The 57,671-nt window shown below is 38.8% G+C and carries 51 protein-coding genes and 1 riboswitch (1 of these 52 running past the window's edge); of the genes, 35 read left to right on the top strand and 16 right to left on the bottom strand.

The annotated features are described in order from the left end of the window. A protein-coding gene (locus QCD85_RS21055) for an esterase/lipase family protein (RefSeq protein ID WP_301263799.1) crosses the window boundary here: on the bottom strand, nt 1–384 show its beginning. 1,263 nt of this gene lie to the left of the window's left edge; only the first 384 of its 1,647 coding nucleotides appear in the window; it begins with the start codon at nt 382–384; its stop codon lies beyond the left edge, outside the window. 445 nt (nt 385–829) lie between these two features. Between QCD85_RS21055 and QCD85_RS21050 the strand changes: the two genes are divergently transcribed. Beyond that, complete coding sequence (locus QCD85_RS21050) at nt 830–2,044, top strand: MFS transporter (protein WP_301263798.1); 1,215 nt, start codon at nt 830–832, stop codon at nt 2,042–2,044. Between the two features lie 18 nt (nt 2,045–2,062). Next, a complete protein-coding gene (locus QCD85_RS21045) occupies nt 2,063–2,509 on the top strand; it encodes a nuclear transport factor 2 family protein (RefSeq protein WP_301263797.1) in 447 nt (148 codons plus the stop codon). A 237-nt stretch (nt 2,510–2,746) separates the two neighbouring features. On the opposite strand, the gene QCD85_RS21040 is transcribed toward QCD85_RS21045, so the two are convergent. Beyond that, nucleotides 2,747–3,484 carry an AAA family ATPase gene (locus tag QCD85_RS21040; protein WP_301263796.1) on the bottom strand — a complete coding sequence of 246 codons (738 nt, stop codon included), beginning with the start codon at nt 3,482–3,484 and terminating at the stop codon, nt 2,747–2,749. A 773-nt stretch (nt 3,485–4,257) separates the two neighbouring features. On the opposite strand from QCD85_RS21040, the gene QCD85_RS21035 reads away from it, so the two are divergent. The 4 genes from QCD85_RS21035 to QCD85_RS21020 all read left to right on the top strand — a co-directional run bounded on the left by QCD85_RS21035 (nt 4,258) and on the right by QCD85_RS21020 (nt 10,458). After that, complete coding sequence (locus QCD85_RS21035) at nt 4,258–5,856, top strand: catalase (RefSeq protein ID WP_301263795.1); 1,599 nt, start codon at nt 4,258–4,260, stop codon at nt 5,854–5,856. A gap of 224 nt (nt 5,857–6,080) precedes the next feature. Further along, nucleotides 6,081–6,236 (top strand): hypothetical protein, encoded by a 156-nt coding sequence (locus QCD85_RS21030; protein WP_273615907.1) that lies wholly within the window; start codon nt 6,081–6,083, stop codon nt 6,234–6,236. 254 nt (nt 6,237–6,490) lie between these two features. Then, complete coding sequence (locus tag QCD85_RS21025; RefSeq protein WP_301263794.1) at nt 6,491–7,540, top strand: pectinesterase family protein; 1,050 nt, start codon at nt 6,491–6,493, stop codon at nt 7,538–7,540. 254 nt (nt 7,541–7,794) lie between these two features. Next, a complete protein-coding gene (locus QCD85_RS21020; protein WP_301263793.1) occupies nt 7,795–10,458 on the top strand; it encodes a cation-translocating P-type ATPase in 2,664 nt (887 codons plus the stop codon). Nucleotides 10,459–10,651: 193 nt separating this feature from the next. On the opposite strand, the gene QCD85_RS21015 is transcribed toward QCD85_RS21020, so the two are convergent. Then, nucleotides 10,652–10,813: a hypothetical protein gene (locus tag QCD85_RS21015; protein ID WP_301263792.1), complete on the bottom strand. Its 162-nt coding sequence runs from the start codon at nt 10,811–10,813 to the stop codon at nt 10,652–10,654. Nucleotides 10,814–10,995: 182 nt separating this feature from the next. On the opposite strand from QCD85_RS21015, the gene QCD85_RS21010 reads away from it, so the two are divergent. From QCD85_RS21010 to QCD85_RS20960, 11 genes are all read left to right on the top strand, one after another. Further along, nucleotides 10,996–12,156, top strand: a complete 1,161-nt coding sequence (locus tag QCD85_RS21010; protein WP_301263791.1) for a Gfo/Idh/MocA family protein — start codon at nt 10,996–10,998, stop codon at nt 12,154–12,156. Between the two features lie 51 nt (nt 12,157–12,207). Then, a complete protein-coding gene (locus tag QCD85_RS21005; protein ID WP_301263790.1) occupies nt 12,208–13,152 on the top strand; it encodes an oxidoreductase in 945 nt (314 codons plus the stop codon). Nucleotides 13,153–13,191: 39 nt separating this feature from the next. Next, nucleotides 13,192–13,914 carry a ThuA domain-containing protein gene (locus QCD85_RS21000; protein ID WP_301263789.1) on the top strand — a complete coding sequence of 241 codons (723 nt, stop codon included), beginning with the start codon at nt 13,192–13,194 and terminating at the stop codon, nt 13,912–13,914. 359 nt (nt 13,915–14,273) lie between these two features. Beyond that, a complete protein-coding gene (locus tag QCD85_RS20995; protein WP_273615913.1) occupies nt 14,274–16,343 on the top strand; it encodes a bifunctional aldolase/short-chain dehydrogenase in 2,070 nt (689 codons plus the stop codon). 566 nt (nt 16,344–16,909) lie between these two features. Beyond that, nucleotides 16,910–18,124, top strand: a complete 1,215-nt coding sequence (gene rhaI / locus QCD85_RS20990; RefSeq protein WP_441005638.1) for an L-rhamnose isomerase — start codon at nt 16,910–16,912, stop codon at nt 18,122–18,124. Then, nucleotides 18,121–19,596 (top strand): rhamnulokinase, encoded by a 1,476-nt coding sequence (rhaB, locus tag QCD85_RS20985; RefSeq protein ID WP_301263787.1) that lies wholly within the window; start codon nt 18,121–18,123, stop codon nt 19,594–19,596. The genes rhaI and rhaB overlap by 4 nt, the downstream gene beginning before the upstream one ends. Before the next feature lie 20 nt (nt 19,597–19,616). Further along, nucleotides 19,617–20,375: a DeoR/GlpR family DNA-binding transcription regulator gene (locus QCD85_RS20980; protein ID WP_273615916.1), complete on the top strand. Its 759-nt coding sequence runs from the start codon at nt 19,617–19,619 to the stop codon at nt 20,373–20,375. Nucleotides 20,376–20,614: 239 nt separating this feature from the next. Then, nucleotides 20,615–21,343, top strand: a complete 729-nt coding sequence (locus QCD85_RS20975; RefSeq protein WP_301263786.1) for a (Fe-S)-binding protein — start codon at nt 20,615–20,617, stop codon at nt 21,341–21,343. Further along, nucleotides 21,340–22,878: a LutB/LldF family L-lactate oxidation iron-sulfur protein gene (locus QCD85_RS20970; RefSeq protein ID WP_301263785.1), complete on the top strand. Its 1,539-nt coding sequence runs from the start codon at nt 21,340–21,342 to the stop codon at nt 22,876–22,878. The genes QCD85_RS20975 and QCD85_RS20970 overlap by 4 nt, the downstream gene beginning before the upstream one ends. Then, nucleotides 22,868–23,698 carry a LutC/YkgG family protein gene (locus QCD85_RS20965; protein WP_301263784.1) on the top strand — a complete coding sequence of 277 codons (831 nt, stop codon included), beginning with the start codon at nt 22,868–22,870 and terminating at the stop codon, nt 23,696–23,698. Before QCD85_RS20970 ends, QCD85_RS20965 begins: the two co-directional genes overlap by 11 nt. 391 nt (nt 23,699–24,089) lie before the next feature. After that, nucleotides 24,090–24,848, top strand: a complete 759-nt coding sequence (locus QCD85_RS20960; RefSeq protein ID WP_301263783.1) for an SDR family oxidoreductase — start codon at nt 24,090–24,092, stop codon at nt 24,846–24,848. A gap of 81 nt (nt 24,849–24,929) precedes the next feature. On the opposite strand, the gene QCD85_RS20955 is transcribed toward QCD85_RS20960, so the two are convergent. After that, entirely contained in the window at nt 24,930–26,132 is a 1,203-nt protein-coding gene (locus QCD85_RS20955; protein WP_301263782.1) for an MFS transporter, read from the bottom strand. A gap of 182 nt (nt 26,133–26,314) precedes the next feature. Here QCD85_RS20955 and QCD85_RS20950 point away from each other — a divergent pair, with 182 nt between their 5' ends. After that, nucleotides 26,315–26,899, top strand: a complete 585-nt coding sequence (locus tag QCD85_RS20950) for a TetR/AcrR family transcriptional regulator (RefSeq protein ID WP_301263781.1) — start codon at nt 26,315–26,317, stop codon at nt 26,897–26,899. 139 nt (nt 26,900–27,038) lie between these two features. Here the strand turns inward: QCD85_RS20950 and QCD85_RS20945 are convergent, their stop codons facing one another. From QCD85_RS20945 to nikA, 6 genes are all read right to left on the bottom strand, one after another. After that, nucleotides 27,039–28,004: an LCP family protein gene (locus tag QCD85_RS20945; RefSeq protein ID WP_301263780.1), complete on the bottom strand. Its 966-nt coding sequence runs from the start codon at nt 28,002–28,004 to the stop codon at nt 27,039–27,041. A gap of 358 nt (nt 28,005–28,362) precedes the next feature. Beyond that, a complete protein-coding gene (locus QCD85_RS20940; protein ID WP_301263779.1) occupies nt 28,363–29,151 on the bottom strand; it encodes an ABC transporter ATP-binding protein in 789 nt (262 codons plus the stop codon). Beyond that, nucleotides 29,151–29,954 (bottom strand): ABC transporter ATP-binding protein, encoded by an 804-nt coding sequence (locus QCD85_RS20935; RefSeq protein WP_301263778.1) that lies wholly within the window; start codon nt 29,952–29,954, stop codon nt 29,151–29,153. The genes QCD85_RS20940 and QCD85_RS20935 overlap by 1 nt, the downstream gene beginning before the upstream one ends. Nucleotides 29,955–29,957: 3 nt before the next feature. Beyond that, nucleotides 29,958–30,812: a nickel transporter permease gene (gene nikC, locus QCD85_RS20930; RefSeq protein WP_301263777.1), complete on the bottom strand. Its 855-nt coding sequence runs from the start codon at nt 30,810–30,812 to the stop codon at nt 29,958–29,960. Continuing rightward, nucleotides 30,809–31,759: a nickel ABC transporter permease gene (nikB, locus tag QCD85_RS20925; protein WP_301263776.1), complete on the bottom strand. Its 951-nt coding sequence runs from the start codon at nt 31,757–31,759 to the stop codon at nt 30,809–30,811. The genes nikC and nikB overlap by 4 nt, the downstream gene beginning before the upstream one ends. 2 nt (nt 31,760–31,761) lie before the next feature. Further along, nucleotides 31,762–33,297 carry a nickel ABC transporter substrate-binding protein gene (gene nikA / locus QCD85_RS20920; protein ID WP_301263775.1) on the bottom strand — a complete coding sequence of 512 codons (1,536 nt, stop codon included), beginning with the start codon at nt 33,295–33,297 and terminating at the stop codon, nt 31,762–31,764. 279 nt (nt 33,298–33,576) lie between these two features. Between nikA and QCD85_RS20915 the strand changes: the two genes are divergently transcribed. Both QCD85_RS20915 and rpsN read left to right on the top strand, forming a co-directional pair. Then, nucleotides 33,577–34,782 (top strand): GTP-binding protein, encoded by a 1,206-nt coding sequence (locus tag QCD85_RS20915; RefSeq protein ID WP_441005639.1) that lies wholly within the window; start codon nt 33,577–33,579, stop codon nt 34,780–34,782. A 174-nt stretch (nt 34,783–34,956) separates the two neighbouring features. After that, nucleotides 34,957–35,226: a 30S ribosomal protein S14 gene (gene rpsN, locus QCD85_RS20910; protein WP_273615930.1), complete on the top strand. Its 270-nt coding sequence runs from the start codon at nt 34,957–34,959 to the stop codon at nt 35,224–35,226. A gap of 368 nt (nt 35,227–35,594) precedes the next feature. Here rpsN and QCD85_RS20905 read toward each other — a convergent pair whose 3' ends face one another. After that, the gene (locus QCD85_RS20905; protein ID WP_301263773.1) at nt 35,595–36,773 is read right to left on the bottom strand and encodes a copper amine oxidase N-terminal domain-containing protein; all 1,179 of its coding nucleotides are present in this window, start codon (nt 36,771–36,773) and stop codon (nt 35,595–35,597) included. 245 nt (nt 36,774–37,018) lie between these two features. Here QCD85_RS20905 and QCD85_RS20900 point away from each other — a divergent pair, with 245 nt between their 5' ends. After that, on the top strand, nt 37,019–37,684 hold the full coding sequence (locus tag QCD85_RS20900) for a hypothetical protein (protein ID WP_301263772.1): 666 nt from the start codon (nt 37,019–37,021) through the stop codon (nt 37,682–37,684). A gap of 161 nt (nt 37,685–37,845) precedes the next feature. Here the strand turns inward: QCD85_RS20900 and QCD85_RS20895 are convergent, their stop codons facing one another. After that, complete coding sequence (locus QCD85_RS20895) at nt 37,846–39,021, bottom strand: copper amine oxidase N-terminal domain-containing protein (protein WP_301263771.1); 1,176 nt, start codon at nt 39,019–39,021, stop codon at nt 37,846–37,848. Nucleotides 39,022–39,700: 679 nt separating this feature from the next. Between QCD85_RS20895 and QCD85_RS20890 the strand changes: the two genes are divergently transcribed. Genes QCD85_RS20890 through QCD85_RS20875 form a run of 4 tightly spaced genes read left to right on the top strand, consistent with a single transcriptional unit; the run spans nt 39,701 to nt 41,242 of the window. After that, nucleotides 39,701–39,928, top strand: coding sequence for a hypothetical protein (locus QCD85_RS20890; protein WP_273615932.1), 228 nt, complete (start codon nt 39,701–39,703; stop codon nt 39,926–39,928). 47 nt (nt 39,929–39,975) lie between these two features. Next, on the top strand, nt 39,976–40,290 hold the full coding sequence (locus tag QCD85_RS20885) for a hypothetical protein (protein ID WP_301263770.1): 315 nt from the start codon (nt 39,976–39,978) through the stop codon (nt 40,288–40,290). 54 nt (nt 40,291–40,344) lie between these two features. Then, on the top strand, nt 40,345–40,842 hold the full coding sequence (locus tag QCD85_RS20880) for a HEAT repeat domain-containing protein (RefSeq protein WP_301263769.1): 498 nt from the start codon (nt 40,345–40,347) through the stop codon (nt 40,840–40,842). 58 nt (nt 40,843–40,900) lie between these two features. Next, complete coding sequence (locus QCD85_RS20875; RefSeq protein WP_301263768.1) at nt 40,901–41,242, top strand: Imm41 family immunity protein; 342 nt, start codon at nt 40,901–40,903, stop codon at nt 41,240–41,242. 41 nt (nt 41,243–41,283) lie between these two features. Here the strand turns inward: QCD85_RS20875 and QCD85_RS20870 are convergent, their stop codons facing one another. Further along, nucleotides 41,284–41,889 (bottom strand): hypothetical protein, encoded by a 606-nt coding sequence (locus QCD85_RS20870; RefSeq protein WP_301263767.1) that lies wholly within the window; start codon nt 41,887–41,889, stop codon nt 41,284–41,286. Between the two features lie 32 nt (nt 41,890–41,921). After that, the gene (locus QCD85_RS20865) at nt 41,922–42,281 is read right to left on the bottom strand and encodes a hypothetical protein (RefSeq protein ID WP_301263766.1); all 360 of its coding nucleotides are present in this window, start codon (nt 42,279–42,281) and stop codon (nt 41,922–41,924) included. 182 nt (nt 42,282–42,463) lie between these two features. Here QCD85_RS20865 and QCD85_RS20860 point away from each other — a divergent pair, with 182 nt between their 5' ends. The 5 genes from QCD85_RS20860 to QCD85_RS20840 all read left to right on the top strand — a co-directional run bounded on the left by QCD85_RS20860 (nt 42,464) and on the right by QCD85_RS20840 (nt 46,558). Further along, nucleotides 42,464–43,225, top strand: coding sequence for a methyltransferase domain-containing protein (locus QCD85_RS20860; RefSeq protein ID WP_301263765.1), 762 nt, complete (start codon nt 42,464–42,466; stop codon nt 43,223–43,225). 236 nt (nt 43,226–43,461) lie between these two features. Next, entirely contained in the window at nt 43,462–43,806 is a 345-nt protein-coding gene (locus QCD85_RS20855) for a hypothetical protein (RefSeq protein ID WP_301263764.1), read from the top strand. A 203-nt stretch (nt 43,807–44,009) separates the two neighbouring features. Continuing rightward, nucleotides 44,010–44,873 (top strand): CHAD domain-containing protein, encoded by an 864-nt coding sequence (locus tag QCD85_RS20850; RefSeq protein WP_301263763.1) that lies wholly within the window; start codon nt 44,010–44,012, stop codon nt 44,871–44,873. A 165-nt stretch (nt 44,874–45,038) separates the two neighbouring features. Continuing rightward, the gene (locus QCD85_RS20845; protein WP_273615940.1) at nt 45,039–45,890 is read left to right on the top strand and encodes a PPK2 family polyphosphate kinase; all 852 of its coding nucleotides are present in this window, start codon (nt 45,039–45,041) and stop codon (nt 45,888–45,890) included. A gap of 188 nt (nt 45,891–46,078) precedes the next feature. Beyond that, complete coding sequence (locus tag QCD85_RS20840; RefSeq protein ID WP_301263762.1) at nt 46,079–46,558, top strand: NUDIX domain-containing protein; 480 nt, start codon at nt 46,079–46,081, stop codon at nt 46,556–46,558. A gap of 152 nt (nt 46,559–46,710) precedes the next feature. Here the strand turns inward: QCD85_RS20840 and QCD85_RS20835 are convergent, their stop codons facing one another. Next, on the bottom strand, nt 46,711–48,204 hold the full coding sequence (locus tag QCD85_RS20835) for a glycoside hydrolase family 30 protein (RefSeq protein WP_301263761.1): 1,494 nt from the start codon (nt 48,202–48,204) through the stop codon (nt 46,711–46,713). A gap of 317 nt (nt 48,205–48,521) precedes the next feature. Continuing rightward, nucleotides 48,522–48,863 carry a hypothetical protein gene (locus QCD85_RS20830; RefSeq protein WP_204824395.1) on the bottom strand — a complete coding sequence of 114 codons (342 nt, stop codon included), beginning with the start codon at nt 48,861–48,863 and terminating at the stop codon, nt 48,522–48,524. 326 nt (nt 48,864–49,189) lie between these two features. On the opposite strand from QCD85_RS20830, the gene QCD85_RS20825 reads away from it, so the two are divergent. From QCD85_RS20825 to QCD85_RS20805, 5 genes are all read left to right on the top strand, one after another. Continuing rightward, a complete protein-coding gene (locus QCD85_RS20825) occupies nt 49,190–49,546 on the top strand; it encodes a hypothetical protein (protein ID WP_273615942.1) in 357 nt (118 codons plus the stop codon). Nucleotides 49,547–49,646: 100 nt separating this feature from the next. After that, nucleotides 49,647–50,261: an MSMEG_1061 family FMN-dependent PPOX-type flavoprotein gene (locus QCD85_RS20820; RefSeq protein ID WP_301263760.1), complete on the top strand. Its 615-nt coding sequence runs from the start codon at nt 49,647–49,649 to the stop codon at nt 50,259–50,261. A 399-nt stretch (nt 50,262–50,660) separates the two neighbouring features. Further along, nucleotides 50,661–51,872 carry an S-layer homology domain-containing protein gene (locus QCD85_RS20815; protein ID WP_301263759.1) on the top strand — a complete coding sequence of 404 codons (1,212 nt, stop codon included), beginning with the start codon at nt 50,661–50,663 and terminating at the stop codon, nt 51,870–51,872. Nucleotides 51,873–51,887: 15 nt separating this feature from the next. Next, a complete protein-coding gene (locus tag QCD85_RS20810; protein WP_301263758.1) occupies nt 51,888–55,391 on the top strand; it encodes a DUF5704 domain-containing protein in 3,504 nt (1,167 codons plus the stop codon). Between the two features lie 357 nt (nt 55,392–55,748). Next, nucleotides 55,749–55,848: riboswitch (purine riboswitch) on the top strand. Nucleotides 55,849–55,911: 63 nt separating this feature from the next. Next, nucleotides 55,912–57,375, top strand: coding sequence for an NAD(P)/FAD-dependent oxidoreductase (locus QCD85_RS20805; protein ID WP_274170188.1), 1,464 nt, complete (start codon nt 55,912–55,914; stop codon nt 57,373–57,375). Nucleotides 57,376–57,671 lie beyond the last annotated feature (296 nt).

The following is a 57,671-nucleotide window of genomic DNA, read 5'->3' as shown; positions in this document are numbered from 1 at the left end:
AGCCACGATAACTAATTTTTTGCCAAAATATTTGCTGATTTCTTGAATTTTGGTCGCAAGTAATTCTCCGTCTTTCCACATGTCTTCCGGTGTGCCTGTAATATCATACATATTGATAAAAGCAGTCTCATATCCATTTTTGTATGCGTACTCATACATATCATTATCTTCATACCAGACATTCGCTTTACTGGTCAGACCATGTACAAATAAAATAGCAGGTTTGTTGGGAGAAACATTGGCAGGAGTCTGTCCTGTTGCCCATGCACCCGGCGAAGGTGCTACTACAGGATTAATGGGAGCCATCCATGCTTGTTGTGGTAAAGCAGTTAATCCAAGAATCATTGTAAAAGATACCCCTAAAAGCGTGCGCTTGATGTTCATTATATTCCTCCTGTAATGTGGTCTGGATAATAAGTATTATCCTCAGGAAGATTTTAATTTTGAAATATTAGAAGCGATACTTATTTATGTATAAAATGGTTTTACAAATCTAGTCTTTTTATTGGAAAATTAATACATAATCGATCATCTGATTATACAGATATGCTTACTATTAATAAAAATTTAAAATTTTTATAGCTGAAATGAAAAGATGAGAGGTATATTTTTAGAAATCTGGTTATAATAGAATTCGTGAACATGCCATATTCACTTTGGACGATAGCAAAGAGGTCATCTGTTGTTAGCGATCTCTACTATAACAGTACTATTAGCAATAGAACTGTTGCTATACACGTCCATATCGTTCATTTTCGATGAGCGGATATTGAGTTTGGCAAAGTATGTAACAAAAAGTACAAGCGCAGAGAAAGAAGGGGCAAAGTGCATGAATAAGTTAGAAATGTTGCAAAATCCAAAGCAACGTAAGTTGCTGGTTAGTGCTGGATTTAGCTGGATGTTTGATGCGATGGAAGTGGGAATGATCTCATTTATCGCAGCAGCACTTGCAAAAGATTGGAATCTTGCACCACAACAAATTGGTTATCTAACCAGTATCAACTCGGTGGGGATGGCAGTAGGTGCGGCAACTGCTGGATATCTAGCAGATCGTTATGGACGTAAATCGATTTTGCTATGGACACTACTCATATTCTCTATTGCTAGTGGGTTGTCTGCATTAGCAACAGGATTTGGAATGTTGTTAGTGTTGCGGTTTATCGCAGGTTTTGGTCTGGGTGGGGAACTTCCTGTTGCTTCTACACTGGTCTCTGAATCCGTATCGGTACAAGATCGCGGACGTGCAGTTGTATTACTGGAAAGTTTCTGGGCATTCGGTTGGATTATTTCAGCGGTTGTTGCGTATTTTGTTATTGCTCAATATGGATGGCAATGGGGCTTCATTATAGGAGCTGTTCCTGCGCTGTATGCATTATATTTACGCCGGGCCATCGAAGATTCGCCGAAGTTTGTGAAAAATGGAGCAGGCAGACGTGCTTCGTTTATGAAAGGATTAGCAGATATTTGGAGCAGTGAACATCGCCGTACAACGATTATGGCGTGGATATTATGGTTCACTGTTGTGTTTTCTTATTATGGAATGTTCTTATGGTTACCTTCTGTGATGGGATTGAAAGGTTTTACTTTGATCAAAAGTTTTGAGTATGTGTTAATTATGACGTTGGCGCAGTTGCCAGGTTACTTTACGGCTGCTTATTTTATTGAGAAATTCGGTCGTAAATTTGTATTGATCGTATATCTTGTTTTGACAGCGGTTAGCGCAATTTGGTTTGGATTTGCTACGACGACAGCATCGCTATTAATGGCAGGAATTTGTTTGTCCTTCTTTAATCTAGGAGCATGGGGCGGATTATATGCGTATACTCCTGAATTATATCCAACCAAAGTACGCTCAACAGGTGTAGGTATGGCGGCGGCATTTGGACGTATAGGTGGAGTTATTGCTCCATTTCTTGTAGGGATGCTGGTAGGTAAAGGGGTAGCGATTAGTACGATTTTCACTATCTTTTTCGTTACGATTCTTATCGGAGTAGCCGCAGTTGCTTTTCTAGGGAAAGAGACTAAGGGGTTAGAACTGGACTGATAAAGTGGAGGCCAAGCCATGAAATATTCATTTATGACTGATATCGAAGTGTTACTCGCTTATGAAGGTATTCGTACAACCAAATCCCGGTACTGTCGTCTTATTGATATGAAGCAGTGGGATGAATTAGGCAGTGTATTTGCTCCTAATGCAGTAGCTGATTTCAGCACAGAAGGTAATCCGATTCCTTTGTTAGAGGGAAGGGATATCATTGTAAAAGTATTCAAAGACCTCGTTCATCCTGCGGAAACGGTACATCAGGTACATAGTGCCGAAATTGAATTGATTTCTGCAACCGAAGCAAAAGTGATCTCGCCGATGGAGGATTATGTTACTTTTCCAGAAGGAAGTGAACATCTATCATTTCACGGGTATGGTTATTACTATGAGACGTTTGTAGCGATAGATGGTCAATGGTATATTCAACATACACGATTAGAACGGTTGAAATTTGATGTGATCTAGTGCTGAATAAGCAAGCTCACCATAATGGTATTGCTCTTATCATCACGAAAATAAAAAAGCCTTTATAGTGGAATTGTAGCTATAAAGGCTTTTTGGTTTGCAGTTTTTACGAAATAAGTAGTTGATCTGATGGGAGTAAGCTGACTATTTGCATAAATCATTGCTAATATATTCGCTAGATAGGATATTGTCGTTTGCATTCTATAAAATAAGCTACCAATAACTATAATTCTAATTCTAGTCGTTATCGTTAAACAGCTCATCCAGAATTCTTTTTGGATTTTCCAGAAATCGTCTGGTGATCTGGTAATGATCGGTATCCTGATAGTCTATCGGTTGTAAACGATCTTGATCAAAGCTAATAATCTCAGCATTAGGGTAGCCGAGTAAGATTGGGGAGTGGGTAGCGATAATGAACTGCGATCGTGGCGAAAGGTCTTTGATGATCCGCATTAAAGAGAGTTGTCTTGCAGGAGATAGAGCGGCTTCGGGCTCATCTAGCAGGTATATCGATTGTTCACGTGATTTGGTGAACTTTTGCGTAAATAATGATAAAAACGATTCTCCATGAGATTGATGATGAAGTGACTTGCCACCGTAATTGTTATATCCAGTTGGACATATTTTCTCTGTTTCATCAATATGATTAGCAAAGTTATAAAAAGATTCTGCACGCATAAAAAAACCATTTGTTAATTTGGGAAGCCATGACAGACGTAAATAGTCACCCAAAGCAGACTGAGATTGATCGACTTCATAACTGTTATTACGCGAACCACTTGCTGTATGAAATCCACATTGATAAGCAATTCCTTCTAACAATGTCGATTTACCCGATCCATTTTCACCAACAAAGAATGTAACTGGATGTTCCAGATCAAGCTGATCCATATGCCGAATAAAAGGAAGCGAAAATGGATAGCTATCGAAATTTTCAATTTTGTCTTTCAATAACGTAATTTTTCGAAGAGACATGATAAAGAACTCCTTTTTGAGATATCTATCTTTGTAATACCTACGAATCGTTGACATAAATAAAAGTGCAGCATCCAATGAGCATCTATAAGCCATCATCAGGTACTACACTTCTAAGACGTACAAAGAGTTATGTTTGAAACAAAAAATAGCGATCTGATATAGCCATTATTACAAAAAATCGGCTAAAATCTGATCTTGATCTAGTGGAGACAATGGGGTTTCCTGTTGCTGAGTATGTATAATTACTTTTAATTCACGCTGTAAATAAATCGAAAATTGATCCATAGATCAGGCTCATTCCTTAAACGCTTAATACGATAAGCGCTAACTGTTCTTATTCAAAAATAATATTTGCAAAATCATATTACTTTACAACATAAAAAAAACAACATAAAAAAATCAGGAAACAGGTGTCCCTAATAAAACATCCATTTGCGAAAGTAGAAGGAAGGGGCACCATAGCCTGATTGTTTCTATTATAAGGAAGTCCAAAATGAAAAGCAAACGTTACCAACTTCATCATATCTTCATTCACATTTCAGACATAAATTTAAAAATAGTACACTATTTGTACAAAAAATGTTTTATAATGTGCTCAGGCAGGTAAAAAAAGGTAATACTTTTATTCTCTTTATTCATGATTGTACGTTGTATTGATGTACATTCTATTGAAGGAGATTAGAGTAGAAGCAATTGTACAATTTGCACCTGTGTATTATTGTTCATTTGGAATACAGCAAGTTCATACTTTCTCGAAAGGCGGACTATCCATGGCAGACGATAATCAGAAGCACCCGCAAGCAAGTGAACACGATGAAGAATTGACGTTAACGAATCGTCAGGGACATCCGGTCACTGACAATCAGAATGTAAGAACAGTAGGTAATCGAGGTCCGATTACTCTGGAGAATTACAACTTTTTAGAAAAAATCTCTCACTTTGATCGGGAGCGTATTCCAGAGCGTGTCGTGCATGCTCGTGGTGCTGGAGCACACGGTGTGTTCGAAGCATATGGAACGGCTGGCGATGAGCCTATTTCCAAGTATACACGTGCTAAGCTTTTTCAAGAAAAAGGAAAGCAAACGCCTGTTTTTGTACGTTTTTCTACAGTTGTGCATGGTAATCATTCACCGGAAACTTTACGTGATCCGCGTGGATTTGCGACTAAATTCTATACCGAAGATGGGAACTGGGATTTGGTTGGTAACAACTTAAAAATATTTTTTATTCGTGATCCTTTGAAATTCCCTGATATGGTTCATGCATTTAAGCCTGATCCAATCACAAATGTGCAAGATATGGAACGCTTTTTCGATTTTCTGGCAAATAGTCCGGAGTCTACACATATGGCAACATTTCTCTTTTCACCATGGGGAATTCCTGCCAACTACCGGCAAATGCAAGGTTCCGGTGTGAATACGTATAAATGGGTAAACAAAGACGGAGAAGCAGTGTTGATTAAGTATCACTGGGAACCGTTGGAGCAGGGTATTCAGAATTTGAAGCAAGAACAAGCGAATCAAGTGCAAGGGTTAGACTTTAATCATGCAACCGTTGATCTGTATGATGCGATTGATCGTGGCGAATATCCAGAGTGGGAATTATGTGTACAGATTATGAGTGATGATTATCATCCTGAATTGGATTTTGATCCATTGGATCCGACCAAATTATGGCCGGAAGATCAATTCCCATTCCTTCCAGTAGGTAAAATGACGCTCAACCGCAATCCAGTAGACTACTTTACAGAAGTAGAACAAGTGGCTTTCGGTACAGGTGTACTGGTTGATGGATTGGACTTCTCGGATGATAAGTTGTTGCAAGGTCGCACATTCTCTTATTCAGATACTCAGCGTCATCGGGTAGGAGCGAACTATCAACAATTGCCAATTAATGCGCCGAAGTCTAATGTAGCCACTAACCAATCAGGTGGACAAATGCGTTATGCACCGGATGCGGCACCGAAGCAGAATCCGCATGTCAATTATGAGCCTTCTTCTCTAGGGGGTCTTAAAGAATCTCCCAAAGCAGGTGCTGATCATGAACCGCATTATTATGATGTGAATCTAATGCGTCAGAAGCTAGATCGTCCTAACGATTTTGCACAAGCGGGTCAGACTTATCGTGACTTTGAAGATTGGGAACGCGATGAATTAGTAGCAAATATCGCCGCTAATCTGTTTGAATGCTCTGATGTGATTAGTGATAAATTTATCGCTAATTTACAACAAGCAGACACAGAGTATGCACAACGTGTAACAGATGAATTAGCTAAACTCAAAGCTGATCCTTCTAAAAAACCAAGACATCGTGCTCATAAAGCCGTTAATTTAGCAGAAGAAAAAGGGAATGACGCGAAGCCGTATTAATACGGTCGTCATTACTGACTTTGCTCTGTAATTAAATGATTAATACAAAGTTTTATAGAAGCTCTCTACCGTATTCGCTGATCAGAGCGATGCGATAGAGAGTTTTATTTTGCCATAAATAGAGCCTGATAGATGCACAGATTGTCAGCTAATCGTTTAGTCTATGATGAAAACGGTTTAATGATAAGAAAGACGATATACATATAGCAAAGGCGGAGAAAACAATGAAAATTATTATTACACGTGAAGAAGCAGTCCAAAAAGGAATCTGGGACAAAGTAATGCAGATGTTTGGAGTCGATCAAGATGATGATACGTATGCAAATGAACAGTTTATTTTGACCGAAGAACAGGCAAAAGAATTGCAATTGATCGCATAAGTACGAATATCATCATCGTAAATACAGGACAAAGTGAAGCACTATACCAATAAACATTTCAACACAAAGATCACTCTTTTGATTAAGAGTGGTCTTTTTTATTGGGTAGTATCTCTGTATGTTTATATTTCCAAAATAGGATACAAAAGGTAATATAAACCCGTACCAATAATATTTAAAAATATATTCATTTTAATGATTTATGTAAGCGTTATCTTTTTCTGGGGAAATTATTTCATACAAGGAGTGATTGGATGAAAACATGGACAGTGCTAGGAACAACAGCGATTGTTACTGCGTTATCTTTATCTATGGTAGGAACTACTTCTGCGGATACAAATCATATTTCTTCTGCACCTGCTAATTCTCTCACATCATCAAGTGCTACTGAATTGGCTACAGCTACAGCGTCTATACCGTCAGGCGCAATAGTGGTCGATCTGAAAGGCTCAGGTCAATACAAAAGTGTACAAGCAGCAATCAATTCGATTCCAGCTAACAATACTCAACAGAAAATCATTTATATCAAAAATGGAACGTATACAGAGAAATTAACAATCACTCAGCCCCATATTACATTACAAGGTGAAAGTGCAACAGGCACGATACTTAGCTACAATGCAACCAATGCTAGTAGTGGAAGTACAACGAATAGCGCAAGTACGACTGTCAAAGGCGATTATTTTCAAGCCAAAACGATTACGTTCCGCAACAATGCAGTTATGAATGCAGGGCAAGCTGTAGCTTTCTACAATAATGCAGATAAAGCGATCTATACCGATGTACGCTTTCTAGGGTATCAAGATACTTTATATACACCAGGTACAGGCAGACAGTATTTCAAAAATTGTTATATTGAAGGAACCGTTGATTTTATTTTCGGATCAGCGACAGCTGTGTTTGATCAATGTCAGATTCATAGTCTGGGCGCAGGTTATATAACCGCTGCTTCTACAGGAGCAGACACGAAATATGGCTATGTATTTCTAAATAGCCGTCTGACCAGTAGTGGAACCGCTAATCAATCGGTGTATCTGGGTAGACCATGGCGTCCTTATTCAGCAGTGACGTATATCAATACAGATATGGGAGCACATATTCAACCTACAGGCTGGGATAACTGGCGTGATCCAGCGAATGAGGCGACTGCTCGTTATTATGAATATGCAAGCAAAGGTGCAGGAGCCAACAACAATGCACGCGTGAAATGGGCAAAATTTTTAAACGATGATCAAGCCAAAGTCATTACTATTCAAAGTGTACTTGCTGGAAATGACCAGTGGAATCCTACACAAGCGAATTAATACATCATTTTGCTTATATTCTCAATATACTTTTATATACACATCATTATTGAAAAAGCAGATCTTCCTTTTGTCATCGGCAGAAGCGGTAGATGTGCTTTTTTGATCTGTCACTAAAACGTCATATGAAATACAGGTAATCCGTAGCACTTTTTGGGTAAAAAAAGTACATAAAACCGTTGTTATACGTTATTAAAACATCTACATATCAACATTGGCATAACAAAGATACTACAATGAATAGGAGTGGTGGAATGGAATATTATCGTCAAGAAGCCGATCAAGTGCTACAGGATGTCGATAGTTCTACGCAAGGGTTATCCGGGCAAGAGGCTGACAAGCGTATAGAAGCAGAAGGATATAATGAACTAAAAGGTAAAAAGAAAACACCAACATGGAAATTATTTTTAGAAAATTTTAAAGATCCGATGGTTATCGTATTATTAGTTGCTGTTACTGTACAACTGGTATTAGGGCAGTGGGTAGAATCGATTATTATTTTCTTTGTGTTAATACTGAACGCTATTATCAGTGTCGTACAGACGCGCAAAGCAGAAAGTTCTATAGATGCACTGAGGCAAATGTCTGCGCCTGAAGCCAAAGTGATTCGAGATGGTAAAAAGCAAAGTATAGCAGCCAGAGAATTAGTTCGTGGAGATATTGTGTTACTGGAAGCTGGAGATTATGTACCGGCAGATGGACGATTATTAGAATCAGGCAGTCTCAAAGTCGATGAAGGCATGCTAACCGGAGAATCAGAAGCTGTAGACAAACATATTGATGTGATCGGTGCCGATGCACCTATTGGTGATCGCCGTAATATGGTTTTTAGCGGTTCACTTGTCGTCTATGGACGAGGTACAGTAGTGATTACAGGAACAGCTTTGAATACTGAAATAGGTAAAATCGCTGGACTGATCGAAAGTGCAGAAGCTAAGCAGACTCCTTTACAACGGAAGCTTGAAAGTTTTAGCAAAAAGTTAGGCATTTTTATTTTATTATTATGTATTGTGATCTTTGGCGTAGAAGCAGGACGGATCTGGTTTGCTAATGAAGTAGTAGATATGACAGCGGCAATCTTAAATGCATTAATGTTCGCGGTAGCTGTAGCTGTAGCCGCTATTCCAGAAGCATTATCTTCGATTGTCACGATTGTATTATCCGTAGGAACAAATAAAATGGCAAAACAGCATGCTATTATTCGCAAATTACCTGCTGTAGAATCGTTAGGTTCGACCAGTGTAATCTGTACAGACAAAACAGGGACGTTAACACAAAATAAAATGACAGTTGTCGATTACTTTTTGCCAGATGGAAGTACTGACGATTTCCCTGATGATCCAGAACAATGGTCAGAAGGAGAACGCCGATTACTGCATATTGCAGTATTATGTAATGACTCTAATATTAATGATGAAGGCAAAGAATTAGGTGACCCCACCGAAGTAGCATTGATCGCTTTTAGTAATAAAAAGAATAAAAACTACAATGAGATTCGTGAACAATTCCCACGAGAAGGAGAAATTCCTTTTGATTCTGACCGTAAATTAATGTCTACAATTCATACTTTTGATGATCAAAAAGCGATGTTAACCAAAGGTGGGCCAGACGTATTGATCGGTCGATGTACACAAGTATTTGTAGGGGATGAAGTTGTTTCACTGACCGATGAAATTCGTGAGCGGATGCAGACTGCGAATGAAGACTTTTCCAATCGTGCATTACGTGTACTGGCTTATGGATATAAGATTATACCGAATGATCAGACTGAAGTTGGTATAGATGATGAACAGGAACTGATTCTGGTAGGATTGAGCGCTATGATCGATCCACCTCGTGAAGAAGTTGCCGGTTCGATTGCCGAAGCCAAAAAGGCGGGTATTCGTACTGTGATGATTACCGGTGATCACAAAACAACAGCACAAGCGATTGGCAGAGATATTGGTCTTATGGACGATCAGGATATTGCTGTTACCGGTCAAGAACTGGATCAAATGTCTGAACAGGAGCTAGACAATCAATTAGAAAAAATCGCTGTCTATGCGCGTGTCTCTCCTGAAAACAAAATTAGAATCGTTCGTGCATGGCAGAAAAAAGGTAAAATTACAGCCATGACTGGTGATGGTGTAAATGATGCACCAGCACTCAAGCAAGCAGATATCGGAGTTGCGATGGGTAGTGGAACAGACGTAGCCAAAGACTCGGCAGCAATGATACTGACAGATGATAACTTTGTATCTATAGTTAATGCAGTCGGTGTAGGTAGAACCGTATTTGATAATATCAAAAAAGCGATAGCCTATTTATTTGCAGGCAATTTAGGTGCTATTATTGCTATTTTATTTGCATTACTGATGGATTGGATCAATCCGTTTACAGCGATTCAATTGCTTTTTATTAACCTAGCGAATGATTCTTTACCAGCTATTGCATTAGGGATGGAAAAGGCAGAGCCTGACGTGATGAGTCGGAAGCCACGAGATATCAATGAAGGTATTTTTGCAGGTGGAACGATGCAGGCTGTTATTACACGCGGTGCGCTGATCGGTATTGCGGTTATTTTGTCGCAGTATATCGGCTTACAACATTCGCCGGAAATGAGTGTTGCTATGGCATTTACAACATTGATTCTAGCGAGAACATTCCAGACTTTTGCTGCACGTTCTAATGTACAGACAGCATTTGGAGTAGGAATATTTAGCAACAAATATGTATTGGGAGCAGTAGCTCTATGTCTGTGTCTATATGGAGTCACATTACTTCCAGGCGTACGCGATATATTCTCTATTCCTGTAGATTTTGGTGTACAGCAGTGGGCTGTAGCTACCGGGCTTGCAATAGGAGCAGTATTGTTGATGGAAGTAGCTAAATGGATACGTACTAGAGTAACGATGAAGCAACAAGTAACTTCATCCTAAACGTTAGAGATGACATTTCAAATGTAAAATAACAGATAAAAAACAGCCTGTGATCGAAGCAGATAAATGCTTGATCACAGGCTGTATGTTGTAATAGTAGAGTAGATCTATATTTACTAATGATACTGTATAGAATCAAAATAAGATTGACTCTACCATATTGGATTTAAATTAAAAAGAGTTCTGACAAAGATTATTCTTTCTCAGTTTTATCGTCATCTCCAGCTGCTTTTGGAGAAGGTTTGGCTGTCCATTCATCGGCTTGCAGTTCGATATTGGAGCCATCCTCTTTTCTCTTTTTCTCCATCAGTGTATCTTCTGAATGAGTTTCGGGTTGTTTGTTTTCTTCTGTCATGGTTAACTCCTCCTCGAAATGAAATCAGTATAGTGTTCCTTTTTATATATACCCGTTATCGCTTCGGACAAACATTGTTTTGGATTGGATTGTGATCGACTATGGATTCTGCCATAATAAAATTAGATGAATTATTGATATTCTTATTTATGAAAGCGTTATATTTCTAAGGAGGAGATCAGATGAAAGATATACATATTGGTATGATTGGGTATAAATTTATGGGGAAAGCGCATAGTAATGCTTATCGCAGTCTGCCGATGTTTTTTCCACAAGCAACCAAGCCTCACATGTCTGTAATCTGTGGACGGGATTCCAAGCAAGTAGAGCAAGCAGCAGAGCAACTTGGTTGGGCAGAGCATGTCACAGACTGGCAAGACTTAGTCGCTCGTCCTGATATCGATCTGATTGATATTAATGCACCTAGTAATATGCACAAAGAAATTGCGTTAGCAGCAGTACAAGCGGGTAAACATATCTTTTGTGAGAAGCCGTTAGCATTATCTCTTGCCGATTCGCGCGAAATGTTAGCAGCGGCGAAGCAAGCAGGCATTGTGCATATGATCGGGTTCAATTATCGCTTCTCCCCGGCAGTACGTTTAGCGAAAAAGCTAGTCGATAGTGGACGGCTGGGCAAGATTCATCATTTTCGTGCCTGGTTCTTGCAAGACTGGTTGCTTGATCCCCATTTTCCTTTAGTCTGGCGTCTGCAAAAAGAAATTGCTGGCTCTGGGTCGCATGGCGATCTGGGTGCTCATTTAATAGATCTTGCTCATTATTTAGTAGGCGATATGAAAGAAGTAATCGGTATGAGTGAGACTTTTATCAAGCAGCGTCCGCTAGCTACTGAAATGACAGGGTTAAGTGCAAAAGGAAATCAAGATGGCCCACAAGGTGAAGTGACTGTTGATGATGCTACGTTATTTATGAGTCGATTTGTAAATGGAGCTTTAGGAAGTTTTGAAGCGACTCGTTTTGCAGCAGGGCATCGTTCGACCAATTCATTTGAGATCAACGGAAGTCTGGGAAGTGTAAAGTTTGATTTTGAACGGATGAATGAATTGGAAGTTTATTTCACCTCTGATGAAGCAGATACACAGGGATTCCGCCGGGTAGTAGCGACAGATGCTGTACATGATTATATGGATGCATGGTGGCCACCCGGACATACGATCGGATTTGAACATACGTTTATTCATGAAATGTTAGAACTGATGAATGCTATTAAAGAAGAACGACAAGCTTCACCGAATTTTGAAGATGGGGTGAAATGTCAGGCGGTATTAGAAGCAGTCGAGCGTTCGATAGAAGAACGTCGCTGGATCGATATCGCCGATATGTAACGCAATGTCAGTCAAGTAACAAAAGATAGCGATATAAAGGAGGGACATTCAATGACTACACACTGGGATGAATCACAAGTGCCAGATATGCAAGGCAAAACAATCGTGATTACAGGCGCAAATAGTGGTATCGGTTATGAAGCCGCTACTATACTGGCTGGTCGGGGCGCAGAGATTGTGATGGCTGTACGCAATTATGAAAAAGGTCAAAAAGCACTTCAAGCGATTCAGAATGTTCATCCGAATGCTAAATTACAATTGATGCGTCTAGATCTGAGCGAGTTAGCGAGTATTCGTCATTTTGCAGAAGAGTTCAGACAAAATCATCATCAATTATCGATTCTGATCAATAATGCAGGTGTGATGATGCCTCCTTATAGCCGTACACAGGATGGATTTGAATTGCAATTTGGTAGCAATCATTTAGGGCATTTTGCTTTGACTGGCTTATTATTACCTCAATTGTTAGCTACACCTCATGCTCGTATTGTGACGTTAAGTAGTATAGCGGCGTATGCAGGTAAGATTGATTTTGATAATTTGGATGGTAGCAAAGGTTATCGTTCTTTCAAATTTTATAGTCAAAGCAAGCTTGCAAATATGTTATTTGCTCGTGAATTACAGTTGCGTCTAACCCAAAATCAAGCAGATACGATTAGTGTGGCTTGCCATCCGGGCTTCACGCATACTAATCTGGCTTCACGCGGTTCAGGCAAGCCAGTCAGTGGCATATTTGGACTGTTATCTCGTTCATTTGGACAAAAAGCTTTGATGGGCGCATTGCCTACATTGTATGCGGCAACCTCTCCAACTATTCATGGCGGAGAATATGTAGGACCGGATGGCAAAGGTGGACGTAAAGGATATCCCAAATTAGATGATCATATTGATAAGTTATATCAAGCCGATATTTCTCAGCGATTATGGACACTATCTGAATCGTTAACAGGCGTTCAGTATGAATGGAAGCAACCTGAATTTGCAACACTGTCTTAATTTTGGCACGATCCATTAGACGACTAAGGAGTGTTAAAGATGAGAAAAGCATTGATTGTATGGGGTGGCTGGGACGGACATGAGCCAGAACAAGTCTCTCGAATATTCGCAGATATGCTACAGGAAGCTTCATTTGAGGTAGAGCTTGCTAATGATCTAGAAGCATTTAGAGACGCAGATAAATTACTTGGACTTGATCTCATTATACCGGTATGGACAATGGATGATATTGAACAAGAATTAGTGGATCATGTCTCTGCTGCGGTACAACAAGGTACAGGGCTTGCTGGTTGTCATGGAGGAATGTGCGATGCTTTTCGTAAAAATGTCGATTGGCAGTTCATGACAGGTGGTCAATGGGTCGCTCATCCAGGAAATGATGGAGTAGAGTACACCGTTAATATCAAGCCAAGTTCCAGTCTGCTTGTCGAAGGGATTGCCGATTTTCAAGTGAAATCAGAGCAATATTATCTGCATATCGATCCTGCAGTAGAAGTGTTAGCGACAACTACATTTCCAATCGTAGACGGGCCGCATCGTCTTAACGGTCAGGTGCAGATGCCGGTTGCTTGGACCAAACGATGGGGCGTAGGAAGAGTATATTACAATTCGCTCGGTCATCATGCCGATATTGTAGATATGCCGCCTGTCAAAGAAATGATGCGTCGTGGATTACTATGGGCAGCAGATGGCAAAACAAAAGCAAATGCAGACACCAATACTACAGGTCAATTGTATTCAGGTATGGCAGATAGTCAATAAACGCTGTAGTAATATGTAAGGAAGCATTATTAATCAATAAAATAGACGTACCAAATTGATATAATATTATGAAGCCATTGTAGAAGGTGCTTGATCAGCATATTACTCTATTTATGTTAAGAGCAATAACTGACGCACATACAATGGCTTTTTATCTGCAAATTGATTATAAAGTAATCTTTATTATGTTGGTTTATTTTCTGTAATATTTTGAGTAAGCGTTAACAAAATGATCTTAAAATCCGTTTATTTTTGTTTTATAACTTTTCAAACGTATTCAAAGATGATATACTCCTATCAAAGCAAAACAAACATATTCAAATCATTATCCAAACTTTAGAAATCAATGGAGGAATATCATGATACCGAATCAGTGGAACACACAGCAGGTTGCAGACATAAAAGAAGGTGTAGATCAACTGGTGTATCGCTCTAACCTGATTGGCTCAGATCGTCGTGTATGTAACTGGGGTGGTGGAAATACCTCTAGCAAAGAAATCACTACCGATTTTCGAGGTCGTGAGATTGAAGTGATGTATGTAAAGGGTAGCGGTTCTGATCTGGCATCGATGGAAGCCAAGCATTTTACTGGATTACGACTTGATGATATTCGTCCATTATTTGAAAAAGAAGAGATGCCTGATGATGAAATGGTTGCTTATCTTGCGAATTGTATGATTGATGCCAAAGCACCTCGTCCATCGATTGAGACATTACTGCATGCCTTTTTACCATTTAAACATGTGGATCATACCCATCCTGATTCGATTATTAGTCTGTGTTGTGCAGATAATGGTCGAGAAATTGCTAAAGAAATTTTTGGAGATACGTTTGTATGGGTTCCTTATATTCGTCCGGGCTTCACATTATCTAAAATGATCGCTCAAGGCGTACTGGATCATCCAAATGCTGAACTGGTATTGATGGAAAAGCATGGTCTGGTCACATGGGGAGAAACACAGGAAGAATGTTATGCCAAAACAATCGAAATGATTAACAAAGCAGCTCTATATATCGAGCAAAAAGCATCAGAACAACCTTTATTTGGCGGCGAAAAAGTGCAGTCGCTTGAGAGCAATACACGTCATGAACTGGTAGCTCACATTATGCCAGCAGTTCGCGGAGCAGTCAGTGACAGCAAGCGTATGATTTTAACTTTTGATGATGCAGAAGATGTACTTTCTTTTGTAAACGCCAATGATTCTCACTCGTTGTCTCAAGTAGGAGCAGCTTGCCCCGATCATCTTGTACATACCAAAATGACACCACTATTTATTGATTGGACACCAAGCGCTGAGGACAGTGAAGGACTCAAACAAGCTGTTATCCAAGGAATTGACGATTACAAAAAGAAATACCAAGCTTATTTTGAACAGAATGCACATGAAGGCGATGTAATGTTTGAAGCCGCTCCGCGTGTGATCTTAATTCCAGGAATCGGCATGATCAATACTGGCAAAAGTCATGCAATGTCTTTGGTAAGTGGAGCCCTCTATCATCGTGCGATTGCAGTAATGCGTGGAGCAACTTCACTTGGACAATTTGTGTCCCTAAGTGAATCAGAATCATACAATGTAGAGTACTGGCCTTTGGAATTGTACAAATTATCACTTGCTCCTGCGGAAACGGAATTCTCACGTCAGATTGCTTTGATTACAGGTGGAGCAGGTGGAATCGGCAGTGAAACGGCTCGTCGCCTTGTAAGCGAAGGCGCGCATGTAGTATTGGCAGACTTGAACTTAGAAGGTGCGCAAAAAGTAGCCGATGAAATCAATCAACAATACGGACCACATCGCGCTTTAGCAGTACAAATGGACGTAACAAGCGAAGAGCAAGTGTCACAAGCCTATGCTCAGACAGCGATCCATTACGGTGGAATCGATATTATTGTTAATAATGCAGGGCTTGCCACTTCGAGTAAATTTGAAGAGACAACGCTTAAAGAATGGAATTTGAATATGAATGTACTGGGTACAGGTTATTTCTTAGTTGCCCGCGAAGCATTCAAAATAATGAAAGAACAAGCACTAGGCGGAAGCATGGTATTTATTGGTTCCAAAAATTCGATTTATGCAGGAAAAAGTGTAACTGCTTATAGCTCTGCCAAAGCATTGGAAGCTCATCTTGCCCGCTGTATCGCCGCAGAAGGTGGAGAATACGGTATTCGTGTCAATACGATATTACCAGATGCCATTTTACAAGGATCAGCGATCTGGAATTCCAACTGGCGTAACGAACGTGCCGCAGCATACGGCATCGAACCCGATCAATTAGAAGAACATTACCGCAAACGCACCACATTGCTCGTCAATATTTATCCAAAAGATATCGCCGAAGGCATCGCATTCTTTGCTTCATCCAAAGCCGAAAAAACAACTGGCTGTATGCTAACCATAGACGGCGGCGTCCCAGCCGCATTTACCCGATAATCTTTGTTAGACAAACTAAGAAAATACTCTATAGAAATCAATACAAAATATAAAACAAATCACCACTATCAATAAACTCATTTCTATTATTCAACAATAGGTATAATATGGAAATCATAAATTATCTATTCATAAGAATTCTTTACTCACACTTATTATCATCATTGCATCCCGATCATAATGATTAAAAATCGCCAAAATCAAAATCAAAATCAAAATTAAAATTAAAATATAAAACTAATCAAATAATCATTCCAATGATCAAATGAACATCCTATGCTAAGAAAGTACTCCAAACACTCTAAATGATCTCCCAATAAAGTAACATTAGCTACCCGAAAACCTAACCTTTAAAATCTTTACTTGATAGGTATCTCACCTCTCGGAGCGGAGGGAATATGATTGTTCTGAAAGAGCGAAGCGCTCGCCTTTGTAAAATAATCCTCCCGCATAGCGGATTAATCAGAGGATTATTTTACACCAGCGACGACAAGAACAATCATATTCCCATAGCGGTCCCCATCAAAAAGATACCTATCCATAAAATTGCCAAAGGAGCACAAATGATGAATGCCTACACCTTATTTGAAGCACAGCAACAGTCCCGCGGAATCGACCTGACCACTGTCCGTTCAAGATTGAAAGCGCTACAAATCGAAACCCCTTCATGGGGATATGGAGATTCAGGAACTCGTTTCAAAGTATTTCAAAAAGTCGGTGTGCCTCGGACGCCGTTTGAAAAATTAGAAGATGCGGCTCAAGTGCATAAAGTAACAGGTGCTTGTTCATCCGTTGCTATTCATATTCCATGGGATAAGGTAGATGATTACAGCAAGTTACGAAGTCATGCAGAAAGTCTGGGAATTACGATCGGAGCGATCAATCCGAATCTGTTTCAAGATGAAGATTATATGCTGGGGAGCGTGACTCATGCAGATCCTGCTATCCGTAACAAAGCTATTGCTCATCTGAAAGAGTGTGTCGATATTGCTAAAGAAACCAAATCGGCAGATTTCAGTCTCTGGTTCGCAGATGGAACGAATTATCCCGGTCAGGGCAGTATTCGTCAACGGAAACACTGGATGCTAGAAGGATTACAAGAAATGTACAAAGTGCTAGATCCTCATATGCGGATGCTGATTGAATACAAATGTTTTGAACCGGCTTTTTATCATACGGATATAGCCGATTGGGGTATGGCGTACAATTTATCGCTCAAATTAGGAGAGCAAGCACAGGTATTAGTAGATACCGGTCATCATTTACCCGGAGCCAATGTCGAACATATTGTATCGTATCTGATTGATGAAGGTCGCTTGGGAGGATTTCATTTTAATAGTTATAAATATGCAGATGATGATCTGGTTGTCGGTACCATGAATCCGTATGAGCTGTTTTTAATCTTTTATCAGATTCTGGATGCACTGGACAGTCAGGAACAGAAATTAGTTGATACCGTTAATAATATGCTCTATATGATCGACCAATCGCATAATATTGAATCCAAAATTCCTGCGATGATTCGCTCGGTGATGAATGTACAGACTCAATATGCCAAAGCGCTGTTGATCGATCATCAAGAAGTTGCTGAAGCACAACGTAAAGGCGATGTGCTTGGAGCAGAAGATGCGGTACGTAAAGCATTTGAATTTGACGTCACTCCATTGTTACATTCGATTCGCGAAGAGATAGGTGTTCCTGTTGATCCGATGAAAGCATATATGGCTGATCATTACGGTCAATCGATTCTAGCGAGAGGCAAAGGTGGTGCAAGCTGGTGAGTATCCTTGCTTATGATCTAGGAGCAGGCAGTGGACGAGCGATTATTGGCAGACTGACCGATAACCGGATCGTGACACAAGAAATTCATCGTTTTGCTAATGAACCGGTCAAAGTAGGCGATCGTCTACACTGGGATATTTTGCGTCTATATCATGAAATTCAGCAAGGATTGATGATTGCCAAGCAAGAGCATATGTTGCCAGATAGTATTGGCATTGATTCATGGGCTGTCGATTATGGATTGATCGGGCGACATGGAGAATTATTAGGCAATCCCTATCATTACCGAGATTGGCATACGCATGGAGTGATGGAGAAAGTACAGGAACATCTATCTCAGAGTGCTATTTTCCAGACGACAGGAATTCAATTTCTTTCGTTTAATACGATCTATCAGTTAGCATCATTACGTCAGAGTGATTCACCTTTACTCAGTGAAGCCGAACGCTTTTTGATGATTCCTGATTTATTACGTTATTTTCTAACTGGTGAAATGATCAATGAATTTACGAATGCGACAACAACCCAACTTTTTAATGCTAGACAAGGCGATTGGGATCGCAAATTGTTATCCAGTATCGGTATTCCAGCTTCATGGTTCAGCACACCAGTTCAACCTGGAGCATCGGCAGGACGCTTACGCTCATCATTGATGGTTGATCTAGGCATCCCGTCGATCCCTGTGACGGCTGTAGCCGAGCATGATACCGCTTCTGCTGTAGTAGCTGTACCTGCTGTATCGAAAGATTTTGCTTATCTAAGTTGTGGTACATGGTCGCTGATGGGTACAGAAGTGAGTGAACCTGTGATTACAGAACAAGCGATGCACTGGAATTTTACTAATGAAGGCGGCGCTTATGGCACCTATCGTTTGCTCAAAAATATTATGGGATTATGGATTTTCCAAGAAGTGAAGCGAGAAGCCGAGCGAGAAGGACACCACTATTCATTTGAACAATGGATTCATGATGCAGAGCAAGCTCCAGCTTTTGCCGCTCTTATCGATCCAGATGATGTATTGTTTCTTCATGCAGGTGATATGCGTTCACGGATTCGTCAGTATTGTCGCCAGATGGGTCAGCAACCACCAGATACGTATGGAGCGATTACACGCTGTATTTTTGAAAGTCTAGCTTTGAAATATCGCTATGTGCTGGAACTTACCGAGCAATTATCAGGCAATACTTTTGAAGGATTGCATATGGTAGGTGGCGGTATCCAAAATAAACTGTTATGCCAGTGGTCAGCGAATGCAATCGGTCGTCCGGTATGGGCGGGGCCTGCGGAGGGAAGCGCAATTGGCAATTTAGCGGTACAATGGATAGCACAGGGGACATTCAAAGACATGCAGGAAGCAAGAACAGTGATCCGTCATTCTTTTCCTATCGAAATCTATGAACCGGAGCAGGTACAAGCTTGGGAAGAAGCGTACGGGCAATTTCTGCGATTGATTACAGTGTCTACCCAATAACGATACGGAGTGTGGCTGATATGTTGGTGGCAGAACGATACGATATGATTGTAAGACTGGTCAATGAAAAAGGAAGTATGCGTGTAACAGAACTCAGTGAACAGTGTCAGGTGACCGAAGAAACGATTCGGCGTGATCTGGATCGACTGGAACGTCAAGGATTACTACGTCGCTCCCATGGTGGCGCAGTTAGTGTCAAAGATGAACAACCGGAGACCCCATTTTCAGAACGTGAGATCACATATGCAGAAGAAAAACGGCGTATCGCTAGAGAAGCGATTAAGCTTATTCAACCGCAAGATCGCATTATACTGGATGCCAGTACAACGGCATGGTATATGGCAGAAAGCCTACCAGATATTCCATTAACGGTACTGACCAATTCGATTCGTGTGGCGACTCAACTTAGTAATAAAGAAAAGATAGATGTCATTTCGACAGGTGGATTGTTATTATCCCGTTCATTGTCTTTTGTCGGGCCGTTAGCTGAGCGTTCACTGGATACGTATTATGTAGATAAAGTATTTCTGTCCTGCAAAGGGATTCATGTTGAACGTGGCATTAGCGAGTCTAATGAAATGCAAGGACGAGTGAAGCAGAAAATGGTCGGCATGGCGGATAAAGTGATTTTGCTTGCGGATGCAAGTAAATTCGGTGTACAAGCATTCACCCATGTGATGGATCTTAGTGAAGTGCACGAATTGATCACAGACCGTCGTCTATCTACTGCTGTCATCGACCAATTCAAAGAACAATCGATCAATGTTACGGTAGTTTGATAAAGCTAATATTATACAAATGGAATTAGCCTGTAATGAGGCAGTCAAGATACATGATTGTCTGTTGTCTAATAAAATGACGTTATTGATATCGAAAATATAGCATGGATATAAACAAAGACATGGATAACCACAGGATACGAGTATAGGTAGCAATAGCGCATAGATATGTAAATAACAGATGGCAGTCGTAGACGATATGGCTGTCATCTTATTTATAAATGAAAGAGGTGTGCAGATTGAAAGTATCGTTATTTATTACTTGTCTGAGTGATGCAATCTATCCCAAAGTCGGTGAAGCGATGGTACGTCTATTGGCTGCACATGGTATCCAGCTTGATTTCCCTCCAGTGCAGACCTGTTGCGGTCAGCCTTCTTACAATAGTGGGTACTGGGATGAGACAAGAACAGTAGCACGCACGATTTTGAAAGCGTTTGAATCTAGCGACTTTGTTGTATCTCCATCCGGTTCTTGTACGTATATGATCCATCATTATCCTGAATTATTTAAAGACGAACCTGAATATCTAGCATTAGCGCATGAGCTAGAAAGCAAAACATATGAATTTACACAATTTCTAGTCAAAGTATTAGGAATTACCGATATCGGAGCAGCCTTTCCTCACAAAGTTACGTATCATCCGTCCTGTCATGGTAGCCGCCTACTCGGGATTAAAGACGAACCGATTGCATTGTTACATCAGGTACAAGGATTAGAGTTAGTGCCGTTACCTTTTGCGGAAGATTGCTGTGGATTTGGAGGGACATTTGCTGTGAAGATGGCAGATATCTCAGGTGCTATGGTGACCGAGAAAGTCGATCATATTAAGGAGACAGAAGCTGAGGTATTGGTCGGTCTTGATATGGCATGTCTGATGAATATAGCAGGCAATCTTAGACATCGTGGTGAACAGGTGCGAGTGATGCACCTTGCGGAACTTCTATATGAAGGAGTGAATATACGATGAATCCAGCATCTTCGACACGTGGAACAGTGAAAGAACGGGCAGATATCGCGCTGAATGATGATTTTCTACGTAATGCTGTTCGTTTTACAACCGATCGTCTACGTAGTGGCAAAAAAGTAGCATCTACCGAACATGGTAACTGGGAAGAATGGCGTGAGCGTGGTAGACAAATTCGTCTGCATACGATTGCTCATTTGGATTATTATCTGAATCTATTTGTAGAAAATGCTCGTAGTCATGGAGTCCATGTCCATTTCGCAGATAATGCAGTAGAAGCTACCGACATTGTTATGACCATTGCCAAGCATAAAGAAGCGCAGTCTGTGATCAAATCCAAATCGATGGTATCCGAAGAAGTGCATATTAACCGCGCGCTTGAATTGTCCGGGATCGAAGCGATTGAAAGTGATCTAGGAGAGTACATTATTCAATTAGCCGGTGAAGGGCCTTCGCATATCGTTATTCCAGCTATTCACAAAAATCGTTATCAGATTGCGGAATTATTATCTGAAGATGCCGGGGAAACATTAGAACCGGATACTACGATTCTAGCAGGATATGTACGGCGCAAACTACGGCAGAAATTTTTAGAAGCTGATATTGGGATGACTGGATGTAACTTTGCGATTGCAGAGACCGGTTCTATGGTGCTATTTGAAAATGAAGGCAATGCTCGGATGGTGACGACCGTTCCCAAGACACAAATTACTTTGATGGGTATGGAGCGGATTGTGCCTTCATGGGCGGATCTTGAAGTAATGGCTACACTTCTGCCCCGTTCAGCTACAGGACAGCGCTTAACGATGTATATGTCTGGAATCAGTGGCCCGAAGCGGACAGCAGATGCTGATGGACCGGAAGAAATGCATATTATTATTGTAGATAATGGTCGCTCTCAGCAATTGGGTGATCCTGAATTTCAAGAATTGCTAAATTGTATCCGTTGTGGGGCTTGTCTGAATGTTTGTCCGGTATATCGTCAGATCGGTGGTCACTCTTATGGTGGAACATATAGTGGGCCGATCGGAGCAGTCTTAACACCTGCACTTAACAAAAATGTCGCAGAGTGGGACGATATCGCCAGTGCATCCAGTCTATGTGGTGCTTGTTATGAAGCTTGCCCTGTCAAAATTCCGCTCCATGATATGCTTGTCTCATTACGACGACGCAAAGTGGAACGTGGTCATGGCGATAAGCTTGAAGCACTGGGTATGAAAGGATTTGCAACTCTTATGGCAAATTCCAAACGGTTCGCCATGGCAATGAGACTCGGTAAAATTGCTCAAAAACCGTTAGTGCATAACAAAGGCATTACACTCAAATTAGGCCCTTTAAAAGGATGGAATACGTACAGAGTAGCACCTATATTAGCTGATCATTCTTTCCGTGATCAATGGAAAGAACTATCGACAGACACTGCACGTCAACCGAAAACGATAGACCCTGCTGTACAGAAACGGATGGAACAGGTACTTGCAGATCGTCAAAATGGCAAGCATACAAGCCGAACAGGAGGGGTATCGCATGACCAATAAAGATACATCACATACTCCTTCTTCTAGCAAGCCACCAGCTATACCCAATCCTGTGAGTTCTCATCTTACATCTGATCCTGCACAACCTATATCACCACAAGCAGATTGGCTTAATGAATTAGAACAAAAGTCCAAATCCAAACAGCAGACGTTTATGAATCATATTGCTGATCGTCTACAGCGTCCACGCATCCAAGAAGCACCCTCACATCCTTTTCGTGGTGCACCGGATTTCTGGCACGATTTCAACTGGGATGAAGCTGAAAAGATCGAAAAATTCACCAAGCATTTTACCGAAGTAGGTGGCAATGTCTTACGGATGAAGTCGTTGGAGGAAGCAGGCGCTTTTATTGCAGACCAGAGTCGTCTGCTCAAAGCCCGTTATATTGTTCGCCAGCAATTACCGGAAATGCAAGCATTAACACTGGAACAACGCTTACCGAATGTGCAGATTTCAGCATGGAATAGCCATCCAGAAGAAGCATGGAAAGCACGAGCCGCCGAAGCAGATATTGGGGTTGTATTCGCAGATGGAGCCGCCGCTTATACAGGTACAGTTATGGTTACATCTTCTGAATTACAAGGTCGATCGGTTAGTTTATTACCGACAGTCTGTATAATCCTACTCCCTATAGATCGACTGCATACACGCTTAGGTGAACTACTACTACCATGGGATACGAAAGGCAGAGAACATCTACCTGCGGGTATTCATTTTATCTCAGGTCCAAGCCGTTCTTCGGATATTGAAAATGAACTAACGATCGGTGTACATGGCCCTGGTATTGTATATACGTTATTGATTGAATCTATCGATTAACGAACGGCTGATAACTAGATATCTATATAAAAAGTACTGATTACAGTTATTTGTAGTCAGTATTTTTTATATAGCAAAGGCAAATTGATAAACTCCCATCAGTACAAATAACATCAAAATACATGATAGAACTATCCAAAACATCTTCCATTTTTGACGGTGAGATCGATTTTGCTGTTTCATTATTATCATCTCCTTTAGTCATTTTAAATAGATCATTTGGCGTAAAATACGAAGATATTAAATCACTAAGTATGAGGGCTTGACGGTATCACTCTATCCCAATAATAGCTTATTTTTAAACGGTTTTATCCTATTTAAGCTATCGTTTGTGTAAAAATGGGTATATGAATAGAAGTCCTATTTTTATAAATAGATGGAGGAGTATACGATGAAAATGTCAGGAAATACAATATTGATTACAGGTGGAGCTTCAGGAATTGGTTTAGCTTTTGCTAAACGATTTATGGCACTGGGCAATACTGTTATTATTTGTGGAAGACGTAAAGAGTGGTTGGAAGATGTGCAAAAACAATACCCGGCATTACATACGATCGTAACCGATATCGCTGAAGAAGCTCATCGTGTTGGACTGGCAGATCGTGTGCTAACCGAGTTTCCAACATTAAATATGATTATGAACAATGCAGGCATCCAGCGTAATTTTTCAATGCAAGATACGCAAATTAGTTGGTCAGCTCATCGTCAAGAGTTAGCGATCAATTTGGATGCACCGATCCATTTGACAACATTATTTTTACCTCATCTTCGTCAGCAGACAAATGCGGCTATTATCAATGTCACTTCAGGGCTTTCATTCTCGCCCAAAGCATCTGCGCCAATCTACTGCGCAACCAAAGCAGCGCTACATTCGTTTACCTTATCGTTGCGTCAACAATTATTAGGTTCACCGATTGATGTAGTCGAGATTATACCACCCGGTGTAAATACCGATCTCGGTGGAGTAGGATTACATGATTGGGGCGTGCCTGTAGACGAATTTGCAGATAGTATTATGGAGCGAATTGAAGCAGGTGAAGTAGAAGTGGGTTACGGTAGCTCAGAGAAATCCCGTCTGGCTTCACGAGCTGAATTGGATGAAATATTTCAAAATATGAATGGTCAAAAAGCTTCTCCGCAGATATTATAAGTGACACTTTATCGCCTATTGTATATCTAAATATAGTCTATCCATAGATACATCTCCAATAGAATCCCGGTTAATCACAGGTCAAATCAAAGACTGGTGGTTAGCCGGGTTTTTTAGCGTTACCAACCAGAATAGTAGAGCAATGATACTGACTCCACCACCAAGATAACATACTCCGCTCCAACCTGCATAACTATACATCATCGTCGAAGCCATCGAACCGATTGCACTACCGATAGAGTAAAAAATCATATAACTGGCGGTTAAGCGACCACGTGCTTCTGGCATAATAGTGAATAGCATACTCTGATTGGTTACATGAACAGCTTGTACCGCTAGATCCAATAATACAATTCCTAAGATCAACCAATACAACGAGTGCCCTATCCAAGACAAAGGAATCCATGACAGTAGTAACAATACAAGCGCTATACCTGTTGTCCATTGTGCTTTTCCCTGATCTGCTAATTTGCCTGCTCGTACTGCTCCAAGTGTGCCAGCAATCCCTGCTAATCCAAATGCACCAATCGCTGTATGTGTAAGTGAAAATGGAGGCACACTTAAAGGCAATACCATCGAAGTCCATAACATACTAAACACGATAAAGATTAACATCGCGAGTACACCCCGTATTTGTAAAAGGCGCTGTTGTTTATACAATTGCAGCACAGAAAAAAGTAACTGAGGATAAGATAACGAGGATTTCACTTGACGGTCAGTCGGCAATATGTTGAACAAGATGATAGTCATACCACTCATAAGAAAAGCAGATACCAGATAGACAGACCTCCAACCTGCTAGATCAGTCAACCATCCTGCCAGTGAACGGGCAAATAAAATTCCGATCACAATTCCACTGGTGACGATACCTACGATCTGTCCACGCTCTATAGGCTTAGCAAGAGAAGAAGCATAAGCAACGAGTGTCTGAGTGACTACTGCCAACAATCCTACCATAGCTAATCCTCCGAACAAGATGTATACCGTTGGAGACAAACCTACAACGACAAGTGCAATCACAGACAATGCCATATGTCCAATAATTAACGGTCTTCGCGGTATCAGATCTCCTAGAGGCACAAGTAGAAATAGACCTACTGCATAACAGAGTTGAGTGACTGTGATCACGATACCGATCAATGAATGAGTAATACCAAATGCTAAAGCTAACGAGTCCAATAAAGGTTGCGCATAATAAATATTGGCAACAGCCAACCCACAAGTAATAGCAAATAAAAAAGCGATAGAACGAGTAAATGGTCTATGTACAGTCTGTTGCTTCATGGATCAATCATTCCTTTTTAGTCATTATTTCATTAAATACCGATTGGTACAAAATGATTCGCAAGAAATATACCTTTAGTACAAAGCGTTTGTCAATAGAAAATCATTATCTTTGACAATTAGAATAATAATCTGTAAAATCATATTGTACTGATAAGTACAGAAAGGTGTGTGAAATTCTAATGGTACGTAAACGCGAATTTAACGAGGAACAAGCGTTGGATGCGGCAATGAAATTATTTTGGGCAAATGGATTTGAAGCGACTTCTCTGACAGATCTAACAACAGGAATGGGCATACAGCGTCCTAGTCTATATGCTACTTTTGGCGATAAGCGAGAACTATTTGAATCTTCTTTGCGCAAATACAATCAATGGCATGCGGTATCTGTTCGTCAGCAGTTACAGAGTCATGTATCGGTACAAGAAGCATTTCGTGCTTTTTTTGAACAGATTGCTGAGGAAGCTTATGGAGAGAATCCAAGCAAAGGATGTTTTTGTATTAATACGATGGTGGAGCTAGCCACCCATGATGAGAAGATCGAAATTTTAACGCGCGAACATCAGATGTATTTGACCGTTATTTTTCAGGAACGCTTGGAGCAGGGAGTACAAGCAGGGCAACTAGCAAAAAGCGTCCATACCAAGTCACTGGCACAGACGCTAATCGTATCGTTAATAGGGCTTACGGTAATGTTAAAATCACGACCAGAACGTTCTTTTATCCAACATTCGATCACAGGCATTTTGTCTTTGTTAAAAGATTAATGTTTATATCATGAGATATATGAACTACAAATATTATGACTTATCGTATATAAGCAGAACAATTATCCAAAGTGTCTATATTCATTCACTGGTATAGATGTTAATTGTATGTCTACTTTGTATCTGTTGTATCTGAGCTTCAATTATCGTTGCTCTCAGATAATTGTTCCTGCACATATTCGTGCAACTTGCGATTATCTACGCCGATTACTGAAGCACCTTTAACTTTGATTTCTTGCAGTAAATGATTCGGAGGAATCTGTAATTTTTCGGTTTTATCGAGATTGATATCTAAGCCGAGTGAAGATAATTTGATCATATCAGTCAGCGAAAGATTAGTATGCAGATAAGGTGCAATCGAACTCAAAATACTAGGTAATTTGACAATCGAAGTCGAGCTTTGCAATTCTGCTGCTAGAGCAGTTAAAAACTTACGTTGACGCTCTGTACGGGTAAAGTCTGATGTAGCATCATGACGAAAGCGTACATATTGAAGCGCATGCGTTCCATCCAAATGCTGTAATCCTTTGGTTAAATGAATATCATATCGGTGCTGATCACCGCCATCGGTATAATTCATATCTTTCTCTACATCGATCTCAACACCACCGATTGTATCGACCAACGTTTTAAATCCTTCAAAGTCGATCGTTACATAATAATCGATCGGAATCCCCAGTAGATTACTTACCGTTTCTTTGGCAAGTTCTACACCACCATACGAATATGCCGCATTCAATCGACTGCTTCCATGACCCGGAATATCTACATACGTATCTCGTAAAATAGACATGAGATAAGCTTTTTTGGTCACAGGATCAATCGTGGCAACCATCATCGAATCCGAGCGTCCATTACTATCTGCATCCCGGGTATCTGTACCCATCAATAAAATATGTACAGGTTCTTTACCATCCCATTTGGGAATGGATACAGGAGTAGCTTGCTCTTGATCAGTAGCAGGCGAATGATAAGTATCATCTGCAATCGAAATCGTATGAGCAAACTGGTAAATCGAATATGTATAATATCCAACTGTACTTACACCTACAATAAGACAAATGCTTACAATCCATTTCCATTTCTGTAGTATCTTTTTTAGCAAATGACCAACCTCACTTATTGTTATAGTTCTAATATCTTTATAAATCATATGGATGTATGAACAATTTGTCAACTTTTGAGAGTTTTAACCGTATAAATAGATAACATATAACTAAAAAACTATCGAAAAGATAACTTTATATACATAATGATTACGATATGAAAAATAAAGAACCTTTTCAAAAGTAGAGACAAATATCTACTGTCAAAAAGGCTTTCATAAGATAGAGCTACAAAGTCATAAGAATAGCAAATTTCAAACTTGTAAAAAAGCATATATTCAAAGTATATGTTCAACTTCAACTTCTCAAAAAATAGTGAAAAGTACTTGCTGAATTTAAACGAAGCAATAGATAATTTTACGCTAAAAATACATCCAGCAGGGAAGCTGTATATTCATGTCGCTCTTCATGATACAGATCATTTGCAGCAAATTGATCCACAATCTGTCCATGACGCATGACTACAATACGGTCGCTCATCTGGTACACTGCCGCTAGGTCATGCGAAATAAATAAGTAGGATAGATGTAGAGATTGTTGCAGTTCTTGTAGCAATTTCAATACAGCCGCCTGGCTAGTAACATCCAGACTTGCTGTAGGCTCATCCAATACAATCAGATCAGGTTCAGTGCTAATTGTCCGTGCTATCGTTACACGCTGTTTTTGTCCACCGCTTAATTCGTGTGGATAAGCAGATAATAATGTTGCCGGCAAGTGAACCTGTTCTAACAATTGAGTTGCGATCTGTTGTCGATTGTAGTGATCAGATGAGATAAACGAAGGACGTAATGCTGGCTGTAGATCAAGCGGTTCCATTAAGGAGTCTATAATAGTAAGCTTAGGATTGAGTGCGGCTGTCGGATGTTGAAATACAGCTCCAATACGTTGACGGGCTTGACGCAAAGCAGACCCTTTTAGCGAATGATACGGTTGTTCTCGAAATGCAATCGTCCCTTGATCTAGCGATTCCAAGCGTAGTAGACAGCGTGCCAGTGTACTTTTACCACTACCGCTTTCACCAACAATCCCTACACATTCTCCTTGACGGATCGTCAAGGATACATCAGACAGTGCAGGATGATTGTGATGGTTGTACGTTTTGGTTAGATGCTCTGCTGTTAAAATAGTAGGCAATAAAGTAGTCATTATATGTTCACCTGCTTATTTTGTAATTCTAGACGATAGCGAGAAGGTAACTTGGGAATCGACGATAACAGTTGAATCGTATACGGATGTGTAGGATGGAAAAAGATACTATGACTTTTTCCAGATTCTACAACTTGACCTGACTTCATAATCAGCAATGTATCCGCTGTACGCTGTACTTGACGTAGATCATGCGTAATCCACAAAATAGCGATACCTGTTTCTTGCTGTATACGCTGAATCAACGTAATGATAGAGCGAGAAGTTAGACTATCTAACGCTGTAGTGGGTTCATCAGCAATCAATACTTTAGGCGATAAAAGTAATGCTGTAGCAATCGCAGCACGTTGTAACTGTCCGCCACTTAATTCAAACGGGTAGCTATGATAGACTTGCTTGGCAGGTAATTCTACTTGTTCTAATCGTTCTATACAAATAGACTGACGCTGTTGACGTGACAAGGAAGTATGAGCACGTATCATTTCATCCATTTGCTTGCCAACTGTAATAAATGGAGTGAACGCTCCCTGATAATCTTGAAATACATAAGCAATATCACGTCCTCGAATCAACCGAAGTTCAGATTCTGGCAAATGCAATAATTGCTTACCTGCTAACTCAATACTGCCATGAGCATGAAGATCCGCTGATAGCAATCCGCCTATCGCTAGACTGGTTAATGTTTTTCCGCTTCCACTTTCACCGGCAAGAGCTAACCATTCTCCACGTTCTAGCTGAAGATCAAGCGGATGGACAAGGGTATGTGATTGATGATGAACAGTCAATCCTTGTATAGATAACATAGGTTACACTCCTTTGCGCGATAGAATCGAAGAAACAGAACGTTTGGATAATACGGGTTGAACATGAACATCGTACCGATCACGTAGAATATCACCCCAGCTATTAGTCAGTAGAACAGTGATCACAATACATAATCCCGGGAAAATCATAAGATGCGGAGCAGTCTGAAAATACGTTCTTCCTTCGCTTAACATCGCTCCCCATTCAGGGCTAGGTGGCTGTGGCCCAAGACCGATATACGATAGCGAAGCGATCATCAAAATAATTTTACCGATATCAAGCGTAGCCAATACGAGAAGATTACCGATCGTATGAGGCAAAATATGCTTTATCACTAATGTCCACGGCTTCATCCCGCTGATTTCCGCAAGATGGACATAATCTTTTTGTCGTTGTTCAAGCACAATACTTCGTACTAACCTTGCATAACTAACCCATTTGACTGCTGTAATCGCAAAGATCAAGTTCACTAATCCAGGCCCGAGTAATCCACTTAAAATCAAAGCAAAAATGTAATCAGGCAATGTCATAAATGCATCTATTATTTTTTTGAATCCTTTATCTAACCAGCCGCCGATATAACCGGATAACAATCCAAACGGAACACCGATAAGAAGCGATACCAGCATAATGGTAAGACTGATCCCTACCGTTGTCCGAGCACCTTCCATAATACGAGATAACAGATCTCTTCCAAGATGATCGGTTCCTAACCAGTGCAGTGCACTAGGAGTCTGAAGCCGATCACTCATTTGAATATGATAGGGGTTATAAGGTGTCCAGACTAGAGCGAGAATCAGGAATAAAAGGAATAGACCCAAAAGGAGATAACGTAGTCCTATTCTCAAGTTCATCATGAAGTCGCTCCTTTTTTCCGCTGACCGATAGCAATCGCTGGATTGATATAACGATATGACCATTCGACAGCCATATTCAGTAATACGATAAAAATACTCATAAATAGCATATAGCCTTGAATAATCGGATAATCCCGCGCTGTAATCGCATCGACAATCCATTTACCCAGACCAGGATAAGCAAATAAGACTTCGATCACAACCGTTCCTCCAAGTAGGCTACCGATACTTTCACTAAAAACAGTTAATAGCGGAATTAGACTATGACGCATGAGATGAAAAGTGAAAATACGCTTTTTGTCAATTCCTCTAGCCCGAGCAGAACGAATAAATTCTTGATGACTACTTTCCAAAATGCTGGCTCGCACCAATCGCACATATACTGCAGACATAGCGATACCAAGTGTGATAGATGGCAGAATAAGATGTTGCCAAGAACCCTCTCCCATAGAAGGCAGTATTCTAAGCTTTACTGCAAATAGATCGATTAATAATAAACCTAACCAAAAGCTTGGAATCGAAGAACCAACCAGTGCAAAAATGCGACTAATATGATCAGTCCATCGACCCCGGTATAAAGCAGATAGAATCCCGAGTGGTAGCGAAATGATCATCATAACTAATAGCGAAGTACCTGTCAGCATAAGTGTATACGGAATTTTTTCGATAAATTCACTAAATACAGGTCGTCCGGTCATATATGAGTTCCCCAGATCTAATGAAAATAGATTTTGAAGCCAGTACCCATATTGAACAAACACAGACTGATCTAATCCTAATTGTGCTCGCATTTGCTGAATCTGATCATTGGTTACAGCTACATCATCTACCCGCAACATACTACGTACCGGATCACCAGGTACAAGCTTGAGCAGGCAAAAGCTGAGAAACGATAAAATGAACAGAAATAGCAATAATCCTGTTATTTTTTGTATCAACATACGCATGATTAATTCACATCCAGATCTTTCGTTAACATGTAATATTCGCTTTTGCTTGTAACCCAGCCACTCACATTTTTTTGATGAGCAACAAAATTATTCGGATGAATAATGTACGAATGTAGCAAGTTGCGATCAATCATTTCGACAGCTTGTTGAGCAATACGGTTACGTTGATCACCATCTACCGTTTGATTCAATTGTTGGATTAATGTATTTAATTGAGCATCTTTCACTTGTCCGTAATTCAGTCCGCCTGTTGGGGTATAGACCGAATTGAGCAGGTAACTTGCATCACCGCGTGGTGCTGTAATAAAGCTATAGATCGCCATATCCCAATCTTTATTTTCTGCTAAATACTCATCCGCATTATCCACTTGTTGAATCTCTAGCTTAATTCCTAATTGAGCAGCATTAGCTTGCAATAACTGTGCAATCAAAGGCAACTCCGCACGTGATTGATAAGTGATCAGTTTGAACGTTAAAGGTGTTCCATTATCCGTCACTACTCCATTGCTTACTGTATATCCAGCTTGAGCGAATAAGGTACGTGCACGCTGTATATCAAATGGCTTGTCTGTGTATGGGGGAGAGAATGGTGAATCTGTCAAAAAAGGCCCTTTAGCTACAGAAGCTTGACCTGACATGACAGCATCTACAATCTCTTGACGATTCAAAAGGGAATCGATGGCTTGACGTACAGGTAATTTTGCCAGATGTGTATGATTCATATTGTAAATTAATTGATGAGCACGTAAGCCGGGAACCGATTCGATCACTAGATTAGGATCGGTTTGTAATTGAGATAGACTTTCTACAGGGAAGCGATAGACCACATCAGCGTTCCCCGATTGTAGAGCCAGCAGACGAGCATTAGCATCTTCATTAAATGAGAATGTCGCTTCATCTAACTTCACCTGTCCATCCCAGTACGTAGGATTACGCTTCACATCGACTTCTATCCCCGGCTTAAATTGAGCCAGTACAAAAGGACCTGTACCACTGGGTGTACCTGCATCTACAGCCGTATCTATAATACCTGTATTCGGATGTACCAGTTCTGACGGGAATTGTGGAAGAGGGGTATCGGTCACAATCTGTAACGTTTGCCCTTTAGCAGTTATCTTATCGATATGTAGAGCATTACGAATCGCAGGATTGTTTTGAATCACACGTTCGAGAGAATTTTTAACTGCTTGAGCATCAACAGGTGTACCACTATGGAAAGTGACATCTGGACGAATCTGGAATGTCCAGTGTTGTCCATCTTTACTTTCCCAAGAAGTGGCTAGCCATGGTTGTAATTGTTGCTGATCATCGACTTTAACCAGTGTTTCACTAATTCCTGCGCGCGAAGCGGTATAGTTCACATCAGAATGTGGATCAATCGTATTGCTTTGAACATTAAATAGAAGTGTTAGCCTTTTGGGAGTTGCTTCACTAGTTGTAGAAGATGACGATGGCGAAGTACAACCGCTTAATACTAGAACAAATATCAATAATGAGACCGGGTAACGTAATGTGCGAGCAAAAGATAGTAACAAGAAAAATCCCCCTTATATATAGTCAGTCTGTACATAATATGCTTACTCCTGTTGATTTCTTACAACGTAAATGAAATACATTACCAACATGTCAACCTCTTAAATAATAATCGTTACGATTACGATTGTAAACTAAAAATTGATATACATCATCATCGTATGACCGTATTTTCATATCATTGATATTTTGAAAATCATTTGACAAATCAGAAATAAGAGGAGTACAGTGTATTCAGAGATTTAATAGTAATAATTACGATTAAAGAAATGGAGGAATCAATCATGACGATGATCGAACAATCTTCTAAGATTCCGGTAACGGTATTGAGTGGTTATCTAGGCGCAGGGAAGACGACATTGCTTAATCATGTGTTAAACAATCGTGAAGGCTTGAAAGTAGCGGTTATTGTAAACGATTTGAGTGATGTGAATATTGATGCAGACCTTATTCGTGATGGCGGAGGATTATCGCGAACCGATGAGAAATTAGTCGAAATGTCTAATGGTTGTATCTGTTGTACATTACGCGAAGACTTGCTTGTCGAAGTAGCACGGCTTGCTCGCGATGGACGTTATGATTATTTATTAATCGAATCGACAGGGATTGGCGAACCGGTTCCTGTCGCTCAGACATTTAGCTATATTGATGAAGAACAAGGAATCGATCTGACGCAGTTTACCCGTCTGGATACGATGGTCACTGTGGTGGATGCTCAAGGCTTCTGGAACGATTATTATTCGCGTGAATCTCTTGCAGATCGTGGACAAGCCGCAGGTGAAGACGATACACGCCGTATTGTGCATTTATTGATCGAACAGGTTGAATTTTGCGATGTATTGATTTTGAATAAATGCGATCTGATTGAACCTGATGAATTAGAACGATTAGAAACAGCACTACGAGGACTGCAACCGAATGCCAAAATCATCCGTTCCACATATGGCAAAGTAGATCCACAGGAGATATTGAATACAGGGCGATTTGATTTCGAACAAGCGAGTCAATCGGCAGGCTGGATACAGGAAATGATGAAAGAAGAGCATACACCGGAGACTGAAGAGTATGGAATCAGTTCTTTTGTGTATAAACGCAAAGTTCCTTTTCATCCAGAGCGCTTGTTGCAATGGATTACACAATGGCCACAAGAAGTAGTACGTGCGAAAGGGATTCTCTGGTTAGCTACACGTAATCGGACAGCGATCTCGTTCAGTCAAGCAGGCAGTTCCAAGCAATTATCGCCGGCTGGCTTATGGATTGCTGCTCTGACGGAGGAAGAACGACAATATCATCTGGGAGAAAATTATCCATTACCTACAGATTGGGATGAGGTGTGGGGCGATCGGGTAACCAAGCTTGTACTGATAGGAATACATCTGGATCGTGCGCAGATTGAACAGTCTTTGGATCAGACTTTACTGACTGAAGAAGAAATGAACTCCAATTGGAAAAAGTTCAAAGATCCTTTTCCACAATTAGGTCAATAAGCAGGTCGATAAGGTAGTAATATCGTTATTTTTTTAGTGTCATAGATTAATTTTAGAATCGACACTAAATATATAGCACCATATCAACAAGAGAATAATCATGTGCTACAAAATGAATAAGTTGTCTTGTAAATAAAAAATAAATATTACGAATAACAAAGGAGTTATTACACTATGGCTAAAAAATCAAAAGTCGTTCGTCAACAACAACGTGAACAAATGGTTGCTAAATATGCAGATTTGCGTCGTGAACTCAAAGCAAAAGGAGACTATGAAGCATTGCAAAAATTACCACGCAATTCTTCGCCAACCCGACTCAAAAGCCGTTGCCAGATCACAGGAAGACCAAGAGGATATTTACAAAAGTACAAAGTATCCCGTATCGTATTTCGCGAGTTAGCACACAAAGGTCAGATTCCCGGTGTACAGAAAGCAAGCTGGTAACAGTAAAATGGCATATTCTAAAATATAATTTTTGCACCACCGCATCCTATTAGTCTGAATACATTAAATAGAGTTAAATAGGATCTAGTAAAATAAATCTACTGATTAGAATGAACTTTAATTTTGTAGACATCTTGCTAAAAAGGTGCACACTTCTACGATATTATACATAGAAGTGTGCACCTTTTTGTTGTTAGTATACATAATCAACATACTACTCAAATCCGCACTGATCAAATCTGTACCGACTCAAAATCCGATCGGTATCAACATAAAATAGCAGGAGAGTAGCCATTTCATTCGAGAAGATCTTCGATATCGATCAACCATAGATCAAAGTTTCGGTAATTGGTAGAGTAAATGACTGTTCACTTTAACGTATAAGTTACTTGTTGTTCATCTCCAGAGTCTTTACCGTAAGTGAAATAGAGCATGTTATGAATACGCTTGATATAAGTTAAGCGGTCATCGATCCCGAAAGGCATGGTCGTAGGATCGACTAATTTTTGTTGTTCAGTAGTAAGCAATTCTTTATATAGAACAACAGATTGACCCGTTTTGCGGTCAATTAATGTGAGATGAGAGTCACTGATTGCCCGTAGTAACACAATATCAGACTGAAGAGATTCGACTACATAGCTATCTTTTTTACCCGCCAGTTTGACCAAATCTATATTTTCTAATACGTTGCCTGTACCATCTTCAATGATTCGTAAGTTCTGACCATCGTTAAGTATAATATTGCCATTATACATTGTACTATTGGTGTGTTTATTTAAATGATAATCCATAGAAGATTGACGGATTAAAGATCCATTTTTGAAAATTATGGTGAAATCTTCATGATAAATATGAGGTTCTCCTGAAGCATTTTGGATACGAACCATCTGTAATCCTTTGGAGGTAGAACTTACATCTATATTAGAAAACTCAAAAAAATCTAAAGGAGAGTGAATTGAAGCGATTTTAATAGGTTGGCTATTGTGGTGAGAACGGTACAGATCGCCATTGATCTTTCTCATCGTATACGTATCACCTTGATATACATCTGTAATGACGTTAAATGCTTGTAATTGATCAGCAGTAATCACATGCTTTTGTGAATCCATATGTAAAGAATGTCCTCCAAGAAATTGTACAACAGAGCGAATCGGCACATAGATTTCTTTTTGTTGAGTTGTAGGATTTTGCAGTATAAATGGTGCGCTAGTCATCGTGATAGACTTACCATCAACTAGAGCGGTACGACTACCGATGCGCAAAACAATTTTTTTCATAAATCCGTTAAAAGTCGCTTGTTGTTTACTTTGATCCCAATACAGCTTCAATCCTAATCTTCCTGCTAATAATTCCTCAACTTCAATAAAAGTAACGCCATGTCGAGTGATCGTAGTACCACTTGAAGAGCCATAATAATTGTTCTGATCTTGAGCATAATTAAATTCGTATGTAGTAGCAGGTGTAGCAGACTTAGCATACATAGGGGTAAATGTCGATGCTAGTAAGGTAGAAGTAATCATAACTGCCAAAGCACATTTTTTATACATCACTTAAATTCTCCTTCGATGATAATAGCTGATTTTTATACTATAATTGACAATTAAACAATAAAAAAGATAAATTATATATAAATAGTAACACTTATTGCTTTTGTGTTAGGAAGCGATAGTGTTACTTTTTTTGAAAGCAAAGATACCACTACCGCATAGAAAGGAGTTCATTTAACGATACATAGGATGTATGAAGCAAGATTAGTTTTACCATTTAAGTCATAGAGAGCAGGGTATTAGTAATGGAAAAAAATAAATCGACATCAAGTTCGAACTTTTGGGCAAAATGGGATAAGCCGAAAAAAGTACGTGTTATTACACTTACTGCACTAGCATTTATTGTATTGCTCGTAGTCGTACCGATCATTACGTATTACAATATACAATCAGATGAGACTCAAGTGATTAGCAGTCCAGATAACAACGTGGCAAATAATACGATATTAGCGCCGGTTGATCCATTACCTTTCGTATTAAGTTCTAAAGTAGGAAGAATAGAAAGAGTAGGAAGTTCTTTCTTCAAAAGAGAGTCTGGCATTCCTACTATGTTAAAAAAAGATGATCCTAAAAACCCACCGCAATCGACTCAAACGGTATTGGTTGAACGCTTAACAGGGACACAGATGTCCAAGCCTTTTACAGTAGAAAAAGGGTATCGTTATGCGAAAATCTGGGTCAATAACAAAGGGAAGCAACGAATTGCTATATCCATATCCAAAGATTCACCAACAGGTGACCTTATGACTGAACGTGTAGTTACTATCGCAGGTGGAACCAACTGGTCGATATATACAACCAAGCCTTGGGAATCAGGTACGTATTATGTCAACTTCACTTCTAATGGATCACCGATTCAAGGTGTTGCTGTAGCTAGAGTAGGTGCACGATTAGCAGAATTGAATTCGTAATTGTAACTGTTGTAGCTCATTGCTCATAACAATCTAATACACTTCAGATAGATATGAATAGCGTTCAACGTTGTCTGGTATCTATCTGAGGTGTATTTTTATTTGAAAATGTAATAAAGATAGAGTACGAGTAACTTGCCACACACATGCGAAAAGCCGATCTACGATTTCAAAGTATAGGTGAAATGCTTTTCCTGATTAGATCCTGCACGAAAAGTAAAATAGAATGTGTTATTAACTCTTTTATCAAATTGCAGATAATCCCCTGAGCCAAAAGAATCGATATCTACATCTTCGCTAATCTGTTTTTGCCACGAAGCATCTAGTAGTTCTTTGTATAATGTGACAGATTGGTTGGTATGGCGATCGATCAGCAGAAGTCGTCCTTTGGAAGCAGTCCGCATAAGAATAACATCATCGTACAGGCCTTCTACCGCGTATTTTTCGTTACTCCCGCCACCAAGCTTAACCAGATCAAGTTCATCGACAACATTTCCTGTACCATCTTCAATCATCCGTAATATTTTCCCATCGCTTAGCACAATCTTATCTTGGTACGTAGTAATGTCGGAGTCGTTGACTCTGGTAAAGTCTGCATATGCTTTTCGGATCAACGTTCCTTTTTGGAAAATAAGCTTTACTTGCTGATTATGAATATGTGGTTCTCCGTAAGCATCATTAATCGTAAGGATCAACAATCCACCCGCAGTTGACTCAAACTCCATACCTACCGAATCAAAATCGATGCCGAGTGAGATTAACTTCACCGGAGCCTGATTCCCATGAGCTACATATAAGTCGCCACCATCCTTTTTCAAAGTATAGGTAAAGCCATTGTAGACATCAGTAATGACATCATAATACTTGATGTTGCGGGCTGTGACATGAATTTGTTGTCGATCTACTTGGATATGATCACCACCCAGTAGTTGTACACCAAATCGAACAGGGACATATACAATTTCATTATTAGTCTTTTTTTCTTTCTTTTTAAAAGGAGCTGCGCTCAGTGTAACGATTTTTCCATCTAGCATAGCGGTACGACTTCCTAAGCGAATCGCTGCTTTTTTCATAAATCCGTTAAGCGAAGCACGTTGACCTGTTGAATCCCAAGCCAATGTTAACCCTGAATCTTCCGCTAACTCACGAATATCTAAAAAGATAGTACCATTCTGGACAAGTGTAGAATTTACAATAAATCCTTTAGGATCATTAGCCAAATAAAAAGTATATGTAGTTGGAAAGGAAGAACTAGATGCTGATGCAGGATTACATAAAGATGATTGCAATAGCAAAGTGGACGACAGTAAAGCAGAGAAGATCATTTTTTTATTCATGGTAAGGATTTCCTTTCCTGGTTGTGATAAGGTGGTTATGTATATGGACGCATATGAAAGGAAGAAGTTGCAGAAGGTCAGATATAGATTACATATAGTAGAAAAGGAGAACTAGAGATGAACATCCAATCCACAATCCAAGTGATCAAAAGCTATGAGAAACGCCTTATTAAATGTTTGTTATATGGATTTGTATTTGGAATATATTATTCTGTACTTACGGATCAACGTAAAGTTACGGAGTCAACGGGAGAAGGAATGTCTATAACGTTAGCTTTGCCATGGTCAGACTATTCCTATCTCTTATTATCTACATGTTTAACATGGAGTTTATTTTTTGCTGTGGTTTATATCGTGTGGCGCATTTTTAAATATAGAGTGTTGGATTCTAAGGTTTCTAGAAAAGATCATAATAATGAAATTAGATAATTATAAATAGTAATAGTTTGCTAATTTAGCAATTCAAATTGATTATTGCTCTTTGTATTTGATGATTTAGCAAATCTATTTTCTTGCTGTGAAAAACATGCTAATGTTTAACTAAATTACAACAAAGGTAACGAATATCGTTGCCTTTTTAATTTAGGCAGATACTTAATTATGTAGTGATAGCACATATAAGCCATCTCTAAATCTTCTTTTTAAATACATATCAACGCAACCAAAGGAGCACGCAACCATGTGGATCAGAAGCCAAGACCGTACAACATTTATTGATGCAACTGTCCTAACGTTAGAACTAGAAACTGCTGATCATAAATTTGTAATCTCTGCTTATGCTGGTAACGGGTCTGTTGAATCTGCGTTTACAGTGGGTGAATATGATCAAGAGCATCAAGCACAGGATGTACTGCAACGTTTTGCAGTTCATTTACAGACAGGAATGACAGGTGCTTTTCAGGTATAATATAGATTGGCTGAGGTATTGTGATCAACCACTAGAAGGAGGATATGATGAAATTATTTGAGAAACTACAAAAGAAAGTAACTGTGAATGACTATACATTCCACTGCATGATCGACCAGACACCTTCTATACCTATAGTTAGTGTCAAAATCTATTCTTCCAAAACGTCTCATGTTGAATTTCTTTTTAGTTGGAAAAGAATGTATGATGTTAATCCAAATCGTCCTGTGGTCTGTGCGCGTCTGATTCAGTATGCTATTGATCAGGGATGGGATTATCAAGAAGAGAAGCAAGTTAGAATCTTTGAGCAAAGTGATGATGTAAGTGATCTGTTACAGTTAGAGAAGCTGGATTATACATAACATATTAATCCGCAATAGAGTAAATTCTGTTTATCTTTTGTTACAGGAGGGCGTATGCATACTGAAGATCAGTTTATTAAAAAGTATCATTCTTTGAATGAACAAGAAAAATTTGATTTTTTAAAAGGTTTTGATCAGATATTAGATCAAGCATTAGCACATTTCTTTCTTCTTATTGCTACAGATACGAATAACGATGATGATATTCGAATAGAAGCAGTGACCATCCTAGGGTTGTACAAAGGCGATTACGATGATACAGATATCAAAGAAAAGCTTATGACTATTATAAATGCTGATGATACAGAAGATGATAGTCTAATCGTGAATTGTATCAATACCTTGTCATTACTAACAGTAGATGAACAAGAGATCGATTGGGCGGTAACTTTGATCCAAAGTGATAACTATATTTTATTCAAAAGCGCAGCGTTTGCTTTATTAGCTCAACACAAAAATCTTCCTAAAGCGATAGAAGCGCTCAAAAGTTTAGTGAATGATAAAAATTATGGAACATCTGCACAACGAGAATTGGCAGAAATAGAAACATAAAAAAAGATTTAATACTGCCAAAATGTAAAAGAAGTACAGACGTTGGAGGAATAGAATAATGGATAATGCAAGAACAATTATTGAACACAATTTCAGAGGAAGTGAAGGAAGTTTTATTTATGATCTTCATGAACGGAATATTTTTAATATGTCTGCATTTAAAGCTTATGTTGATGCGATCACTCAATTGACTCAGCAGACGCAAGATGACCAAATGATCGAACGTGCTCTTATGGATCAGGTGTTTTTTACATACAGTTATATACTTAAAAGTGTGATCTGGCATCTGGATATGAACGATCATTCGTCGATAGAGAATGTGAGCGATGAACAACTGACTGAAATGATCGAACGTTTGGAAACGGTAGTTAGAAAATTCATCCAAGGAAATGCAAAATAAGAGCCAATCATAGTTGGCTCTTATTTCTATGGTAGCACGTATTATTCAATTTCATGATGAAGCATAGGCAACTTTACCAAGACATACTGCTTTTCTAACATTTCAAACCCTTGTTGTGCCACATCATATGTATTTAAATCTATTACTCGATCCAACTTGATATTGCGTGGCTCGTCTTCTTCGCCTGACCAACATGTATACAGTTCAAAATCTTCTGCATCGCCCCGATATTCTTCCATTAGTTTAAATAATTCACGACAGCATTTCAACGAAGCACGATAAGCATCTAAATCCTCATACTGATCTGGATCAGCTTCAATATTAAAGTCGCCTGATTCGGGAGAGATCATGTATATAAATGGATGGTGAAAATGTTTTTGCAGTACGCCAGCCCAGCGTGGAATTTCTTGAATAAAAATACCCGCGGCATCTTCTTGCGTCTTATACACAATGATATTTCGATCAGCAAATGTAGAAAAGTCCACAATATCTGTTAACGGAACCATACCATCGGCTCGTTGCTTTTCTTGATTGGCAAGATACTCTGGTGAAGTGATCCATTCGCTATACGGAAGGGTGTGAAATATACCTCCTCGCTCCCCTAAGGGAAGCTCATAACTTGATGCAATATAATAGAACCGACTCATTCAATCTTCCTTTCTATATTACGTTTCTTATTTTACTGTTGTAATGTCATTTCTTCTATTTGGTTATTCCATTCGATCGTTAACTTCATCGGCTTGGAAAATGGATCAGAAGTTTTAGGATTAGTCGAAATAGTAGTATTAAAAGGCAAGGAAGGAGCCGAATCTGTCCCACTTACACTTATGGCATCACTGACCAATTTAAATTTGAAATCATTGATTGAATCTTCTTTACCTATGTATTGAATCGTAGTTTGAACCATTTCTGTATTTTCTTGAGGCGGTATTTCAGTAACTTTAATATTCCAGTTTTTTGTGTTTCCAGAGACCTCTTGGTAATTAGAGCAACCGCTTATTAATATAGCTATTACTAAAATGATCATACATAATTTCATATAAATCTCCTTAGTTTGAATTTGCTATGATTGTATATTGTATATTGTATTTTATTTCATGCATCCTAACATTAACCTCACAAATTAACATAGCATACATAGAATCGGCTCCTCCAATCTTCCTTTCTTAGCTATTTATCAACTATACTGTATATATTACCAATAAAAAGGAGTAATACAAAATGATACAAGATGCAATATTTTGGAACTATGTCAAAGATGCTGAGCAAGAATTCAGTGGATGGGATTTCTCGTGGGTTACGGAGAATGGAAGAATGAAAGTACAGCCTTTGTCTTGGAATTTTGAACAGATGATCGTACCGCACATTAAGAAGTCTCAATCGATGTTAGATATGGGTACTGGTGGTGGAGAATTTTTATCAAGTTTGCAACCGTTTCCACCGTCAATTTATGCAACAGAAGCTTATGCTCCTAATGTGCTGATTGCTAGAAATCGCTTAGAACCGTTAGGTGTACAAGTTGTACAGATTGATAACGATGATGATCTACCATTTGCTGATCAACAGTTCGATCTTATTACGAATCAGCATGAAGCGTATAGTCCAAGTGAAGTAAGACATTTGTTACAAAAAGATGGATGGTTGATGACTCAGCAAGTAGGTGGATTGAATGATCAGCAGATTAATCAACATTTACATAAGCCTTTGAATCCAGAATTTATAGATTGGAATCTAGCAACAGCAGTCTCACAACTCGAACAGAATCATTTTGAAATAGTCTACCAAAAAGAAGAATTTCCAAGTGAACGATTTTACGATATTGGAGCATTGTTATATTATCTCAAAGCGATTCCATGGCAAATTCCAAACTTTCAACTTGAAGAACATATGGATGATCTATATGCTATTCATTTATTAATTCAAAAGCAAGGTTACTTTGAAGTAAAACAACATCGCTTTGTGATCCATGCACAGGCTAAATAGCTTAGTGAACGCCAATCTTTTATAATGAAAGAATATCGTTTTTCTTCTACATATGGAAGTTAAGATCTAACTCTATTGAAGTTGAAGGAAATAAGCATGAACAATAATTACGTTTACTAATGTTACTAAACCGCAAAATGGAAAACCAATTGATTTGTTTATTTACAACAATCGTGCTGATAAATTAATTACATCAGGAAACGGTGTTACTCTTTAGTTTTGAAAGGATGATATTAGTGAATAAAAGTTGGAAAAAGAGAAGTATTATTATTGCTACAATATTTGTTTTTGGTTCAGGTTTGTTTTTATATAATAATGCGAGTAAAGAAGCAGAAGCTGCTAATAAAGAACCTTCTGTTGTCGAAGTGAATTTATCTCCTGCATTTATTAAAGATGCTAAAGATAATGTTACGACTATCTACGCAAGTGATTATTATTATAATCTTACTTCTCAGCCAACAAATGATCTGCCAGCCGATCAAATTGCGTATGGTGCTGAAAATGCGAATAGTAATACTGTATTAATTATTGAAAATGATGGAAAAACTTATATTAGAGCTGGAATCGCTCAATACGAATGACATAACTTTAATAAATGTTAACTTGATCTTATATTCAAATGTTTTTATCACATATTGTGATCCATGCACAGGCTAAATAGCTTAGTGAATGCCAATCCTCTATAATGAAAGAGTATCGTCTTTATATGACTCAGTACGGTTAGAATGTGTTAAATAAGATACAACCCGTAATTATAACGCTTCATCCCACTGGAGGAATATCAATGACCAATATTCAAACGATAGGCTTGGCGAAAAGTAAAACAACGCAGTGGCAGACTGTGTTAGAAGATCATTATGAGAAATTTTTAAGTTATGGTCAGAAAGCGGTTAAAGATTTTGATGATGAAGATGTGCATCAAGCCCGGGTCAATTGTCGTAAGCTGATGACCTTGTTGCGTATTTTGAATGCTTCGGATCAAGCTGGATTGATTCCGTTATTGAAAAAATCGCAAAAAGCACTCGGTAAAGTAAGAGACGCTGATGTGATGATTGATGCTTTTAAAGAAAGAAAAGAAGATGCCAAAGCAGATAACCATAAGGAAGAAGCTGATCTGCTCAAAGCTGTGATCAAAGCTCATAAACAAGAACGTAAAGCATATCGCTCCAAGCTTGCCAAAAAGTTACCCAAACTACAAGGCAAAATACTTAAAAAGAAATGGAAAACACTTATAGAAGAACATCTGGAATCGCTGGCAGCTCAAGCCGATGTGAATCGCATTATGCGTGAACTTGAGATCGCTTATGAACAACAGAAGCGTACTTACCGCCAGACCGCCAAAACAGAAGGCATCGATTCAGTCGAAGCTTTACATGAATTGCACCAGTTACGGATCGCTGCCAAAGAGATTCGGTATACTGCTTCTGCTGCTGAATTTGCGCTCAGTTCCAAGTTCCGCGATTCGGAAGAAGTATACAAAAAGATTCAAACCCAATTAGGGCACATCAACGATAAGCGAGTATGGGTAGAGACACTGGAAGATTATAATCCCAAAAAGCTTAAAGTTAACGAAGAAGTCTGGAATGCATTTATAGAGCAATTACAGCAGGAACTCAATGAAGCTGTCCATGAACAACAATCATCATAATAGATGTATTTGTATAAATGAGTGACGATATACCTGTACTGAATCTTTAAGATACCTGTACTTTGTATAACATTAGTTAAAACGTCATTTTGAATAGTATTGCTTTTTGCTGAATAGATTCGGGTATATATAGAAGAAACGTTTTTTATTAAAGGAGCGATAGATATGTCCAAGCGATCATCGAACTGGGTACTTGCTACAGGAGATAAGATTGATCTGAAAAAGATTGATCCTAAAAACACTGGCGAGTACAAATCCAAAGAAGATACCGAAAAAGAAACCAAAGAACTGATGAAACGATTTGAGAAGCTACAAGACAAGCTATTCTCAAGTAAAAAGAAATCGCTTCTGTTTATTTTTCAAGGCATGGATTGCAGCGGGAAAGATGGCGTAATTAATAAAGTCTTTTCTATTTCTCATCCACAAGGTGTGCAGACGCATAGCTTCAAAACACCGACTCGCGAAGAAATGGATCATGATTTCCTCTGGCGTGCTCACAAATTAGTATCAGGCGTTGGCTATATTACAGCGTTCAACCGTTCTTATTATGAAGATGTGTTGATTACACGTGTGCATAAGATGATTTCAGATAAAAAAGCACAACAGCGCTTTAAACAAATACGACACTTTGAAGAAATGTTAGAAGATAATGGCGTTAAAGTGGTCAAAATCTTTTTGCATATTTCTAAAGAGTTCCAATTGGAAAAATTAATTGCACGTATCGAAAATCCGAAAAAGAACTGGAAATTCGATGAAAGTGATCTGTTAGAACGCAAATCGTGGGATACGTATCAAGCGTATTATGAAGACGTATTTGCACATGCAGCAACTAAAGATCATCCTTGGCATATCGTGTCTGCTGATAATCGCTGGTATCGTGATCTAGCAGTGTTACAAATAGTAGTGCGTACATTGGAAGATTTGGATTTATCATATCCTGATCCGAATCCGAAGTTACAAGATCACTTGCCGGACATGTATGCAGAGCGTGAAAAATTATTAAAAGATAAAAAGTAAGCTTATTTATACACTATTTACAGTGGAATAAGCTATTATGATGGTGATCTACAATAAAATGATGGATACAAACTTAATGCTGTGTTATATACTGTTGGATTTTACTAACAGTGATATGACCAGCATTTTTTAATCATACTCCGTTTATTTATAAGCAATCTATCTTATCCAGAAAAGAGGGGAATCCTATGGAACATTCAGATCAAGAGCGACAGATTATCGTAACCGGTGGAGCGATTATTCGAGACGAGCAAAATCGTATATTATGGCAAAAGCGTTCAGATTCTAACGATTGGGGTTTGCCTGGTGGTGGAATGCATGCAGGCGAGACTATTGAAGAAACGATGCTACGCGAGGTAAAAGAAGAGACAGGGTTAGAAGTGATTTCTTCTACATTGTATGCTGTGTATAGTGGAGAACGATTGAAGTATACGTATCCCGGTGGAGACGATGTAGTGTTTGTAATGTTTATTTTCGATGTGGTTGCTGATCTGGAAGGAAAATTAGCTGCGGATGGAAAAACGTTACGATTTGAAGATGATGAATCTGTTAAGCTTGTATTCTATAAGGTAGAAGCAATGAATATAGAGCAGATCAATCCAGCACAACGTCCATTAATTGAAGATTTAATGGCTGCAGATCAGCAGCAGGGCATATTGAGAAATTAATTTTAATACCATAACGAAATCGATAAGCTATGCAAATTCTATAGCATAAGAGAAAAAGCTCTGCCATTTCTACCATACCTATACCAACATAGGAATGAAGAAAGGGACAGAGCTTTTATTTGTTTACATTCTAGATATAGGGAGCATATTTATTACCATTTTAATGTAACAACTGATTTGCCCGGAACAGTGTAGTTAGTAGATTGACCATTCCACTGAACTTTTACTGTTTTAGTAGCTGTTTGAGAATTATACAATACAACTACTTTAGTACCATCTGGATTTTTAAAAGCTACATTTTGAATATCGTTGGATGAATTAGTATCAATACGTGTAGCGCCTGTCACTACAAATTTACTGAAATGTCCTAACAGGTAATATTGTTTGTTATACGTCACTTTATCTTCTGGATTACTGTTGCTGTTATCCGAGTTCTGGATCGTAACCATACCTTTGTTGGTATTGTTATCTCCGATCACACTAGGCCCATCTTTTTGATCTAGCGCAGCATTCCACAAAATAATCGATTTGGACCAGTTACGAGTAATCCCAATAAACTCATTGATCATATTATCGAATCCTTGAGTTGTTCCATCGACTTTATCATTCCAATCGCCAAATCCACCTTCAGTGAACCAGATGTCTTTATCTGGATGTGCATTATGCATTGAAGTCATAGCCGTATAATCGCCACCATAATGATGGAAAGCACTACCAGCTACAGCGCTAGATTTGCCACTATTTTTAAGCCCTGTAATGACTGTATTCGGATAAGACCAGTTATCATAGTTGTGGTCGTAAGTGATCACTTTTGTATTTAGACCCGCATTTTTAATTGCAGGGCTGAGGTAATCACCGATCATGCCAATCTGATCTTGCTCATTCATATTCATACCTGGATAACGTCCTGGCTCAAATAGTGGTTCATTTTGCGGAGTTACCGCATAGATAGGAATACCTTGCGCCTGATAACTTTGAATAAATTTCACAAAATAATTCGCATAGGTTGGATAGTATTGCGCTTGTAATTTACCTGTACCGTTTTTATCATTTGTTGTATATTTCATCCATGCTGGAGCACTCCAGGGAGAAGCGATGATTTTAAGATTAGGATTTTTGGCAAGTGCTTGTTTGGTCATAGGTATGATATAAGGAAGATCACGTGCAATCGAGAATTGGCTGAGCGAAGTATCTCCAGCCGTATCATCGTAAGTATACGTACTCCATGCAAAGTCGCTAGCACCCATCGTCTGACGTAACATGCTCATTCCTATACCTGTATTTCCAAACAGTCGTTCCATTACTTCAGCACGTTTGCCACTGCTTAACTTATAATTCATTAACCATGTCGATGAATCTGTCAAAGAAACACCAAAGCCATCCATCTTCTGATACGTTTTGCCTTCATTTACATTGATCGTATAATCGGCATTTCCTGTACTGCTACTGAAGTTGATATTAGCTTTTTTGGTAAGACGAGCGTTTGGACTGAGCCCTACAGCAGGTTCCGAGTTGGGATCGGCAGTTGTTAACCAGACTTCTACCGATTCATTAGCTGCATACGTCTGTGCAGGTAACGAGATCAATGGTGTAATCATCAACGAGCTTAACAAAACAAGATTAAGGCTTTTTTTGAACATAGACATGAACATATACACCCTCTTCGTATTTTTTTGTAAGCGTTTACTAATATTCGGATTGATATTAGCAAAATAAACCTTTTTTTACAAATGTTTTAGGTCGGTTATGTCACAAATCGTAGAAACGCACAGAGGATGAATAGAATTGCCTATACAATTGAAAATAAAAAAGACGACAAAAAACCTCTTTATGATCAAACGAATAAGAAAGTTCTTATATCGATTGATACAAAAGAGGTTTTTTTGCTAAGCACATATATTGTAGTGATATTCTTTAAAATATCTTTATATATAGCATCCTATCTTAACGAAGATATAGACACTTATTTAGCAGTTAATGCATATTGTGCGCGTTCTGTATTTAATTTAACATGAGTATCGTCTATATGATCGATCCGTAGATCGTGTAGTGCAATTTCATACGTATTTTGTGGCAAAGGCACATTGTCGCCATCTGCATTAGATGTAGAGCCTTCTCCATGTAAGATCAGAGAGCTTTCTACATAATCATCAATAGCATTGTCCTCGCTACGAATATCGACTTCAGTCACTGTGAAATGAACTTCATCTGTATCGTCAAGTTCATGCTTTTCAATAATGATAGTGCGTGTAAGATGATTGTTTAACCAATCTGATAGTGTTTGTACATCTTTTTCGTGTTCCATTATTCATCATCCTTTTGTATTAGAAATAGTATTATGAAGCAAATGAAGTGTTGTATTGCTTTATTTACCCTTTCTCAAGGGGATGGAATCTGGTGATATTTATTTCTGCAAATGCACGAATAGGCAATCAAGTGGGTCTTTTACCATATTTACACATGAAGCAGAATAAGAGATACTTTTTTTAGTCAGTCTTTTTGTAAAAGAATACATTAATGTACAACGTATAAATATAGTATTCACATTATGATTCAACAACCTGATAACAGAGTAAATTAGAGAAAGAGATTACGCTCTGGATAGATAGCTATCCGGGTAGGAGGTTAATCATGAACAATAAGTCTAATCAGGTATTTGATGAAGATATATACACAATGGTTGAGAAACATATCATGTATTGGAATCCTATGAATTTGATTGAATGGTGCTTACCCGATGAATACTCGATTGAAGTCGATCATATTGTCAAAATCCTTCCATATATGAAGTCTGCCGATGAATTAGGGAATCAAGTGTATTGTATTATGCAAAAATATTTCGGAAGTTATTTCAAACGTTCTTCTGAAGAATGTTATCAAATCGCAGATCGAATCTACAAAAATTTAGAACATATAAATAGCTTAAACACGTCTTTTGTCTCTTTTAATTTATACTTTAACTCTTTTCGAGGGATGCGTAGAGATTGAATATAGATTGAAGTAGAAAATAAGAGATCAGCGTAGAAGATAGACACCTATACTGTAGCTTGTTATGATAAACCCAACTGAGAAGTATAGGAGGGCGAATATGAAGCAGACTACAGATACAACAGCAACGAACATAGAACAATCTGAACAATACATTACATCTATTGAAGAATTGAGAGCATTTACTGGTGTTCCTCATGAACATATTGTCAAAAAGACCGTGGCGTCTATTGATCCGCATATTGCATACTACTTATCATTATCTTCGTTATTTTTCTTATCTACCTCAGATCACCAGGGCAGATGTGATGTGTCTCCACGCGGAGATGAACAAGGATTTGTCAAAGTGTTAGACGATCAACGACTTATTTTTCCAGAACGTCATGGTAATCGGCGTGCAGATTCATTGTTAAATATATTGGAGAATCCCAAAGTCGGTATGATCTTTCTAATTCCGGGTATGAATGAAGTATTACGGGTGAACGGTCATGCTCGTATTACCAAAGACAGTGAATTACTGGAACAGATGAATTGGACAGGGAAAACGATGGGACTTGGTATCATCGTAGAAGTAGAAGAGTGTTTTATCCATTGTCCGCGTGCACTCAAAACAGGTAATGCGTGGCAACCAGAAGCATGGGTCAATCCAGAACAACATCCTTCCACCAAAGATATGTTTATCGCTCATTTGAAAATGAATGGCATTGTGTTATAAAAAATATTGAGCAGACTATGCGAAATAGAAGAAGAATAAAATGAGCATCGTTTACTCTTTTTTCGATAAGAAGAGGACAAATAGGTTTACAGCTTACTTATTCTATGGTATTCTTGCGGAAATGAAAACTATGTCTTAATACCTATATTCTCGCGAAGCACGCGGATTATTCCTTTTATCGGGAGTAGTCCGCTTTTTTTGTATTCTTATCTTATTTTAAAAAGAGATGCTAACTAAATAAGTACTTGGAAGAATCCTATTTATCCCATATAATGATGCAAGTGGCACTTGAAGTAGGCGTAAATACCTAGATGTGTAATGCTGTGAAAAAGCTTAGATGTGTAACTGCTGTTGAGTACGTATAAACCATTATCTTACATAATAGAGGAGTATTTTAAAATGAAAAAAATAATCAGTTCGTTATTTGCAGTAGCTACCCTTTCAGTCATGTTAAGCCCGTTGATGCAGACTACCAATGCTACTACATTCAAAGATGTATCATCCTCTCACTGGGCAAAAGCAGCTATCGATGAAGCTGTATCAAAAGGATATTTTAAAGGATATGCAGATGGAACATTCAAGCCCGGTGCTCAAGTAACACGCGCTGAATTTGCTGTTTTGCTAGATCGTGTCTCTTCGAATGAGAAAGCTGAAGGCAAAGGTACTTTTACAGATCTTACAGGCAACTGGAGTGAAAAAGAAGTGAATGAAGCGATAGCGAAAGGATTTTTGACTCCTTCGGATTATCCAAACGGCTTCAAGTCTACCACACCACTTACACGTAAAGAAATGGCAAAATGGATGTCATCCGGTCTCGCAACATCTAGCGCAGATTACAAGCAAGCTCTAAGTGATACAGCAAATACTATTGTACCTGTAGCAGAATATTTCAAAAAAACTATGAATCCAAGCGAATATCCATATGTCTCTCTAATGATGGGCACAGGTCTAATGTCTGGATATGCAGATGGAACTTTCGGAGCTAGCAAAACCACTACACGTGCAGAAGCAGCAGTGATTTTAGTACGATTAGCAAATGTACAAAAGCAATCGGCTGATTCATTTGTAGGCTTGAAAGAGTTAAGAGCGGTAGGGACGACAGGAACGAATATGGAAGTAATTACGCCATTTAGTAGTGGAGTGACTTCTTTTAAAAATGTTCAAGGGAAAAAAATGAAATTCCGTAATGGAGCAGGTTACTCAAGTTTGAATTATTTGATATTTGTAGATAGCCGGGATTGGAACAACAAAAAAGGTATCTATGCACCTGTATTTTTAGGGAAAGAAGATGCAAAGTATAACTATAATAATGTCTATACATTATTTGAAAATCAAACTATTTACCCTACAGCTAATGATTTCGGACTATCTCATTATATGAATAGTAGTCTAAGTAAAATTGCAGTAGGCTCAGCTATACAAAATACTTTACCTAATAAATATGGATATGCAACTTTACCAGTATTTGAGACAAAAGAGGTATTCAAGAAATATATTAATGATAATAATGGCGCAAATTTATGGGTAGCTAATAATATTTTAATATCCAGTCCGGATGCTTCTTATATAACAACAGATGGATCAAGGTTTATTGTGTTAGATAACAAATAATTAAAGGCGGTTAATATGAAACCAGTATTTATATTATTTTTTGTTGTAATTGTATTTTTTTCTGCTCAAAATATAATATATTCGGCAGAAGAAACAAATTATCCAAATAATATTGAATTAGTACCAGAACAACCAGCGAAGCTTCAAACATTAAAGATACCCTTAAAAGGAGCATCTACACCGCTACCTAAAGTTATCTGGACACAAACAGACGATTATAAATGGACTGCTTCGAGAAATGAAGGTATGGACAACTATAAAGTAGAAGGAAAAGGAACCGGAAGAAATGCTCGTCCTGTTCCTACAGAAGTAACAGATAAGATTACTGTTGAAAAATATCCACCAGAGGATATGCATGATACACTTGGACAAGTTTATAATCAGAAGTATATTTCTGATTTAGGTTTCGAAACTATAGATGAAGTTCCAATTAATAGTTATAAGTTAAAAAGTCTAAAGTACAAAAAAGGTGATATTTTTGCAGTTATTTCTACTGAAACTGGTTATGATTATGTTAATAATGAAATTGGAGTATTTGCAAAACGCACAGATGATACAGAAAAACTGTGGGTAGCATACTATACTCCTTTAAATATCAATTACACCGGACATGTCATCGAAAAGAAAGAAATTCAAGTCAAATCGGATGCGACTTTACAGATTGATGATACCGAACAATTAACTGCTGAAGTGCGTACCAAAGCTTACAATGAACAAGAATTTACAGATAACTGGATTGATGTAACGCATCGAGATCAGACGAAATGGGAGTCGTCTGATCCTGCGATTGCAAGTGTGGATCCTGCTACTGGAGAAGTCACCGCCCATGCTACAGGAACAGCGCAGATTACGGCATATTGGACAAAAGATCCGTGGACTCTTAAAGATAGTGCTACTATCACTGTGGGTGCAGCCGAAGAGCCACCGACAACAGGTCCTTCAGCAATATGTACGGTTCCTCAAGCAGGTCAGCAATTAACTGGCAAATACATGGATCCGATGGTATCCGCGATGATCAAAGCTGATCGACGAGGAAGCGAAATGTTCGATGTTGCTCAAGGGATTCCTACTTCGGAAAGTCTATATGGTAATGTATTTGCATTGAATTATCTTTCTCAACACACCTTTACAGAATATACAGGCGAATGTACATATCGAATATCGGTTAAGCGAACGTACAAATTAAAATGGGATCATGGAGAGAAGAAAGATACCAAAAACGTCAATTACTCATTTAATATTCAGCGACCTTATTCATTTTGGAAAATAGATCAATTGGGAGTATACGGAATTAAGCAAGCTACGCTGAATAACTATGTTTTTGCAGATAATAAGATTATTATTTCTCCTAACAACTATGTAACGCCTTCTTATTCAGCGTTAACGACTGGCAATTACTATGCTCCTGAGAACCCTGGTAACCAGAATGGCGGTACCAAAAATATAACGAAAAGCGGCAGTGGTCGTCCTACAATTCCAGATGAAAGCAGTGATATGAAGAAAAAGGCAGAAAATGCTGTAGATGATGTAGAGGTCGAAAATGACTTTTTGAAATTTAATAATGAAGTGATTATGGATAATACACGAACGATCGAAAAAGGACCAACACCTAAAGCAATGCCTGCACCTACTATGATTGGGAAAGATATATTATATAGCCCCAACCATATGATACCCAAAACCAAAACCAATCTAAAAAACGCACCAAGTACCGGAACAATCGAATATGATGTGCTACCCGGTCATATTAAAGGAGGGGATAATCAGACGTTCCCGATCAATGGCATCAATCCGGTCACAGTGCATACACCTGTCGTCAATTATTCATTGGTATCTGATGATCAGAAGCATAATCAGAAAACAGTACCTGATATTTATCGTTCAGCTCTTATTTTGGATCGCCCTTTTTCTGTGCGTATTCCAACCACTGGACAACATACAAATTATCCAGGTTACGGTTATCGCAATTATGCGAAATATGTACGTACCAAGCAGGTTCAATTTCCTTTTGATGTCTATAACAAAGAGCAGACTACATTTATTCCCAAACATACGTGGATCGATGTACCTGTTAATCAATTAGACACGATATTCTTTTTACCTGTCTGGGTGGATGAGGGGAAATATGATGTTTTATTCCGAACGATTGCAGAAAATGCCCCTTCATCTTTTACTGTCCAACACCATGCTAACATCACTCTAGATAACCATGTAGCTGTTGAAAGTATAGCTGTAGAAGTGATAGGGCGGGTGTACGATTTTCATATTACAGATATTGCAGATTATGACTGGCAGATCGTATTTCGTCCATGGCAAAATCTAACTGTACCGCAAGGAACTTCGTATTGGGTAGGAGATAAAGGCATCGATGGAGAACCGCGCGGAAATACAGCGCCTTATGTATTGCCTGTACGTCAGGGGAGTCATCCTTTTTATCGAAATTTAGCTGTTAAAACAGGATATCATTTCAAATTTGATCTCAAAACGAAAGGTAATATGTTCGGCGAAGCAGATGGTATTCGAATTACACCAACATTTCGCTATGTTCCGCGTCAAGGAGGGACTTCTTTTCCTGTAGATCTATATTATTCAACAGATACAGACAATTTGATTCGAATGGGATCACCACAAGATACGGTACAACGCTATACTATTTTGAATGATACAACTCGCCATGTGGCTGAGGAAGAATTAAAAAATACAGCATTATATATGTATGATCTTCTCTTACAAGAGCAAGCCATATCGCCTTCATGCAGCAAAGGTAACAAAGCTCAATCGAGTACAGTTTCTCCTTCATTTTGGACTATCGTCTGGGAACGTGCCGCTTCTTCAATCTGGCAAAACCTAACCGGATTATCTTGGGAAATTGTAGCATCGAAGCGTGATCTATCGTCTTCTACTACGATCACTATTCCGACAAGTGCAGAAGAAGCGATAACGATGTTTGCAGAAAATAGTCGTAAGCGCAAAGTAAATATCGGCAATTTTACACATTTATTATTGACTCAGCCATTACGAACATTGATCGGGCCACAACAGCATTTACCTGAAGGAAACAATACTATGCGTTCTTTAGCAGCTGTACAGAAATGGTATGGAGAATATAGTTTGCCTTCAGATGTATATGTAGTTAAACAAGGAACTGCTTTGCAAGACATGGTAGGTTCCACGAATACCAATCGTCAAACATCGGCTGAAAAAAGTGGAGCACTTAATGAAGAGACTCATCCAGCTAGCAACAGTGCTAAAGGATTAGATGAACATTCATCGGTCTTTTTAAAAGATGGTTATATTATTGTGAATTTTGATATCGAAACGATCCAAAAAGGAGATACCGATCATCCTCATCTTCAATACATTCATGCACCTTTAATGAATCAATGGCAACTTGAAGGATTCCAACAACAGTTCAATGATCCGTGGGGATTTCAATTCCAATTGCAAGATGGAGATGTGATTTTTTATCATGCTAATAAAGGCAGTCGAGATGACTTCCAATCTTCAGTCACACATTAGCAGGTGTTAATTATTTATAAAGTATGACTAGGAATAACTAAGAAATAGAACGAAAGATTATAGAAATAACAAACGACAATGTTCGCTAATTTATGTTTATTATGCTCGAAAAAGATAATTAAAGAATGAAAAATCCTATTTATACGAACTATTATTAAAATAAGTGCTTGACCGTTCGCTTATTTTTCTGTAAGATACCACTGTAGCCTGTTGAGAGTGATATGCGCTACAGTGGTATTTTAATGTATAAATGTTATAAATTTCTTGCTATGTTTAGTAATCATTTTACATTATGAATATTATGGCAAAGTAAAATGTCTTACTTTGTTCGATAACTTGTTCATTATGATTTTAATCTTTAGTTATATCTTATATATTCGTATATCCCCGAAAATAAGGTTTGGGGGTTTCTACAAGGGACCATAAATTCCTGACTACGAATAGTGTGCTTTGGCATATCTATTCAACTGTCAGGATTTTTTGTGCTTTGACCCCATATTATGCATCTTAGGAGGACATTATGAACCATTATGATTGTATTGTTGTAGGCGCCGGACCAGCAGGAATTTTTGCATGTTATGAATTGACTCGTCAAGCACCGGATTGGAAAGTATTGCTGATCGACAAAGGGCATGATATTCATCGCCGTAGTTGTCCAATCATGGAAGAGAAGATTCAATTGTGCCCGCCGCCGGCTGGTAAAAAGGATTATGCTGGTTGTCTACCCGCTTGCTCAGTAACCGCAGGTTTTGGTGGTGCAGGTGCTTATAGCGATGGCAAATTCAATATCACTACTGAATTTGGAGGTTGGTTAACTGATTACCTTTCTCCTTCGAAAGTGATGGAATTGATTCGTTATGTGGATGATATCAATCTAGAACATGGAGCCACTCCTAATATTACTGATCCTACAACAGATACGATTCGTGATATCGAGCAACGTGGATATGCATCCGGTTTGAAATTGCTACGTGCTGAAGTTCGTCATTTGGGCACAGAACAGAACTTAGAGATTTTGAAATCGATCTATAGCTATCTGACTTCACGAATCGATATGGTGTTCAAAGCAGAAGTGGAAGATATTATCACGACCAAGATAGAAGGCAAGCACCAGATTACAGGAATCATGACCAAAAAAGGTGAAACGTATGAAGCTCCTATGGTAATGATTGCGCCCGGACGTGATGGTTCAGCGTGGTTAACTGAAATTTTGAAAAAGCGTCGTCTGAAAATGTACAACAATCAGGTGGATGTAGGTGTACGTGTAGAGACATCTGATGTGGTGATGCGCCAGATCAATGAACATTTATACGAAGGTAAATTTATTTTTAATACATCGGTAGGGACAAGAGTCAGAACATTCTGTAGTAATCCATCCGGTCATGTTGTAGTCGAGAACCATAGTGGTGTTATGGCAGCCAATGGTCACTCTTTCAAGGATCCAGTGCTAGGATCTAGCAATACGAATTTTGCTTTGCTAGTATCACACAAATTTACAGAGCCGTTTGATAAGCCTAATGAATATGCTCGTGAAATTTGTCGTCGTGCTAATGATCTTTCTAGTGGTGGAGTGATTGTACAGAAATACGGTGATATTCTTCGTGGTCGTCGTTCGACAAGAGAACGAATTAATGAAGGATTCTTAGAACCTACACTTAAAGAAGCTGTTCCGGGTGACCTAGGATTGGTATTGCCTTACAACACAATGAAAAGCTTGATCGAAATGGTCGAAGCGCTGGAAGGCGTAACACCAGGGATTGCTTCTGAACATACATTGTTCTATGGTGTAGAAGCGAAGTTCTATTCTGCACGTCCCAAGTTAGATGAAAATCTAGAAACCGAAATTGATGGATTGTATTGCGGTGGAGACGGAGCAGGCGTGACGCGTGGTCTAGCACAAGCAGGTGCAGCAGGAGTATGGATTGCTCGTAATATGGTTACTAAAGCAGGCACAACTACGAAAGTGCCAGCCACTGTTGTATAACATCCCAAGCAAATCGATAATCATAAAAACAACAAAATAAAATATGTAGAAACAAGTAAAGATCAGATCCCCTTGATATGAAGTGGATCTGATCTTTTTGCATGATATCGATTTTGATAGTACATCGCCTCTATGTCGGTTATATCTATGATGTATACATGTATTGTTAGAACTCATCGGTTATATCCATGATGTATACATGTATTGTTAGAACTCATCGGTTATATCTATGATGTATACGTGTATTGTTAGAACTCATCGGTTATATCCATGATGTATACATGTATTGTTAGAAC

It is taken from the genome of Paenibacillus sp. PsM32 (genome assembly GCF_030433815.1).
GTDB classification, from domain to species: Bacteria; Bacillota; Bacilli; order Paenibacillales; family Paenibacillaceae; genus Saccharibacillus; species Saccharibacillus kyungheensis.
Note: the sequence above shows the minus strand (reverse complement) of the source record. Positions and strands in the feature narration are given on the sequence as shown.

Excerpts from the sequence above, each read along its gene's own strand:
- QCD85_RS21050 (WP_301263798.1), top strand. The coding sequence starts at position 830 with ATGAATAAGTTAGAAATGTTGCAAAATCCAAAGCAACGTAAGTTGCTG.
- QCD85_RS21045 (WP_301263797.1), top strand. The coding sequence starts at position 2,063 with ATGAAATATTCATTTATGACTGATATCGAAGTGTTACTCGCTTATGAA.
- QCD85_RS21040 (WP_301263796.1), bottom strand. The coding sequence starts at position 3,484 with ATGTCTCTTCGAAAAATTACGTTATTGAAAGACAAAATTGAAAATTTC.
- QCD85_RS21035 (WP_301263795.1), top strand. The coding sequence starts at position 4,258 with ATGGCAGACGATAATCAGAAGCACCCGCAAGCAAGTGAACACGATGAA.
- QCD85_RS21030 (WP_273615907.1), top strand. The coding sequence starts at position 6,081 with ATGAAAATTATTATTACACGTGAAGAAGCAGTCCAAAAAGGAATCTGG.
- QCD85_RS21025 (WP_301263794.1), top strand. The coding sequence starts at position 6,491 with ATGAAAACATGGACAGTGCTAGGAACAACAGCGATTGTTACTGCGTTA.
- QCD85_RS21020 (WP_301263793.1), top strand. The coding sequence starts at position 7,795 with ATGGAATATTATCGTCAAGAAGCCGATCAAGTGCTACAGGATGTCGAT.
- QCD85_RS21015 (WP_301263792.1), bottom strand. The coding sequence starts at position 10,813 with ATGACAGAAGAAAACAAACAACCCGAAACTCATTCAGAAGATACACTG.
- QCD85_RS21010 (WP_301263791.1), top strand. The coding sequence starts at position 10,996 with ATGAAAGATATACATATTGGTATGATTGGGTATAAATTTATGGGGAAA.
- QCD85_RS21005 (WP_301263790.1), top strand. The coding sequence starts at position 12,208 with ATGACTACACACTGGGATGAATCACAAGTGCCAGATATGCAAGGCAAA.
- QCD85_RS21000 (WP_301263789.1), top strand. The coding sequence starts at position 13,192 with ATGAGAAAAGCATTGATTGTATGGGGTGGCTGGGACGGACATGAGCCA.
- QCD85_RS20995 (WP_273615913.1), top strand. The coding sequence starts at position 14,274 with ATGATACCGAATCAGTGGAACACACAGCAGGTTGCAGACATAAAAGAA.
- rhaI (WP_441005638.1), top strand. The coding sequence starts at position 16,910 with ATGAATGCCTACACCTTATTTGAAGCACAGCAACAGTCCCGCGGAATC.
- QCD85_RS20980 (WP_273615916.1), top strand. The coding sequence starts at position 19,617 with ATGTTGGTGGCAGAACGATACGATATGATTGTAAGACTGGTCAATGAA.
- QCD85_RS20970 (WP_301263785.1), top strand. The coding sequence starts at position 21,340 with ATGAATCCAGCATCTTCGACACGTGGAACAGTGAAAGAACGGGCAGAT.
- QCD85_RS20965 (WP_301263784.1), top strand. The coding sequence starts at position 22,868 with ATGACCAATAAAGATACATCACATACTCCTTCTTCTAGCAAGCCACCA.
- QCD85_RS20960 (WP_301263783.1), top strand. The coding sequence starts at position 24,090 with ATGAAAATGTCAGGAAATACAATATTGATTACAGGTGGAGCTTCAGGA.
- QCD85_RS20955 (WP_301263782.1), bottom strand. The coding sequence starts at position 26,132 with ATGAAGCAACAGACTGTACATAGACCATTTACTCGTTCTATCGCTTTT.
- QCD85_RS20950 (WP_301263781.1), top strand. The coding sequence starts at position 26,315 with ATGGTACGTAAACGCGAATTTAACGAGGAACAAGCGTTGGATGCGGCA.
- QCD85_RS20940 (WP_301263779.1), bottom strand. The coding sequence starts at position 29,151 with ATGACTACTTTATTGCCTACTATTTTAACAGCAGAGCATCTAACCAAA.
- QCD85_RS20935 (WP_301263778.1), bottom strand. The coding sequence starts at position 29,954 with ATGTTATCTATACAAGGATTGACTGTTCATCATCAATCACATACCCTT.
- nikC (WP_301263777.1), bottom strand. The coding sequence starts at position 30,812 with ATGATGAACTTGAGAATAGGACTACGTTATCTCCTTTTGGGTCTATTC.
- nikB (WP_301263776.1), bottom strand. The coding sequence starts at position 31,759 with ATGCGTATGTTGATACAAAAAATAACAGGATTATTGCTATTTCTGTTC.
- rpsN (WP_273615930.1), top strand. The coding sequence starts at position 34,957 with ATGGCTAAAAAATCAAAAGTCGTTCGTCAACAACAACGTGAACAAATG.
- QCD85_RS20905 (WP_301263773.1), bottom strand. The coding sequence starts at position 36,773 with ATGTATAAAAAATGTGCTTTGGCAGTTATGATTACTTCTACCTTACTA.
- QCD85_RS20900 (WP_301263772.1), top strand. The coding sequence starts at position 37,019 with ATGGAAAAAAATAAATCGACATCAAGTTCGAACTTTTGGGCAAAATGG.
- QCD85_RS20895 (WP_301263771.1), bottom strand. The coding sequence starts at position 39,021 with ATGAATAAAAAAATGATCTTCTCTGCTTTACTGTCGTCCACTTTGCTA.
- QCD85_RS20890 (WP_273615932.1), top strand. The coding sequence starts at position 39,701 with ATGTGGATCAGAAGCCAAGACCGTACAACATTTATTGATGCAACTGTC.
- QCD85_RS20885 (WP_301263770.1), top strand. The coding sequence starts at position 39,976 with ATGAAATTATTTGAGAAACTACAAAAGAAAGTAACTGTGAATGACTAT.
- QCD85_RS20880 (WP_301263769.1), top strand. The coding sequence starts at position 40,345 with ATGCATACTGAAGATCAGTTTATTAAAAAGTATCATTCTTTGAATGAA.
- QCD85_RS20875 (WP_301263768.1), top strand. The coding sequence starts at position 40,901 with ATGGATAATGCAAGAACAATTATTGAACACAATTTCAGAGGAAGTGAA.
- QCD85_RS20870 (WP_301263767.1), bottom strand. The coding sequence starts at position 41,889 with ATGAGTCGGTTCTATTATATTGCATCAAGTTATGAGCTTCCCTTAGGG.
- QCD85_RS20865 (WP_301263766.1), bottom strand. The coding sequence starts at position 42,281 with ATGAAATTATGTATGATCATTTTAGTAATAGCTATATTAATAAGCGGT.
- QCD85_RS20860 (WP_301263765.1), top strand. The coding sequence starts at position 42,464 with ATGATACAAGATGCAATATTTTGGAACTATGTCAAAGATGCTGAGCAA.
- QCD85_RS20850 (WP_301263763.1), top strand. The coding sequence starts at position 44,010 with ATGACCAATATTCAAACGATAGGCTTGGCGAAAAGTAAAACAACGCAG.
- QCD85_RS20845 (WP_273615940.1), top strand. The coding sequence starts at position 45,039 with ATGTCCAAGCGATCATCGAACTGGGTACTTGCTACAGGAGATAAGATT.
- QCD85_RS20840 (WP_301263762.1), top strand. The coding sequence starts at position 46,079 with ATGGAACATTCAGATCAAGAGCGACAGATTATCGTAACCGGTGGAGCG.
- QCD85_RS20835 (WP_301263761.1), bottom strand. The coding sequence starts at position 48,204 with ATGTCTATGTTCAAAAAAAGCCTTAATCTTGTTTTGTTAAGCTCGTTG.
- QCD85_RS20830 (WP_204824395.1), bottom strand. The coding sequence starts at position 48,863 with ATGGAACACGAAAAAGATGTACAAACACTATCAGATTGGTTAAACAAT.
- QCD85_RS20825 (WP_273615942.1), top strand. The coding sequence starts at position 49,190 with ATGAACAATAAGTCTAATCAGGTATTTGATGAAGATATATACACAATG.
- QCD85_RS20820 (WP_301263760.1), top strand. The coding sequence starts at position 49,647 with ATGAAGCAGACTACAGATACAACAGCAACGAACATAGAACAATCTGAA.
- QCD85_RS20815 (WP_301263759.1), top strand. The coding sequence starts at position 50,661 with ATGAAAAAAATAATCAGTTCGTTATTTGCAGTAGCTACCCTTTCAGTC.
- QCD85_RS20810 (WP_301263758.1), top strand. The coding sequence starts at position 51,888 with ATGAAACCAGTATTTATATTATTTTTTGTTGTAATTGTATTTTTTTCT.
- QCD85_RS20805 (WP_274170188.1), top strand. The coding sequence starts at position 55,912 with ATGAACCATTATGATTGTATTGTTGTAGGCGCCGGACCAGCAGGAATT.